Source organism: Methanomassiliicoccus luminyensis B10, from assembly GCF_000308215.1.
Lineage (GTDB): Archaea > Thermoplasmatota > Thermoplasmata > Methanomassiliicoccales > Methanomassiliicoccaceae > Methanomassiliicoccus > Methanomassiliicoccus luminyensis.
The window spans coordinates 220,401-274,262 of record NZ_CAJE01000013.1; the positions used below are offsets into that span (position 1 = coordinate 220,401).

The 53,862-nt window shown below is 59.2% G+C and carries 67 protein-coding genes, 2 tRNA genes and 1 pseudogene (2 of these 70 running past the window's edge); 30 read left to right on the forward strand and 40 right to left on the reverse strand.

The window, feature by feature from the left end:
- Positions 1–1,277, forward strand: the 3' portion of a protein-coding gene (locus WYS_RS14770; RefSeq protein ID WP_019177657.1) for a chloride channel protein. Its footprint begins 67 nt before the window's first position; only the last 1,277 of its 1,344 coding nucleotides appear in the window; its start codon lies beyond the left edge, outside the window; its stop codon occupies positions 1,275–1,277.
- Positions 1,278–1,480: 203 nt separating this feature from the next.
- Complete coding sequence (locus tag WYS_RS08060; protein ID WP_019177659.1) at positions 1,481–1,930, forward strand: SRPBCC family protein; 450 nt, start codon at positions 1,481–1,483, stop codon at positions 1,928–1,930.
- Here the strand turns inward: WYS_RS08060 and WYS_RS08065 are convergent.
- From WYS_RS08065 to nifH, 9 genes and pseudogenes are all read right to left on the reverse strand, one after another.
- Complete coding sequence (locus WYS_RS08065; protein ID WP_026068945.1) at positions 1,821–2,651, reverse strand: hypothetical protein; 831 nt, start codon at positions 2,649–2,651, stop codon at positions 1,821–1,823. The genes WYS_RS08060 and WYS_RS08065 overlap by 110 nt on opposite strands.
- Positions 2,652–2,725: 74 nt before the next feature.
- The gene (locus tag WYS_RS08070; RefSeq protein ID WP_019177661.1) at positions 2,726–3,232 is read right to left on the reverse strand and encodes a pyridoxamine 5'-phosphate oxidase family protein; all 507 of its coding nucleotides are present in this window, start codon (positions 3,230–3,232) and stop codon (positions 2,726–2,728) included.
- Positions 3,233–3,255: 23 nt separating this feature from the next.
- Positions 3,256–3,720 carry a HEPN domain-containing protein gene (locus WYS_RS08075; protein ID WP_019177662.1) on the reverse strand — a complete coding sequence of 155 codons (465 nt, stop codon included), beginning with the start codon at positions 3,718–3,720 and terminating at the stop codon, positions 3,256–3,258.
- Between the two features lie 102 nt (positions 3,721–3,822).
- Positions 3,823–5,211 (reverse strand): Fe-only nitrogenase subunit beta, encoded by a 1,389-nt coding sequence (gene anfK, locus WYS_RS08080; protein WP_026068946.1) that lies wholly within the window; start codon positions 5,209–5,211, stop codon positions 3,823–3,825.
- A 12-nt stretch (positions 5,212–5,223) separates the two neighbouring features.
- Positions 5,224–5,574, reverse strand: a complete 351-nt coding sequence (gene anfG / locus WYS_RS08085; protein WP_019177664.1) for a Fe-only nitrogenase subunit delta — start codon at positions 5,572–5,574, stop codon at positions 5,224–5,226.
- Positions 5,575–5,586: 12 nt separating this feature from the next.
- Positions 5,587–7,148 (reverse strand): annotated as a pseudogene (gene anfD, locus WYS_RS08090) (nitrogenase iron-iron protein, alpha chain).
- Between the two features lie 18 nt (positions 7,149–7,166).
- Positions 7,167–7,538, reverse strand: coding sequence for a P-II family nitrogen regulator (locus tag WYS_RS08095; protein ID WP_026068947.1), 372 nt, complete (start codon positions 7,536–7,538; stop codon positions 7,167–7,169).
- 9 nt (positions 7,539–7,547) lie between these two features.
- Positions 7,548–7,865, reverse strand: a complete 318-nt coding sequence (locus tag WYS_RS08100) for a P-II family nitrogen regulator (protein ID WP_026068948.1) — start codon at positions 7,863–7,865, stop codon at positions 7,548–7,550.
- 24 nt (positions 7,866–7,889) lie between these two features.
- Complete coding sequence (gene nifH / locus WYS_RS08105; protein ID WP_026068949.1) at positions 7,890–8,717, reverse strand: nitrogenase iron protein; 828 nt, start codon at positions 8,715–8,717, stop codon at positions 7,890–7,892.
- 514 nt (positions 8,718–9,231) lie between these two features.
- Here nifH and WYS_RS08110 point away from each other — a divergent pair.
- Entirely contained in the window at positions 9,232–10,146 is a 915-nt protein-coding gene (locus tag WYS_RS08110) for a PLP-dependent cysteine synthase family protein (protein ID WP_019177668.1), read from the forward strand.
- A 41-nt stretch (positions 10,147–10,187) separates the two neighbouring features.
- On the opposite strand, the gene WYS_RS08115 is transcribed toward WYS_RS08110, so the two are convergent.
- On the reverse strand, positions 10,188–10,841 hold the full coding sequence (locus WYS_RS08115) for a class I SAM-dependent methyltransferase (protein WP_019177669.1): 654 nt from the start codon (positions 10,839–10,841) through the stop codon (positions 10,188–10,190).
- A 474-nt stretch (positions 10,842–11,315) separates the two neighbouring features.
- Between WYS_RS08115 and WYS_RS08125 the strand changes: the two genes are divergently transcribed.
- Positions 11,316–11,945 (forward strand): recombinase family protein, encoded by a 630-nt coding sequence (locus WYS_RS08125; RefSeq protein ID WP_019177671.1) that lies wholly within the window; start codon positions 11,316–11,318, stop codon positions 11,943–11,945.
- 66 nt (positions 11,946–12,011) lie between these two features.
- Here WYS_RS08125 and WYS_RS08130 read toward each other — a convergent pair whose 3' ends face one another.
- The 5 genes from WYS_RS08130 to WYS_RS08155 form a co-directional block, all read right to left on the reverse strand.
- On the reverse strand, positions 12,012–12,335 hold the full coding sequence (locus WYS_RS08130; protein WP_147654364.1) for a hypothetical protein: 324 nt from the start codon (positions 12,333–12,335) through the stop codon (positions 12,012–12,014).
- Positions 12,336–12,818: 483 nt separating this feature from the next.
- The gene (locus tag WYS_RS08135; protein WP_019177673.1) at positions 12,819–13,232 is read right to left on the reverse strand and encodes a hypothetical protein; all 414 of its coding nucleotides are present in this window, start codon (positions 13,230–13,232) and stop codon (positions 12,819–12,821) included.
- Positions 13,233–13,247: 15 nt separating this feature from the next.
- Positions 13,248–13,454 (reverse strand): hypothetical protein, encoded by a 207-nt coding sequence (locus tag WYS_RS08140; protein WP_147654365.1) that lies wholly within the window; start codon positions 13,452–13,454, stop codon positions 13,248–13,250.
- Positions 13,455–13,459: 5 nt separating this feature from the next.
- Positions 13,460–13,699 carry a hypothetical protein gene (locus tag WYS_RS08145; RefSeq protein ID WP_147654366.1) on the reverse strand — a complete coding sequence of 80 codons (240 nt, stop codon included), beginning with the start codon at positions 13,697–13,699 and terminating at the stop codon, positions 13,460–13,462.
- Positions 13,700–13,931: 232 nt separating this feature from the next.
- A complete protein-coding gene (locus WYS_RS08155; RefSeq protein WP_147654367.1) occupies positions 13,932–14,672 on the reverse strand; it encodes a hypothetical protein in 741 nt (246 codons plus the stop codon).
- Positions 14,673–14,881: 209 nt separating this feature from the next.
- On the opposite strand from WYS_RS08155, the gene WYS_RS08160 reads away from it, so the two are divergent.
- The 6 genes from WYS_RS08160 to WYS_RS08180 all read left to right on the forward strand — a co-directional run bounded on the left by WYS_RS08160 (position 14,882) and on the right by WYS_RS08180 (position 19,922).
- Complete coding sequence (locus WYS_RS08160; RefSeq protein ID WP_019177678.1) at positions 14,882–15,172, forward strand: hypothetical protein; 291 nt, start codon at positions 14,882–14,884, stop codon at positions 15,170–15,172.
- Positions 15,169–15,381: a hypothetical protein gene (locus WYS_RS16050; RefSeq protein ID WP_147654368.1), complete on the forward strand. Its 213-nt coding sequence runs from the start codon at positions 15,169–15,171 to the stop codon at positions 15,379–15,381. Before WYS_RS08160 ends, WYS_RS16050 begins: the two co-directional genes overlap by 4 nt.
- 5 nt (positions 15,382–15,386) lie before the next feature.
- The gene (locus WYS_RS16055; RefSeq protein WP_147654369.1) at positions 15,387–15,617 is read left to right on the forward strand and encodes a hypothetical protein; all 231 of its coding nucleotides are present in this window, start codon (positions 15,387–15,389) and stop codon (positions 15,615–15,617) included.
- A 165-nt stretch (positions 15,618–15,782) separates the two neighbouring features.
- Complete coding sequence (locus WYS_RS16060; protein ID WP_019177681.1) at positions 15,783–15,956, forward strand: hypothetical protein; 174 nt, start codon at positions 15,783–15,785, stop codon at positions 15,954–15,956.
- 1 nt (position 15,957) lies between these two features.
- Complete coding sequence (locus WYS_RS08175) at positions 15,958–18,705, forward strand: bifunctional DNA primase/polymerase (protein WP_019177682.1); 2,748 nt, start codon at positions 15,958–15,960, stop codon at positions 18,703–18,705.
- A gap of 122 nt (positions 18,706–18,827) precedes the next feature.
- Positions 18,828–19,922, forward strand: a complete 1,095-nt coding sequence (locus WYS_RS08180) for a tyrosine-type recombinase/integrase (protein ID WP_147654370.1) — start codon at positions 18,828–18,830, stop codon at positions 19,920–19,922.
- Between the two features lie 449 nt (positions 19,923–20,371).
- Here the strand turns inward: WYS_RS08180 and WYS_RS08185 are convergent, their stop codons facing one another.
- Both WYS_RS08185 and WYS_RS08190 read right to left on the reverse strand, forming a co-directional pair.
- The gene (locus WYS_RS08185; protein ID WP_019177684.1) at positions 20,372–20,641 is read right to left on the reverse strand and encodes a hypothetical protein; all 270 of its coding nucleotides are present in this window, start codon (positions 20,639–20,641) and stop codon (positions 20,372–20,374) included.
- Positions 20,642–20,643: 2 nt separating this feature from the next.
- The gene (locus WYS_RS08190) at positions 20,644–20,898 is read right to left on the reverse strand and encodes a hypothetical protein (RefSeq protein WP_019177685.1); all 255 of its coding nucleotides are present in this window, start codon (positions 20,896–20,898) and stop codon (positions 20,644–20,646) included.
- 93 nt (positions 20,899–20,991) lie between these two features.
- Here WYS_RS08190 and WYS_RS16065 point away from each other — a divergent pair, with 93 nt between their 5' ends.
- The 3 genes from WYS_RS16065 (at position 20,992) to WYS_RS08205 (ending at position 22,120) form a co-directional block, all read left to right on the forward strand.
- Positions 20,992–21,141: an AbrB/MazE/SpoVT family DNA-binding domain-containing protein gene (locus WYS_RS16065; RefSeq protein ID WP_147654371.1), complete on the forward strand. Its 150-nt coding sequence runs from the start codon at positions 20,992–20,994 to the stop codon at positions 21,139–21,141.
- On the forward strand, positions 21,138–21,743 hold the full coding sequence (locus WYS_RS14775) for a recombinase family protein (RefSeq protein WP_019177687.1): 606 nt from the start codon (positions 21,138–21,140) through the stop codon (positions 21,741–21,743). The genes WYS_RS16065 and WYS_RS14775 overlap by 4 nt, the downstream gene beginning before the upstream one ends.
- Positions 21,744–21,838: 95 nt before the next feature.
- A complete protein-coding gene (locus tag WYS_RS08205) occupies positions 21,839–22,120 on the forward strand; it encodes a hypothetical protein (RefSeq protein ID WP_147654372.1) in 282 nt (93 codons plus the stop codon).
- 77 nt (positions 22,121–22,197) lie between these two features.
- On the opposite strand, the gene WYS_RS08210 is transcribed toward WYS_RS08205, so the two are convergent.
- A complete protein-coding gene (locus WYS_RS08210; RefSeq protein ID WP_019177689.1) occupies positions 22,198–22,416 on the reverse strand; it encodes a hypothetical protein in 219 nt (72 codons plus the stop codon).
- Between the two features lie 387 nt (positions 22,417–22,803).
- Here WYS_RS08210 and WYS_RS08215 point away from each other — a divergent pair, with 387 nt between their 5' ends.
- Positions 22,804–23,142, forward strand: a complete 339-nt coding sequence (locus tag WYS_RS08215) for a hypothetical protein (protein ID WP_147654373.1) — start codon at positions 22,804–22,806, stop codon at positions 23,140–23,142.
- A gap of 317 nt (positions 23,143–23,459) precedes the next feature.
- Here WYS_RS08215 and WYS_RS08220 read toward each other — a convergent pair whose 3' ends face one another.
- Entirely contained in the window at positions 23,460–25,154 is a 1,695-nt protein-coding gene (locus tag WYS_RS08220) for a hypothetical protein (protein WP_147654374.1), read from the reverse strand.
- 129 nt (positions 25,155–25,283) lie between these two features.
- Here WYS_RS08220 and WYS_RS08225 point away from each other — a divergent pair, with 129 nt between their 5' ends.
- The 9 genes from WYS_RS08225 to WYS_RS15665 all read left to right on the forward strand — a co-directional run bounded on the left by WYS_RS08225 (position 25,284) and on the right by WYS_RS15665 (position 31,793).
- Positions 25,284–25,460, forward strand: a complete 177-nt coding sequence (locus WYS_RS08225; RefSeq protein WP_155897740.1) for a hypothetical protein — start codon at positions 25,284–25,286, stop codon at positions 25,458–25,460.
- The gene (locus tag WYS_RS08230) at positions 25,457–26,845 is read left to right on the forward strand and encodes a hypothetical protein (protein WP_026068952.1); all 1,389 of its coding nucleotides are present in this window, start codon (positions 25,457–25,459) and stop codon (positions 26,843–26,845) included. The genes WYS_RS08225 and WYS_RS08230 overlap by 4 nt, the downstream gene beginning before the upstream one ends.
- A 500-nt stretch (positions 26,846–27,345) precedes the next feature.
- Complete coding sequence (locus tag WYS_RS08235; RefSeq protein WP_019177694.1) at positions 27,346–27,546, forward strand: hypothetical protein; 201 nt, start codon at positions 27,346–27,348, stop codon at positions 27,544–27,546.
- On the forward strand, positions 27,546–27,902 hold the full coding sequence (locus WYS_RS08240; RefSeq protein ID WP_019177695.1) for a hypothetical protein: 357 nt from the start codon (positions 27,546–27,548) through the stop codon (positions 27,900–27,902). Before WYS_RS08235 ends, WYS_RS08240 begins: the two co-directional genes overlap by 1 nt.
- A gap of 178 nt (positions 27,903–28,080) precedes the next feature.
- The gene (locus tag WYS_RS08250) at positions 28,081–28,320 is read left to right on the forward strand and encodes a hypothetical protein (protein WP_019177697.1); all 240 of its coding nucleotides are present in this window, start codon (positions 28,081–28,083) and stop codon (positions 28,318–28,320) included.
- Between the two features lie 2 nt (positions 28,321–28,322).
- Positions 28,323–28,496, forward strand: coding sequence for a hypothetical protein (locus WYS_RS16070; RefSeq protein WP_155897741.1), 174 nt, complete (start codon positions 28,323–28,325; stop codon positions 28,494–28,496).
- Positions 28,493–28,756, forward strand: a complete 264-nt coding sequence (locus tag WYS_RS08255) for a hypothetical protein (RefSeq protein WP_026068953.1) — start codon at positions 28,493–28,495, stop codon at positions 28,754–28,756. The genes WYS_RS16070 and WYS_RS08255 overlap by 4 nt, the downstream gene beginning before the upstream one ends.
- Positions 28,753–30,714 carry a hypothetical protein gene (locus WYS_RS08260; RefSeq protein WP_019177699.1) on the forward strand — a complete coding sequence of 654 codons (1,962 nt, stop codon included), beginning with the start codon at positions 28,753–28,755 and terminating at the stop codon, positions 30,712–30,714. The genes WYS_RS08255 and WYS_RS08260 overlap by 4 nt, the downstream gene beginning before the upstream one ends.
- Positions 30,715–30,785: 71 nt before the next feature.
- Complete coding sequence (locus tag WYS_RS15665) at positions 30,786–31,793, forward strand: tyrosine-type recombinase/integrase (RefSeq protein ID WP_081579903.1); 1,008 nt, start codon at positions 30,786–30,788, stop codon at positions 31,791–31,793.
- Here WYS_RS15665 and WYS_RS08270 read toward each other — a convergent pair.
- Positions 31,772–31,847, reverse strand: a tRNA-Ala gene (locus WYS_RS08270). The two genes, WYS_RS15665 and WYS_RS08270, sit on opposite strands and share 22 nt — an antisense overlap.
- A gap of 116 nt (positions 31,848–31,963) precedes the next feature.
- On the opposite strand from WYS_RS08270, the gene WYS_RS08275 reads away from it, so the two are divergent.
- On the forward strand, positions 31,964–32,671 hold the full coding sequence (locus tag WYS_RS08275) for a 4Fe-4S double cluster binding domain-containing protein (RefSeq protein ID WP_019177700.1): 708 nt from the start codon (positions 31,964–31,966) through the stop codon (positions 32,669–32,671).
- A 3-nt stretch (positions 32,672–32,674) separates the two neighbouring features.
- On the opposite strand, the gene purF is transcribed toward WYS_RS08275, so the two are convergent.
- From purF to WYS_RS08300, 6 genes are all read right to left on the reverse strand, one after another.
- The gene (purF, locus tag WYS_RS08280) at positions 32,675–34,090 is read right to left on the reverse strand and encodes an amidophosphoribosyltransferase (protein ID WP_019177701.1); all 1,416 of its coding nucleotides are present in this window, start codon (positions 34,088–34,090) and stop codon (positions 32,675–32,677) included.
- Position 34,091: 1 nt separating this feature from the next.
- The gene (locus WYS_RS15670; protein WP_081579904.1) at positions 34,092–34,259 is read right to left on the reverse strand and encodes a 50S ribosomal protein L37e; all 168 of its coding nucleotides are present in this window, start codon (positions 34,257–34,259) and stop codon (positions 34,092–34,094) included.
- A 12-nt stretch (positions 34,260–34,271) separates the two neighbouring features.
- Positions 34,272–34,487: an LSM domain-containing protein gene (locus WYS_RS08285; RefSeq protein ID WP_019177702.1), complete on the reverse strand. Its 216-nt coding sequence runs from the start codon at positions 34,485–34,487 to the stop codon at positions 34,272–34,274.
- 69 nt (positions 34,488–34,556) lie between these two features.
- Positions 34,557–35,678 (reverse strand): YkgJ family cysteine cluster protein, encoded by a 1,122-nt coding sequence (locus WYS_RS08290; RefSeq protein WP_019177703.1) that lies wholly within the window; start codon positions 35,676–35,678, stop codon positions 34,557–34,559.
- Positions 35,665–36,918: a dihydroorotase gene (locus tag WYS_RS08295; RefSeq protein ID WP_019177704.1), complete on the reverse strand. Its 1,254-nt coding sequence runs from the start codon at positions 36,916–36,918 to the stop codon at positions 35,665–35,667. Before WYS_RS08295 ends, WYS_RS08290 begins: the two co-directional genes overlap by 14 nt.
- Before the next feature lie 3 nt (positions 36,919–36,921).
- Complete coding sequence (locus tag WYS_RS08300; protein ID WP_019177705.1) at positions 36,922–37,515, reverse strand: TIGR00296 family protein; 594 nt, start codon at positions 37,513–37,515, stop codon at positions 36,922–36,924.
- A 151-nt stretch (positions 37,516–37,666) separates the two neighbouring features.
- Between WYS_RS08300 and WYS_RS14785 the strand changes: the two genes are divergently transcribed.
- Entirely contained in the window at positions 37,667–38,257 is a 591-nt protein-coding gene (locus WYS_RS14785; RefSeq protein ID WP_019177706.1) for a CBS domain-containing protein, read from the forward strand.
- Here the strand turns inward: WYS_RS14785 and WYS_RS08310 are convergent, their stop codons facing one another.
- The 8 genes from WYS_RS08310 to WYS_RS14790 all read right to left on the reverse strand — a co-directional run bounded on the left by WYS_RS08310 (position 38,258) and on the right by WYS_RS14790 (position 43,756).
- Entirely contained in the window at positions 38,258–38,614 is a 357-nt protein-coding gene (locus WYS_RS08310) for a hypothetical protein (protein WP_147654375.1), read from the reverse strand.
- A complete protein-coding gene (locus WYS_RS08315) occupies positions 38,559–39,782 on the reverse strand; it encodes an ArsA family ATPase (protein WP_019177708.1) in 1,224 nt (407 codons plus the stop codon). The genes WYS_RS08310 and WYS_RS08315 overlap by 56 nt, the downstream gene beginning before the upstream one ends.
- A gap of 134 nt (positions 39,783–39,916) precedes the next feature.
- Positions 39,917–39,993, reverse strand: a tRNA-Met gene (locus tag WYS_RS08320).
- Positions 39,994–40,004: 11 nt separating this feature from the next.
- The gene (locus WYS_RS08325; protein ID WP_019177709.1) at positions 40,005–40,778 is read right to left on the reverse strand and encodes a 30S ribosomal protein S3ae; all 774 of its coding nucleotides are present in this window, start codon (positions 40,776–40,778) and stop codon (positions 40,005–40,007) included.
- Positions 40,779–41,024: 246 nt separating this feature from the next.
- A complete protein-coding gene (locus WYS_RS08330) occupies positions 41,025–41,336 on the reverse strand; it encodes a hypothetical protein (RefSeq protein WP_187120187.1) in 312 nt (103 codons plus the stop codon).
- A gap of 151 nt (positions 41,337–41,487) precedes the next feature.
- Positions 41,488–42,342: a CoB--CoM heterodisulfide reductase subunit B gene (hdrB, locus tag WYS_RS08335; protein WP_019177711.1), complete on the reverse strand. Its 855-nt coding sequence runs from the start codon at positions 42,340–42,342 to the stop codon at positions 41,488–41,490.
- A gap of 1 nt (position 42,343) precedes the next feature.
- Complete coding sequence (hdrC, locus tag WYS_RS08340) at positions 42,344–42,787, reverse strand: CoB--CoM heterodisulfide reductase subunit C (RefSeq protein ID WP_019177712.1); 444 nt, start codon at positions 42,785–42,787, stop codon at positions 42,344–42,346.
- A gap of 144 nt (positions 42,788–42,931) precedes the next feature.
- Positions 42,932–43,756, reverse strand: a complete 825-nt coding sequence (locus tag WYS_RS14790; protein ID WP_019177713.1) for a LysR family transcriptional regulator — start codon at positions 43,754–43,756, stop codon at positions 42,932–42,934.
- A gap of 68 nt (positions 43,757–43,824) precedes the next feature.
- Here WYS_RS14790 and WYS_RS08350 point away from each other — a divergent pair, with 68 nt between their 5' ends.
- On the forward strand, positions 43,825–44,283 hold the full coding sequence (locus WYS_RS08350; protein WP_019177714.1) for a hydrogenase maturation protease: 459 nt from the start codon (positions 43,825–43,827) through the stop codon (positions 44,281–44,283).
- Here WYS_RS08350 and WYS_RS08355 read toward each other — a convergent pair.
- Positions 44,260–44,808 carry a hypothetical protein gene (locus WYS_RS08355; protein ID WP_019177715.1) on the reverse strand — a complete coding sequence of 183 codons (549 nt, stop codon included), beginning with the start codon at positions 44,806–44,808 and terminating at the stop codon, positions 44,260–44,262. The genes WYS_RS08350 and WYS_RS08355 overlap by 24 nt on opposite strands.
- 40 nt (positions 44,809–44,848) lie before the next feature.
- Positions 44,849–46,123 (reverse strand): M16 family metallopeptidase, encoded by a 1,275-nt coding sequence (locus tag WYS_RS08360; protein ID WP_019177716.1) that lies wholly within the window; start codon positions 46,121–46,123, stop codon positions 44,849–44,851.
- Between the two features lie 127 nt (positions 46,124–46,250).
- On the opposite strand from WYS_RS08360, the gene WYS_RS14795 reads away from it, so the two are divergent.
- The 3 genes from WYS_RS14795 (at position 46,251) to WYS_RS08375 (ending at position 48,034) form a co-directional block, all read left to right on the forward strand.
- Positions 46,251–47,009, forward strand: a complete 759-nt coding sequence (locus WYS_RS14795; RefSeq protein WP_019177717.1) for a proteasome assembly chaperone family protein — start codon at positions 46,251–46,253, stop codon at positions 47,007–47,009.
- Positions 47,010–47,119: 110 nt separating this feature from the next.
- Positions 47,120–47,590 (forward strand): pyruvoyl-dependent arginine decarboxylase, encoded by a 471-nt coding sequence (locus WYS_RS08370; RefSeq protein ID WP_019177718.1) that lies wholly within the window; start codon positions 47,120–47,122, stop codon positions 47,588–47,590.
- 6 nt (positions 47,591–47,596) lie between these two features.
- Positions 47,597–48,034, forward strand: a complete 438-nt coding sequence (locus WYS_RS08375; RefSeq protein WP_026068957.1) for a hypothetical protein — start codon at positions 47,597–47,599, stop codon at positions 48,032–48,034.
- On the opposite strand, the gene WYS_RS08380 is transcribed toward WYS_RS08375, so the two are convergent.
- The 3 genes from WYS_RS08380 to WYS_RS08390 form a co-directional block, all read right to left on the reverse strand.
- Positions 47,994–49,112, reverse strand: a complete 1,119-nt coding sequence (locus WYS_RS08380) for a transglutaminase-like domain-containing protein (protein WP_019177720.1) — start codon at positions 49,110–49,112, stop codon at positions 47,994–47,996. The genes WYS_RS08375 and WYS_RS08380 overlap by 41 nt on opposite strands.
- Before the next feature lie 78 nt (positions 49,113–49,190).
- Entirely contained in the window at positions 49,191–49,892 is a 702-nt protein-coding gene (locus WYS_RS08385) for a hypothetical protein (RefSeq protein WP_019177721.1), read from the reverse strand.
- 1 nt (position 49,893) lies between these two features.
- Positions 49,894–51,816, reverse strand: a complete 1,923-nt coding sequence (locus WYS_RS08390; RefSeq protein ID WP_019177722.1) for a phosphoadenosine phosphosulfate reductase domain-containing protein — start codon at positions 51,814–51,816, stop codon at positions 49,894–49,896.
- A 123-nt stretch (positions 51,817–51,939) separates the two neighbouring features.
- On the opposite strand from WYS_RS08390, the gene WYS_RS14800 reads away from it, so the two are divergent.
- The gene (locus WYS_RS14800; RefSeq protein ID WP_019177723.1) at positions 51,940–52,599 is read left to right on the forward strand and encodes a site-2 protease family protein; all 660 of its coding nucleotides are present in this window, start codon (positions 51,940–51,942) and stop codon (positions 52,597–52,599) included.
- A gap of 3 nt (positions 52,600–52,602) precedes the next feature.
- Here WYS_RS14800 and WYS_RS08400 read toward each other — a convergent pair whose 3' ends face one another.
- Positions 52,603–53,862: the 3' portion of an FAD-binding oxidoreductase gene (locus WYS_RS08400; protein WP_019177724.1), read on the reverse strand. It continues 198 nt past the right edge of the window; 1,260 of the gene's 1,458 nt are visible here — the last part of the coding sequence; its start codon lies off the right edge, out of view — the gene reads right to left on this strand; its stop codon occupies positions 52,603–52,605.

Here is a 53,862-nt window from a genome sequence, read left to right on the forward strand (position 1 = left end):
CCATCGAGAGGATGGCCATGGGGGAGCTGCCCAGAATCTGGATGGTCATCCTAATAGGCTTCGTGGCCATCTTGTTCACGATAGTATGGCTCAACGCCTACTTGTTCCTGAACGATGCCATCTGGAAAAACAGCTTCGTGATGAACAATCATTGGACCCTGCCGGCCGGCGCCCTGCTGTTCTCGCTTTTGGTGGGACTGTCCGAGAAGTACTTGGATGCGCCGAATGCCATCAAGGGCAGCTTGGTTGACTCCATCAAGGGCGGGGAGGAACTGAGCTATCGGCGTTTCCCGGGAACCCTGGTCTCCTCCTTCTGTTCCCTGCTATCAGGTGTCAGCGTCGGGCCAGAGGGGCCCCTCGGCTTCCTGGTCCAAGAGATTGCAGGGTGGATCGAGGACAAGCTCAGAATCGTAAAGGAATCCAGGCTCGGGTTCAAGGTGGCGGCGCTGGCATCCGCATACAACGGCATCGTGGGCACCCCCCTGTTCACCGCGGTGCTGGCCACGGAGATAGGCGTAGGCAAGAGAGATCGTCTTCTGTACCTTGGTTGGAATCTGCTGGCCGGGGTTATCGGCTACTTCGTTTTCGTCCTCCTGGGGTTCCATTCCTTCCTTGGGGAGATCCCTTTCCCGCCCATCCGGTCGAACGAGGTCGTGTACATCGTGTATGCGATTATCCTCGGCGGGGTGGGGACCATGCTGACGTTGTTCGTAGTATCGTCGTTCCGGCTTTCCGGGAAGCTGATGGCCCGGTTCAGCGACAGGGTGGTCCTGCGCACCCTGATCGCGGGAGCGATAACCGCATCCATCATATACTTCTTCCCAGAGGTGAGCTTCTCGGGCGAGAACCAGATACATCAAATCGTGGACAATGCCACCCAGTACGGCGTGGCAATGCTCCTGCTGTTCACGGTCCTGAAGGTGCTGTTGCTCGGGCTGGCGCTGAAAGGGGGGTTCCTGGGCGGTCCGATATTCCCGACGCTGTTCGCCTGCACGACCCTTAGCCTGGCGATAGGGCTGGTATTCCCCGACGTGCCCATCATCATAATCGTCCTGTGCATAGAGGGGGCCGCCTTCACCCTGCTTCTGGGAGGGCCGCTTACCGCGATCCTGCTGGTGGGGGCGGTGGCATCGGAGGGATTGGTCGAAACATACCTGACCGGGCTGATCGTGGTCGCCATCGTCACATCCATGCTTATTGGCATGGTGGCCAGGAGAATCATGACAAGGCGTGGGGCGAGGACGAGCGGACGTCCTGAGGGAGGAGGACCCGCATAAGGTGGACGGCCGAGGACAGTTACTCCGCAGGCCTGGCGTTCGTCCTCCATAGTCAGGGGGCGGCTCAATCACCGTAGCGATCCAAATCGTCCGCCGGACCGGGGAGATATATTGATATCTCATGGGCGAGAGTGGCTAAGTCAGGAGTGATCTGGTTGGCATCGAGGAAAGCAATCATCAAGGCAGAGCCAGGAAAGCAAGAGATGATCATCATCAGGGAATTCGACGCACCGAGGGACCTGGTGTTCAAGGCATTCACCGACGCCGACCTCTACGCCCAGTGGATAGGCCCGCGGGGACTGTCCACCAAGATAGAGGCGTTCGAAGCGCGGGACGGGGGAAGGTGGAGGTATTTCCAAAAGGACAAAGATGGCCACGAGTTCGGGTTCCACGGGATGTTTCACGAGGTCTCCCCACCCGAAAGGGTAATCCAGACCTTTGAGTATGAGCAGCTGCCGGAAAGGGGGCACGTCTCCCTCGACTCGGCCATTTTCGAAGAGCTGCCGGGCGGGAGGACCAGAGTGACGGACCGGTCGGTCTTCCTCACCGCGGAGGACCGCGACGGCATGCTCGGTTCCGGCATGGAAGAGGGGATGAACGAATCGTACCAGCGTCTGGATGAACTGCTGGAGAGGCTAAAGGTAAAGGCCTGAGGGGATAGCTCTCGACGATCTCCAGGAACCGGGCGTTGCCGCCCTCGTCGTCCTGGCAGATCCGTTCCAGGTGCACCAGGTACGCTTTGGTCTCCGCGAAGAACCCCAGCTCGCAGGCCAGCCTGACAGCCCGCTCCTCGATCTCGCTGTTGGCGCATCGGGCAGTATACTTGTCGCGGGACGACCGGGCCCGCCAGTACGGCTTGAACGCTTCGGACCTCCCCATGGCGATGTGCATCAGCTCGTGGATCAGGATGCCGCGCGCGGCATCGTCCGGAGCGTTTGCGGCCTCGTGCCCGACAAGGAGCAGCCAGGGGCCCTGGCCCACGCCGATTTTCCTGGTCCCGGTGCGGTCCTGCGCGGTCATGGGCGCGGCATAGGTCGCTAGGCAGAGGTCCGGGCCTTTCCCGAGGAGGTCCAGGATGCCGGGGGGAAGAAGTGCGAACGCTTCCCTTATCTTCTGATATAGGAAGGGATGGTCCCGCGGGGTCAAGGCCACGCTGTTGGGGGAGCGGCTCTTCTCCCGCATCCCGGCCCTTCCGGGCATCGACCCGCAGGATGGCCTGGAGTAGTCGATGTTGTCCTTGAGGACCTCGTCCGCGGCATCGAACCCCGAGGAGCGGGAAAGCCGGTCCCTGGCCAGCGCTGCCGATGGCCAGAACTCGGCCAGGACAGGCAGCTGGGGGGAGAGCTCGAGCGGGCGGCCTTTAGGATCGTCCATTGCTGCATTGATTTCCATGCAGATTTATCAAACTCTCCAGGGGAGGGACGATGTCCGGCGATGTAATCCCGTCCTCACGAGGACGCGGGGTACGGTAGGGTGGCGCCCACAGCCTGTTTCCCGACGAGGCTCGTGACCTTGACCTTGACTATCTGGGTCCCCTTGGCCATCTCCGGGCTTATGGTCCCCTTGTGGTGGGGGGCATACTTTGCGAAGATCTTGTTCAGCGCCTCGGCCTTGCTCTCCGCGTCGCCCACCAGCTCGGCCCTGCCAGCGGCGATGACGCTCTTGTACAACAGGTCGAACTCGCAGGGCGCGTCGGCGTTGACCACGCCTTTCATCTCATCTACCTCGAAGCAGACTGAGGCGTTTGCATGTATCGCGTCGATCTTCCTACCTTTCTTGGCGCAATGCAGCAAAATTTCGCCGCCGCTCCGATCGTAGTGGAACAGTATCGGCACGACGTACGGCTCGCTGCCATGGCACATCGCCAGCCGGCCTACCGCAGTGCTCTCCAGAAACTGCTCCGCGTCTTCCCTGCTCATCTCCCGCTCCTTGCGCATCATGGGGTGCCCGCTCATGTCTCCTCTCCTCCGTTGTCCTCTCAATTCCCGCTCTCGTCCATCCTCAGCTTGGCCCTTCTCGCGGCTATCTCCTCCGGAACGAACATGTCCCGGACCTGCCGGCACAGCGACATGATCATATCAGCGTCCCTCTTCTCCGGAGCGCCATGATAATAGTTGTCCAGGGAGCAGATGCCGAATATCGATTCGTCCAGCCACCTTATCTGCCCGTCCAGCTTCGGAGGGATGTTCACCATCGTCTCCACAGCGTCCATGAGGCAGATGAAATTGTGGTTGTCCGGATCTATCCCGTGCAGGTGGCACAGCCCGACGAGGTACCGCTCCAGGGCGATGGCGGCCACATTGAATATCAGGCTGTGCCCGTACCCATCCCTGGTGAACTCCTCGGCCCGGCGGAAGAAAGCGTTGCCGTCCCGGAGGTCTTCCTCGAACGCTCTGAACCTGTTCTTCATGGGGTCGTCGTCTGGGTCGATGTTTATGAGCATGGACTGCCTCCTGCCTGTCCCGCCTGGCCTGGATGGCTGAGGGTCGGGTAAAAGTCCCGTTGAAGAGGTTTGGGCCCGGCAGGGGAATTCGATGGCATGATATCACCAAACGTTCAGCAGCCATTCCTTGTTCTTCTTGTACTCCATGTCCGTGAACAGGGTGTTGGCCATCCCTTCGGCCAGCCAAATGGCGCCCTCGTACCCCACCACGGGATGCCGATAGTATCCGGCGCGGTCGTACACGGGGAAGCCCACGCGGAACATGGGCACCTTGCAGTCGATGGAGGTGAACCTCCCCTTGGAATGCCCGAGGATGAGGTCCAGCTCCAGCCCTTTGTTCCTGATGCGGTCCTCCAGCTCCCACAGATCGGCGTTGGTGACGATCTCCATGTCATGCGTCACCTTCTCCTTGAGCGCCTTGATGCGGGGGTCGTCCACGTAGTTGGGGTTGTCGTCCCCCAGGAGCAGCAACATGGGCTTCATCTCCAGATCCAGGCAGAACTCTGCCAGGCCGATGACCAGGTCGGCGTTGCCGTAGATGGCCACCTTCTTGTCGGCGAAGAACATGTGAGTAAGGTCGGCCAGGGCGTCGAGGGCGATCCCGCGCTCGTGCACCAGCGATTTGGGTATGGGCTTGCCGGTCAGCCTCTTCACTTTCTGCAGGAAGGCGTCGGTGTTGCGGATGCCAATGGGCGTGGGGCCGATGACCGCAGGCACGCCGAACTTGCCCTCCAGATACTTGGCGGCCTTGCCCCCCTCATAGCGGTTCAACGCGATGGTGCCGACCGCATTGGCGGTGCCCACCAGGTCCTCCACAGTGGTGTCGCCGTGCGACACGACGCTCCTGTCGGGCAATAACGGAGAATCGAAGGCTTCAATCTCGAACAGCACGGTGGCGTCCACCTCCATCTCCGCCAGGAGGTGCTTGAGCGCCTTGACGTCGCCGGGATTGGCCCACCCAGTAATTAGGTTGAGCTTGCCGTTAGGTTCTCCCTTCTTGGCGAAGTAAGTTACCAGTTCGTTCACCGCGACGTCGTACCCGCTGACCATGCTCCCCACGAAGCTGGGGGAATGGATGGGGATGAGGTGCACCTCCCGACCGGCATACTTCTCCTTCAGGAGGTCTTGGTTAAGCTTCCTCACCACTCCATCGATGTCATCGCCGATGACCTCGGTAGAGCAGGTACTGATAATCGGTACCACCTTCACATGCGGGTAGCGCATCAGTAGGACATCCACCGCCTCCTCCACGCGGTGACAGGCGCCGAACACCGCGCCGTCTTCGTGCAGGGAGGATGACGCGATCTCGAAGCTCTCCTTGAAATGCTGGGCGAACAGCATGCGCACGAACATGACGCAGCCCTGGCCGCCGTGGACGATTCCGATGCAGTCCTTGATCCCTATGCTGGCATATTGAGCGCCGCAAGGCTGGCAGGTGAATATCGGATTGATTATCCCGTTGCGCTCCTTCATCTTGACTTCACAAACCATTACGATCCCTCCTCAGTAGTGCGGGTCCTTCAGCTCCTCGTTCAGCGAGCCGGATATGGTCAGGAAGTCCATGCGGTCCTTGACCCCCTGCATGAGCATTTTGATCTCGTCCTTCTCCATGGTGGATAGCCATGGGTACCGGCGTTTGAAACCGTCGGCCAGGCATACCGCGTCGACCCAGTAGCATCGGTCCGACAGCGATGTCTTCTCCACTGGCTCATCGCACAATATCTGCATGGTCCTCATCAGGATCTCCTTGTTCTGGCGCTCCCGGTCCCACGCCCGGGAGTGGAACTGCCACAGGCACTTCTTCATGATGTAGTCGACCAGCAGCTCGGCCTTCTCCTTGTTGATGTCTTCCATCGGCATTCCCCCTTACTCCGCCCCCATAGGCTGTGCGTTGAGGTCCGGATAGATCTTCGTCCGCAGGTGGGTGACGTTGTCGTACCTGCCGGTGTACTCGCGCATGACGGTCGAGGAGCGCACCTCCTCGCTCAGGTTCGTGTCCGAGAGCATCCTCCGGGTCACGAACTCCTGGTCCGTGGGTATCTCGTCCTTGCTGATGTCCAGCGTGTAAAGCTTGTAGGCCGGATTGTAGACAGCGTTGTAGATGTCGCGGGCGAACCGGACCCACCCCTCGAAGCCCTTGTAAGGGCCATTGTGGTAGGCGTGGGCGTTCAAGTAGGGCACCCCGTTCTTCTTGGCGACCTCGCCCGGGCGGACCCCTGTGAAGATTACATCGGGCTTCAGCATCTCCATGGCCTCCAGCCCCTCCAGTTCGTTGGGGTCGTCAATGGCCAGCGCGCCTTCCTCGCACCGGGCGATGCCCTTCTCGAAGTCGCCCTGGTGGCCGAATTTCGAGTACACCGAGACGACCTCCACGCCCATCTCCTCGTGGATGACGTGGGCCCAGTGCCACAGCTTGGAGCCCCCCGGCCACAGGCACACCTTTTTCCCCTTCAGGCGCTCGTGGTACCAGTCGAGCTCGGGCTTCCACCGGGCCACCTCCTCAGCGATGACCTTCTCAGCCCGGTCCTCAATGCCGAAGAACAGGCCGATCTTGCGGAGCGAGGTGGACAGGGGCTCGAAGCCGAAGCCGTCGATGTCCAGGCGCGGTATGCCGTACCTCTTCCTGAGCTCGTTGCAGATGTACTCGGCCGAGCGGGCGCACTCCAGCACGTTCAGGTGCGCTTTGTGCATGGCCCTGAGGTCGTCGTAGGTCCCGTTGCCGGTGAAGGTGGAGAGCACCTGGATGCCCATCCGCTTGAAGTAGTCCAGCATGATCTCCTGATCACCCTGGATGTTGTACTCCCCGACGTAGTTGATGACGTAGGGGCTGGTGATCTTCGGCTCCACCTGCCCTACCTTCTGGTTGATCCAGGCTATGTTGATCTTGTGGTGCCCGCCTGACTGGCTCGGACCGCCGAAGCCTGGGGAATTGCACACGAAGATGTCTACCTCCGGCATCTCGTCCATCACCTCCTGGGCGATGGCGTCGATGTCATCACCGATGAGCGCGGAGGCGCAGGTCTGGTAGATGGTCATCCGCTTGATGTCGGGGAAGGCCCTGAACGCCTCGATGATGTTCTGCTTGAGAGCTTCTCGGCCCCGAACACCACATGCTTCTCCTTCATGTCCGAGGCGAAGGTGTATTTTATCTGGAAGTTGTCGTTGTCGCTGATGTACCTCTTGGTCTGCCAGGTGTCATAGGTGCACCCCACTGGCCCATGGCTGAGGTGTATGACGTCCTTCATGGGCGTGCCGATGACATGCTTGGCCCCGCAGTACGCACACCCCCGCTCGGAAATCGTGCCGGGGATGGTGTTGAGGTACCCCAAGGGGAGGGCCATGGACAGGTCCTCGCCGGGGCCCTTGATGACCGCGTGCTTCTTCCTCTCGGGAATGCATTCGCTACATTTGAACAGGTGATATGGCATTGTTCATTCCTCCTTTGCTTACAGGATCGCTTTCTCCCCTTCCTCGTCGGTGCGTATCCTGGTGACGCTCTCTATCGGGCAGATGAAGATCCTGCCGTCGCCTATCTCTCCGGTCTGGTTCACGTCGATGATGGTCTGTGCCACCGCGTCGACGTCGGAGTCCCTCACTACCATGGCGAGGAGGCGCTTGGGGACGTACTTCATTCCGTTCAGCCCTCCCATGGCAAGGACGCCGGGACGGAGGTCTACGTTGACCTCCCCGGCGATCCCGTGCTGCTTCCCCCGCCCGAGCACCAGGACCGCGGTGAGGCCGGGGAAGCCCAGCTTGTCGAGCGCGTCCCTGGTCGCCCCCATCTTCTTGGGGCGTATGATCGCTATGATCTCCTTCACCGGCATCACCTACAGTTCCGTTGAGCCGGTGCGTATGGTGAAAGTCTTCTCCACCGAGGTCACGAAGATCTTGCCATCGCCGAAGTTTCCAGTATGGGCTTTTCCCTTGATCTGGCCGACCACCTCGTCGACGTCCTGGTCCTGGACGACCATCAGGAGCATGGTCTTGGGCAGCTCGTCGTAATGGACCGATCCGACGGTGATGCCTTTCTGCTTGCCGCGGCCGAACACCGGGATCTTGGTCAGCGAGCTGAACCCCGCCTCGGCGAGGCCGTCGGATATCATGTCCGCGGCCTCGGGGCGTACTACCGCTCGTATCATTTTCATGTGAAGCTCCCCTTTCCAGCACCTTCAGTCGGCGATGCCGTACTTCACGACCATCTTCTCCAGCTCGTCCATGGTCAGGGGCTTGGGTATGACGAACATCTGGTTCTCGATGATTTTCCGGGCGAGCTCCCCGTACTCCTTGGCCTGGTTCTCCTCGGGGTTGTATTCCACGACGGTCTTCTTGTTGAACTCGGCCTTCTGCACGATGTTGTCCCTGGGAACGAAGTGTATCATCTGCGTGCCGATGGCGGCGGTGAACTCCTCCAGGAACTCCTTCTCCCGGTCCACCTTGCGGCTGTTGCAGATGATGCCACCTAAGCGGACGCCGCTCTGCTTGGCGTACTTCAGCAGGCCCTTGCAGATGTTGTTGGCCGCATATATGGCCATCATTTCGCCCGACGCGACAATGTAGACCTCCTGGGCCTTTCCGTCCCTGATGGGCATGGCGAACCCGCCGCACACGACATCGCCGAGGACGTCGTAGAACAGGAAGTCCAGATCGTCGGTGTAGGCGCCGTTGTGCTCCATGAGGTCGATGGCGGTGATGACGCCACGGCCGGCGCAACCCACGCCGGGCTCGGGACCGCCGGACTCCACGCAGCGGATGCCCATGAACCCGGTCTTTATGACGTCCTCGTTGCTGACCTTCTCGCTGCCTTCCTCCCGCAACGCGTCCATAAGGGTCTGCTGAGGCTTGCCGCCGAGGATCAGACGGGTGGAATCGGCCTTCGGATCGCAGCCATGGATGAACACTTTCTTGTTGTGGAAGTGGGCCATCGCGGCCGCAGTGTTCTGCTGTGTCGTGGATTTCCCTATTCCGCCCTTGCCGTAAAATGCGATCTTCCTTGTCATTTCTTTTGCCTCTCCTCTTCGTGCGGGACGTCGTCGCCTCCCCGTCGCACCCGTTGCTCTCGGTATTGTACAAATCACTAATAAATCTTTTGTTAACTGCTGATTTGTACAATCTTATTCTCTACTATAGTACAATTGTCTATTTTTTCTAAATTTTAATTCCTTTACGAATCATGAGAACGAGGTTGGGACGGAGCTAGCCAGGCATGGGAACAAGGTGAGCCTGGATTCGACCGAGCGCTCGTAGATGAATAATTCAAAAATAATCAAATGACTAGATCGGCGCGTTCTCACACGGTCCGGGGCCTGGCAGGGCTCGCGCGAACTCCGTTCCCACCGAACGCCCAAACCGGACCGGGCCGGCAACCAGATTATTCCGTTTCGCCTTTTGAGGTCCGAGCTTCCAGTGAGAAGGTGGTCAGCACTCTCAAAAAAATGAAGGTCTGGCTCGTTTCCCGTTAACCAGGATACTGTTATTATATGTGCTTCTTCCTTATTCCCTTGCGAATAATTCATGACAGAGCTATCGGTCGATCTCAAGGAGAACATTCTCCAGACCATCGGCAACACCCCCCTGGTCCGGATTAACAAGCTCAACCCGAACAAGAACGCCTCGATCTACGCCAAGGTCGAGGGGACCAATCCCACCGGGAGCATCAAGGACCGCATCGCCCTGAGCATGATAGAGCAGGCCGAGGCCGAGGGCACTCTGGTAGAGGGAAAGACCATTATCGAGCCGACCTCAGGGAACACCGGGGTCGCTCTGGCGATGATCGGCGCCATCAAGGGGTACGAAGTGGAGATCGTCATGAGCGACGCGGTCTCGGTCGAGCGCCGCCAAATGATCAGGGCGTTCGGGGGCAAGGTCACCCTGAGCGAGGGGAAGTACGGCACCGATGGCGCCATCAGGATGGCCAGGGAGCTGGTGAAGAAGAGCCCGGGCAAGTACTTCATGCCCGACCAGTTCTCCAACCAGTACAACAAGCTCGCCCACTACCGGACCACCGGCGATGAGATATGGAGGCAGACCGGCGGCACCGTGACACATTTCGTGTCCGCACTGGGTACCTCCGGCACCATGATGGGCGTGGGCAGGGCGCTCAAGGAGCACGACCCCGGCATCAAGGTGGTCTCCGCTCACCCGGTCAAGGGGCACTACATCCAGGGACTGAAGAACATGGAAGAAGCGATCGTCCCGTCGATATACGATCCCAGCATGATCGACACTACCATCATGGTGGAGACCGAGGACGCGTACGAGATGGCCCGCGAAATCGTGAAGAAGGAGGGGATCTTCGTGGGCATGAGCAGCGGCGCCGCCATGTACGCCGCGGTTGAGATAGCGAAGCGGATCGATTCAGGGGTCATCGTCACCATCCTCCCCGACCGGGGGGAGAAATACCTGAGCACCAGCCTGTTCTCGATCTGAGCTCGGGGCTCAGGTGATGTGTGGTTGGAAGCGGGCCGAGCTCACAGGGGCTTTCGGAGCGCTACCTCGTACAGCTTCTTGACGCACGACGGCGAGGGTTCATCGAACTCTTTGATCCACAGAAGGTCATAGCCTGCCGCCATTCTTGTCAGCGTCGGCTCATCGAAGAAGTGCACCACGAAGCCCAGGGGGTTCCTCCACGTACCCTTGCCCCTTGGCTCGAACTTGCCGTAGTGCGGATCGTGGTCGTTGCGGACCGAGAAGATGTTGATGCCTCCTGGCCGCAACACCCTGCGGCACTCCGCCAGCATCCTGGTGACCTCCTCCTCGGTGAACTCCATGGTGAAGAACATGTGCGAATACACGGCATCGAAGGAGGCATCGGGGAACGGCAGAGGCTCCCTGGCATCGTGTACCTTTAGCGTTGCTCTAAACCCTGCGTCCTTGGCACATTTCCTGAGCTGGCATATGCCAGATTCAGAGTAGTCAAGAGCGGTGACCTCGAACCGGTTCCCGGCGAAGAAACTGGTGTCCCTGCCCTGGCCGCAGCCGAGCTCCAGGACCGTCCTGACCCCATTCTCCCTGAGGACCGGAAGCACCCGCGCCGCCAGCACGCTCGGCTCTTTCCCAAAATAGTCCTGGGCGTTGGAGTAGGTTCGGTCCCACTGCTTTTGCTGATCGGCATCTTCAGGCATGAGCATAAAGGAGATTCACGCCGGGAACCTTAAAGGGGCCGCTCACGAAGACGTAGAGAAGCGTGCACGTTACGTGGCCACTGCATCTATTGGTCGCACAAAATGAAGAAAGACAGAAGTTAAGTGGACAGGGGGGAGTTCCCTCGCCGCTCTATCCAGATGGATGTTTGAAGAATTCAATAACCGCAATTTGGGAAATCCAGGCTTCCAAACCTATTCCCCTTTTTCTCTCAATATTTCCCGGGGAATACAGCAAGGGGGCTTTTCATGATCCGGAGCTCGGGGGGACCGCCATGCCCCGTTATTCTTCATTCCCCGTCTAAGAGCAGTCGGAATATCGTGAATATCGTGATAAAGGCCAATTCTTGACCCATCCAGATGGTTATCACGATATTGCTCACGATATTGTGTCGATACTGATTTAGCATGATGTTTAAGGCGCGATATCATAAGGCCCCCCAGAGGATTTGAAACATGAAGGTAGCTCTGTATGCCAGAGTTTCAACCGAGGACCAGGATACCGACGTTCAGAAGTTCAGGCTTGAAGAATACGCAAAGCTCCAGGGATGGGAAATCTTCGACTACTTCAAGGATGAAGCATCGGGAGCCGATGATTCCCGGCCGGGGCTCGACACCATGCTAGAAGCAGCCGGCATAACCAAAGACGGCAGATCATCCAAGCCCAAGTATAACGCGATCGTCGTTACAAAGCTAGACCGGATTATGAGATCTCTCGTTTCCTTGGAGCTCCTAATCTCGAAGCTCGATAAGCAAAAGGTTTCCCTGATTGTCATGGACCAAGGGATTGACACCGGGGCGGACGGCAACGACGATACAAAGAGGCTCATCCGACGCATTCTAGGGGCCGTTGCGGAGTGGGAGAGGGGAATGATTAGGATTAGGGTCAAAGAGGGCATGCAGAAGGCCAAGAAACACGGCACAAGGAGCGGGGAGCCCATCGGCCGGCCGAGAGCTCACATTCCCCCCGAGGCCCTTGCTGCTGTGAGATCCGGGAGGTCCTTGAGGGATGTAGCAGCCGAGTATCACATTTCACTTGCTACTCTGCAAAGGCGTTCCAAAAGGGAGGCCCCCGTTCCTTTATGAGCAAAGGGGCCTGAATCGCCTTGTCTCAGAACCTCTAGTTTCTGAAACATCATTCCGTCTGCATGTCTAACGATGAAAACCCCGGGGCATTTGATTAGACGGGGGCCCAATTTTCGCATCTGGATGAATAAATGTCTTGCCAGCTATCTCCAGTACATCCTTATTCACAATACCATAAACCTCGAGATTACCGCCCTCGTTAATCACCATGCCATTCACTATCCCTCTTACTTTGGCATCACCGGCCGAATGAACGGTAAAATCCCCATTAACGATGCCATTTAGTTCGAGCCTGCTATTGACCGTCACGGAGCCAGTGACCATACCATAGATGGCCGTTGGCTCATCTGCTGTATAGTCCCCTTCAAACGTCTCCCTTATTATCTTCATGCTTTTCCTCATCGGCATTTAACCTTAACTTCGTTTCGAAAGGTGGCATATTGTGAAACGAATATTCCCCGGGAAATAATGCAGGGCGGATGTTGGGGGGCGGTGGCTTTACTTATGTATCAGACTTCTTTAATACGGTCCTTCGGACACTATTGTAGAATGTAAAATCCTCGACCGTTCTCCCGTCCATCGGCGGGGGCCCTGCCCTCTGGCCTGCTTGAACATTGGCCGATGGACAAAGGAGACCGTGCGGCGATGCTGCATGGCAATTGGGGGATACGCTAACCTCCCCCTTAGTAATCAACAATATGTTGCATTAGCTACGCTAGCTGGTAGTTTCTTTTATTCCTCCCCCCTCCCCCCTCTCGGCCGGCAAGGGAGGGAGAAATTGGGGGGATAGCCATTACCTCATTCCTTAGTATACAGCTACATACCTAACTACTTGAAGTGAAACTGAAAAAGAAAAGGCGGGGAAGGGGAAGCTTAGTGCGAGGGATTGAACCTTGAGCCAGCTTCTTTCGCTATCGGTTCGACCGCTTGTGCAATCGCGGCTCCAATCCGTTCCCGATATTCCCTGCGTTCTTCAACGGGAATCTTATCTGGCAACGTTACTTCGACCTTGATGCTATCCCTGCCCTCGATGGAGACGAAGGCCCTAGGGTCGACCGCCTTATCCAGCATGCCCTCCGAGGGGAAATAATTGTCAGCAAAACGGAACCCACCGTTTACTCTGAGACTGTCAAGAACGTACTCCAGGCATGTCTCGATCTGTAGCAGGGTCCTGCCCCGTTCTATCTGGATTATCAGGGCATTAGCAAGGTCCTGCATCCCATGGTCATAGTTCATCTTCCGTTCATATTCCAGTTCTTCTAGTTCCATTTCTACGTTTCCGGACATTCTTTCAACCTCTGTTCAATTCATCCTGGTGCGGTGGTCGAAATAGCTCTGAGGGTCCCATTCATAATGACCCTCGAAGTGTTCATTCGTATTGCCATCGCCATCGAAGCACGTCACGATCTGAACCCCGCTGTAGTTCTCCACGACCTCTACAGCGAACAATTCATTATTGCTGGCCGCTCGGACCGTCGTTATCCATGCCTTTCGAATAAGATCGCCCATAACCATCACTCTTTCCCGCATGCCTTGGCAATTGTGTTTTCAAGGCCATGGCGTTCGACTACCCATTCACGACGTTCCATTGAAGCCCGATCGTCCAGCCGAATTAGGACCTCCATCAATGCTTTTATCTTTCCTTCGGCCGGCAGTCTGGAAGCTTCCTCCATGACCGATGTCACTATCTCCAGAGTGTCCTGGACTCCGTTCCAATAGTCCCCAGAGAACTTCACTTCTTGTTCATCACACATTGTTCCATCTCCATCATGTAAGGCCATGCCTTACTTTCCCCTGCATGAATTTATAAGTTAATATAATGTATCGTCATATATGCCACGACAAAAAGAGCAGGTTACTATCACTCTGCCACCGGAAGTCTTGAAATGGCTGGATGGAATGGTTGAGGATAGGACCTTCGCGAACAGATCTCACGGCATCGAGCTAGCCATTCGGCGCATGATGCAGGCGGTGAAATCGAAGTAATCAATTCTGTTCCATATTCTCCTGCCTCTTCCTGGCTTCCAAGACTGCTTCCTTGAATCCAGGCAGGACCTTAAGAAAACTGTTGGGGTCTATCACAATCAACGGTAGCCTGTCATACTGTCCTGGCTTGCGTTGCGTTACTTCCCTCTCAGTGTCTGGTAAGATGTTGCCGTCCCGATCACGCTGCCACTCGTAGTCTGGATAGTACAGGAAGTTACGCCAAACTTCTACGGTGGGCTTCTCGAATTGTTTTACTACAAAATCGATGAGTTCTTGATTTGTTTTCTTGAATGCGAGGGTTTCTGGATAAATTATCCTTTTTCCTAGTTTCTTGGCAGGGCCCTCGGTCAATCCAACCAATGTTATTCCGTGCCCCGTCCAGGTGTTCTCCGGCACCGCCTTGGAGATCCTATCCTTGATGTTGTTGAATTTGAAAGGTTGTGTAAATGCGCCCGGTCCGATTTTATACCGACCATTCACCTTTGACAAGACTTGCAGCTTAACGAGCTTTCGTAGGTACTGGTCTAGGTTCTTCCGGTCTAACTTGTTTTTCAATCCTTCCCTAGAATCGATGAATCTGTGCCCGTCGCGCACGATTCTTAGCCAATCATAATCCTCATCCCGTTTCGCGATTGGTGCGTAAGCATCAAAGCAGAACAATATCTCCCTGGGCAGGAGCCCCTTCGCGCACCTCTTCCTGAATTCCTTGAGGTCCAGATCGTATTCGTCCAGGCCAAGCATGGACCTAACCTCTTGAACGGTCCCTACTGTGGGCTTGGATAGCCAGTATAGATGAATAAAAAGTTCTCGTAGCGAGTGGTCAAACTGACTCCTGAATCCGCCGAATGACCTTTTCTCAGTAGCATCCAGATTCATTTTTGTCTAACGCTCACTCATGTATAGATTAGACAATTTATAAACCATTCTGTAGTGTTTTCGAAGCGAGGCATATGAACGGCAGACAATTGCACGTATTCCTGACAGATGATTTGTTTGAAAGACTGGAGCGGCATTGCGAGGAAACTGGGCTCACCAAGTCCAGCTATGTCAAGATGCTACTTCTAGCGAACCTGAAGGATGAACAGATCTCCCGGACGGAGCTCCCTTCCCCGGCCGTGAACGCTTCCCCGTTCCCACCAAAGCCGGCAGCAGCTCCCCCGGTTCCCCCGCCGAAGAAGGCGGAAGAGCAGCCTAAGAAGTGGTACGAGGGAATGCCCTTCCGGAAGGGGGGAGCGAAGTGAGAGCTCGCCGCGCGATCGGGCTGATGGAGTCTAGGGCGATGAACCCTCACGTCTGCATCTGGTGCGGGAAGCACTATCTGCCGAAGCCTAGACATCCCAATCCCCGAAGGGTCTACTGCTGCCATGCTTGTCAGGAACGGGCATGGAGGCGAAGGGTCCAGGCGAAGGAGTACCAGGAAACCAGGCTCAAAGCGATGGGGAGGGCCTGACTTGAATGGAACTTCTAGGAGCGGACTTGTCGATATGGGCTCTGGGCCTGGTGCACCTGCTGCTGTTCTCCTTTCGTCCCCCCGGTCGGAGGAAGATCTCCAAGGAAGCGAGGAAGGGCAGGACCTTGAAGGGAGCTCCGGACCCATCCGAAAGGGACGTAAAAAGAGGAAAAACATCAGGATTTTTGTGTAAAAAAATCGAGAAAAAGGAGGTGAAAAATAAACGACTGGAATAACTCAATAAAGGACAGCGGAAGCGAGAGCATCAAGAGCCGCGCTATCATCCTTCGGTGCTCCAATCGGACCTACTTCGACCTGATGCAGCTCATCAAGACCCTGCCCGATTGTTACATAGTCTACTCCAAGACCTCGAATCTTAAGCTAGTGGTCGAGGAACAGGGGTGGTAGTCGTGCAGCACGTCTACTATCCGGGCGCGATCTTGCTCGAGGGAACCCCTGAAGCCTTTGAGATCTTGAGGGGGGAGCTCAATCTTTTGAGCAATTTCCGGGTCAGGGAGTTCACCATATACAGACTCACGGAAGCGAGCTATGAGAGACTCCGGAGGCTGCTGTAAGATGGCCGTTTCCATCCCTGACCGGCTCCGGGAGCCGTCCTTCCGTTTCGTCCTGGTGAAAGCGAAGGACAAAGGGCCCATTGAAAAGGACTGGCAGAAAGGGGCGAACTACCCATGCGGGGACCCCAAGCTGTCCAAACACCTGGGCAAGGACGGCAACTATGGCATCCTTTGCGGCATCAAAGGGCTGGCGGTCATTGATGCCGACTCCCCCGAAGTAGCAACGGCCGTTGAGGAATCCCTGCCCCTTACCTTTACAGTCCAGACGGGGCGGGGAGGCCGACATTTCTACTATCGCTGTGCAGATCTGCCGGGGCCTCTTCGCCTAGCACGTCCTGGGGATGCCAAAGGCACGATAGGGGACGTTCAGTCGACCGGGAAGCAGGTCATTGGCCCTGGCAGCGTCCATCCGAATGGGAACGCCTACACGGTCCTGAAGGACCTGCCCATTGCATCGGTAAAGGCCGAACAGATCCGGACGGCTCTTAGCGACTTCCTGCCCCCACCAGAGACAGACACCCCCGAGGATGTTAGAAGGGAGCTGCCGAACAGGTCCAGGGATGTTGACCTGGACTCCCTCAAGGTCCAGGACGTAATCCCCATGGATGGCCTCAAGGGGCAGGGCGGGAAGTTCCGAGGCTCCTGCCCCTGGCATGGCAGCAATACAGGTCACAACTTCGAGGTTGACGTTTCCAAGAACGCCTGGTACTGCTTCCGGCATGGGACGGGCGGGGGACCCCTTCATGCTATCGCCGTCCAGGAGAAGGTCCTGGATTGCGCGGATTGCATTCCTGGGGCCTTGAAGGCCGAGAAGTTCAAGAGGGTCCTGGAGATCGCCCAGGATAAGCATGGATTGAAGCCTTCCCCGCGTCAGGTGGTGGGGGCCTCGGCAGGGATGGGGGCTGGAAAACCGTCACCCCCTAGCAGGAGCAATGACAAGACCCAGGCCGAGGTTGTCATTGAAGCGGCCATAAGGAACGGGATAGAGCCGTTCATGGACCAGCATGAGGAAGCTTACGCGGCCATCGAGGTCAAAGGGCATCGGGAGATCGTGCGAATCAGATCTTCGAGGTTTTCCCTTTGGCTCCAGCATCTGCACTACCTGGAAACCGAGAAATCACTTAACAAGGACGCTCTAGGGCAGGCTGTCGCCACGTTCGAGGCCAAGGCCCTCTTTGAGGGTGCGAAGAGGCCCCTTTCCCTTAGGCGGGCATGGCGTGAAGGCGATTTGTATTATGACCTATGCGACGAGGCTTGGAGAGCCGTCAGGATAAGCCCGTCCATCAAGCCGTATGGGTGGGAGATCGTAGGCCGGCCGCCCATCCTCTTCAAGCGCGAAAGGCACATGAAGGCCCAGGTTGAGCCCGTCCCCGGTGGGTCATGGGATGAGCTATGGACCAAGGTTCTGAACTTCCTGCCAGAGCAATGGGTATTGTGCAAGCCCCATGTGTTACAGCTCTTCATTCCCGGCCATCCGATCGCGTTCCTGAACCCGAACAACCGGAAGGGTGCTGCCAAGACCAGTACGGCCAAGGTAATCAGGGAGCTGGTAGACCCGAGCTCCAGCCCTCTCCAGGAGCTGAACAATCCCCGCACCAACCTGAATGATCTGTTCGAACAGAATTTCCTTCCAATCTTCGATAACGTGGACGGAGATATCAAGGACTTCATTTTCAACAAGCTGTGCAGGGTGAACACCGGGGAAGCTTCCCAGGAAAGGGAGCTCTACAAGAACAAAGAGCAGGTCCTTTACGAGTATCAAAGGACCGCCATAATCACCAGTATCGCGCCGGTCGGTCCAGACCATCCGGATTTTGTTCAAAGGACCGTCTACGTTGGGCTTCGCTTCATCCCCGAGGAAGAAAGGAAGGATGAAGAACAGTTGAAGGCCGATTTTACCGCCATGCGGGGACAGGTCCTAGGGTTCATCTTTTCAACGCTGTCTAAGGCCCTTGGACTAAAGAACGAGGTCCATCTGGACAGACGGCCGCGCATGGCCGACTATGCGATCTGGGGAGAGGCCCTATCCCGGGCCTTGGGGGAGGATGCTGGAAAGTTCATCGCCGCATATCAGGGAAGCATCAAGTCGGGGGTGGAAGAGGCCCTTAACGCTGACCCTCTGGCCCTGGCAATAATGCAGATGTTTGCCGAGCCTGAGAGGTTGCATTATATCGGTCCAGCCGACGATCTTTACAGGAAGCTGTCCGATGTTGCGAAGGAAAAAAGCATCGACATTTCCGGCAAGAGGTGGCCCGGTGCTGCCAATGCTCTTTCAAGGCGTATGCGGGAGATCGTGGACGATCTTAAGGACCAGGGCATCTACTACGCGAGGAAGGATAACAGCGAATTGAGCGGTGCAGCCCAGAGGGATGGGAAAACAACAGACCTCGCCTCGAACCGGAAGATTATGCTCCTTATAAAGAAGGGGTCCCCTCACTTCTCGGAGATACCGAGATCGGAGGGTTATTCTAACGATATTTCAAGCGGCGATGAAAAATATCGTGATAAAAGCCAGCAAACGAAAATCGGCGAAAATCACGATATTACGATATTTTCGACCCCCCTAGACTGCCTGCCCTCACAAGATGAGAAGGTAGCCGGACTTAGGAAGCTCGTTGAGTCCGGAAGGCTCCGCATGAACGACCTTGAACGCATTGCTCCGGAACAGAAAGCTACGATCGACAGGTTGCGGAAGGACGGGCAGATCGGAACAGACCCTAACGGCACTCTCTATTGGATCCATAAGTGAGGTCTTTCTTGCCCCCCTCTTCCCCCGAGATTAATACGTCCGAGCTCCCTATCCCTAACGGGCGCGACAATGCTCGAAAGGCAAGGAAGCGCCTCATTAAGGCAAGAATGGGGGTGGAGGGGTTGAAGCTCGGACGCTTCCCCTTCCAAGCAGCAACGGAGGTCTACCTCGAAAGGAGGAGGGGGACCATCGTAAAGGCTACCTACAACGAGGAGGAAAGGAAGTTGAGGTATCTGGGAGGGGTGTTCAATAAGCTCAAGGGCAAGGGGCTTATCAGCACTACCGACCCCAGGAGCATGGGGAGAAAGGAAATTCAGGAGTTCTTGGACTGGATGCAAGACCCGGCAGAGCATAAGGGAAAGCCTCTGGACCCTGACACCCAGGAAAAGTACCTGGTTCACCTGAACAACCTTCTAAAACACTTCAAGAACCGGATTATCGAGGAAATGAAGGATGATGGAGTCAAGTTCCCCAAGGCATGTAAGAAGCCCATCAGGACAATTAAGCTGGACGATCTCCGGACCATCTTTGACACTACTGACAAGATGAAGGGATGGCATGGAGTGGTCGCCAGGGGCCTGGTAGCCCTTTACATGGCTACGGGAGTAAGACCCAAGGAGCTCCGCCTTGCCCTGCTAGAAGATCTTGACCTCAAGGGGATGACGTTCTATGTTCGCCACCCCAAGGGGGAAGGGTCCTGGGGGAGCTCTGCCACCGTTAGCATAATCCGGCCGGACCTGGTTCCGAACATTCAACGCTTTTTGAAGGAAAGGGAAGAGTACCTTAGAAAGACCCCAAAGGCCAACGCCAGGGCCCTCTTCCCGCCGATCGGTTACGGGGCAAGGGAGTTCTACGCTCACAACACCTTCCTACGAATCAAGGGAGAGGTGGAAGAGATCTCTGGAGTAGACTTCCGTTTGAAGGACTTCCGTCCTACTCTGACCTCGCTGACCGTCAACGGAGATCTCAGCCTGCTCCCCGCCATGTCTGCCCAATTGAGGCATTCGGACCTTAAGACAACTCAGGACCACTACGCCCGGATAGAAGAGGGCGTAGCGGGCCGGAAGCTTGCCGAAGCCTGGAAGAACGTACCAATATTCCAAAAGGATGTTGAAGAGATCGCTCAGAAATCGGCAACATCCTCCAAGGATGCTGGCCCAATAAGTTCCAAAAAGGGGTTTATTGAATTCGACAAATATATGTCTGGCTATGCTTAGAGAGTGGACAGGGGGGGATTTTTACCTCTGAAACTGACTGGCTAGACCCCGATTTGTACCATTCTCAGGACAAACGCCAAAAAACCCGACCTGCTCAAGGGTATTCTGATTTCGTGCGTTGAAAGGACGCGCTCAAACCCTTTCCCGTCCTTTTTCTTACTCTCTCTTTCTTTTAATTTTAAAAGATACCGTTCCTCCTGTTCCACTGTTCCAAAGTAACATCTGGCTCTTGGAACAGGAGAAGGAACAGGAGAATTTTTCCTGTTCCACAGAGAATAAGAAAAAATGGTTGCCTCCGGGTTCCTAAGTCGTTTGAAAAAAGGTTCCTGGTCACGCAGTAAGTGGTTTCCCATGTCACGCGGTAAAGGGTTCCTGGGTTGATGTTCGGTTAAAGCGTTTGGGTTTGCCTCCTGGGTTTAGCTCCGTCCCTTGCGAGACCTGACTTTAGGTTATGCCTTGGTCGCTTCCGCGATATCCACCTGGGCCTTCCGCTTGGGCGTTTCCCTCCTCTCGGCCGGGGCTCTATCGACGTTCATCACCATGGGGTTTCGAAGCCCCTTAATGAAATTATCGAAGAGCTGCTCGGCTCCGTCCTGGAGAGAGTCCCAGACGTAGTTCTCCACTGTCTCATCGCATTCTATGGTCAGCCTGACCAGGGGCCCGATGCTCTTGCCGTTCTCTTTGCATATCCCCTCGATGGTCCATGTTCGACCGTCCATGTTCAGGCCCCCGCTTCTTCATTCGGAAGGACGGCCGTCTGAGTAGAGAACAGAATTACCGTACCATTAGAGATCGCTTCTTCCAGCTTCTTATCCAGGGAGCACTGCATCCCCCACACTTCTTTCCTGATGATCTCCCTGGTGTTCTCGTCCAGGCCGCGCCGGGTGAATAGGTCGATGGAATACAGGTCCTTCGGCCCAAGTTTGCCCTCGTTCACATTGCCAGCTCCTTCGTTTCCTTGTTCCTTGTCGTTCATGCTTTCGCATCCTAGTTCCGTATCAGGAACTAAAGGATAATGTGGATACATATATAAAAATGAATTGCGTATGGGATAGCACGGAGGCAAACCGTGAAAACTATAGGAACCAGCAAGATCAGCTCGAAGCTTAGAGTCTGCATGCCCAAGGACGTGGCCGACGCCCTACAGGTAGAGGATGGTGACTTTATCCTCTACCAGCTCAACGAGAAGACCAACGAGGTAGTCATCAAGAAGGCATGATGGACATGACCCAGGACCGCCAGCTCCGCGCCGCGCTGTATGCGCGCGTGTCCACCGACGATCAGGGACAGGACCCCGAAACGCAGCTATTCAGGCTTCGCCAGGTGTGCAAGCATCGTGAGTATGAGATCGTGGGCGAGTACGTGGAGTACGCCAGCGGCAAGGACCCGGACCGGAAGGTGTTAAAGGTCCTTCTCAAGGACGCAAAGCAAGGGAAGCTGGACCTCATTCTCGTCACCAGGCTGGACCGCATGATGAGATCCCAGAAGCACTTCTTCGAGGTCCTGGAGCAGCTTCACGGCTGGAACGTCAGGTTCGAGTGCTCGGAGCAGGACTTCAACACCAAGGGAGCGTTCGGCAAATTCACCATGTCCCTCCTATCCGACCTGGCAGAGCTGGAGAGGAACCTTACTCTCGAACGCTCGGCCGAGGGCACCGTGAGGGCCAAGGCGCAGGGGAAGCTATGCCACCGTCCCAAGGGAGCGAAGGACAGGAAGCCGAGAAAACCGCGCTCCGATAGAGGAATTAAAAGGGGGTCCCGGAGCGGAGACACTTTAATAAACGAGCCAGCAGGAAAAACGGAGGGCGTCACCTACTACTAATTAAAACGAGGTGGTTTTGTCATACGCCCCCTCCCTAAACTCGATTCTTGAGGGAGAGGTAATAATGAACATGACGATACCTGGCTATGTCATCCTTGGGCAACATCATCGGAACCATCATCATCAGGCTCTCCCCGAACCCAGACAAGCACATTCTGAATAGAATTAGAGAGCTAGATTGCGATATGGATCAGTTAATGCCCTCGATCCTCTATTATGAAACATTGGCTAATGATTTTCAAATAACATCTGCGCAACGAAAAGCAGATTCATTAAGGGAAATCGTGAAACGCAAAGAGGATGAGAAAAACCGGCTTATAGATGCATTAAAAGTGAGAGAGCTGGCCAAAGAGGGTCATCCAGCAGAGCAGGAGTGAGGCACCATGCCATTTTCGCCAAGGACGTGACCATCGCCTGTACTCCCACTACCTGAGCTAATCCGTCTGGTGAATTACTACGATGAGGTCACCACCACGTTCTCCTCGCTCACCGCCACGCTCCCGATCTGTGAAGGCGAGGTCCTTCTCAGGTACTCGACAAGGGCATCATGGAGAATGTCGCGCTGCGGCCTGCCCTCCCGCACCGCCGCCAGCCGGAGCGCGGCCTTCTCCTTCGAGCTCAAGACCGTCTTGACGGTCCAATCCTCCTTCCCGTCCCACTTGTGAGCTGCCATCGAGGTGAGAACACGCTGCCGACGTTAAAGCGTTGGCGCGACAGTGTGCCGCGACGATGAAGACCGCCCCTCGCGACGGCATGACGCGAGGAGATCGAGCGAAAAACATGCTTGAAACCCCCCCCATTTTCATTGAGATTTCACCCCGTCCCCGTTCGGAATATCGAGTTCGAGCCAGATGAAAAGACGATTACGAGAAAACCGGGTCGAAGCAACGCGAGAAAGAAAGAGTCGAAAGAGAGATCGGAAGATTACGGGTGCAGGGTGCGGCGAGGTCCCCGTTCGTTCGTTTTCTTGTCGTTCTTCACCGGGACCCCCTCGGCCTTGATGTTGATCTAGGCCCGAACTCACCCAAGGAACAATAGCGTCCTGTGATGCGTCGATAGGTTGAACATAGTACAGAACCATCCTCCCCCGATGAACGGCGATAACTGCGTGATCTGCAACGCCCAGCTCTCCTATTGGCGTCGGGACGATACCACCCATGACCGAAACACATGCTCCCCCAAGTGCCAGAAGGAGCTGGAGACCCGCGCCGCCACTCCCGGCATCTGTGTTCTGTGCGGCGGTCCGGTCACGGAGACCAGGGGCAAAGTGTTCTGTAGCGAGCGGTGCAAGAAGCAAGCTCAGCGCCGGGGGCTGTCTGGCAAAGCCTTCTTTCAAATCAGGAAGAGGACCATACGCGCGGCCAGGAAGGCCGAGGCCGCGAAGCCGGAAACGGCATGAAAAAGGGGCATTTTCCCCCGTCGGGCATGGTGTCCCCAAACGAAACCTCGACCCATAGCCAGCACCCATTTTTTTACTGCGAAAACCGGCCTGGGGGGGCTCAATCGTTTTTTCAAAGATCCCGTAGATCGTGCGGTCTAGCTAGGCCGGAGATCCCCGGCCGCGCGGCAAGAACGTAACGGATTTGTTGTCCGGGTCCCGAGTTCACCGTGAGAGCCAGATGTAGTCATCACATGATTCCTACATACTCGCACGCACGCGCGAAGTCATAGGATCGGACCGTTCCCTGGACGTTCGAGAGTTCGGGTATGACCCTACTACTTCTTTGAAACGGACTTGATGTATTTCCCCGAGCCCCTGGACATCTTCTTGGTTCGACCGTCCTTCCAACCATCATCTCGGCAGCCGTTCTTCCTTCTCTCCTTCCAGCCCATCGTCAGGTCGAACTTCAAGATCGTATCGTCCACACCCCCAACGCTCTCCGATGAAAGTAATTGGGCCATTAATCTTCCTGCTTTGGTAAGCTCCATCGACTCGCCCGACCTTTTCAGCAACCCCTTCTTGAACATCTTCTCCACCTCCGTATTAATAGCGGAGGTGGAGCCCATGCCCCTCAGAACATCGATCCCTTCCAGTAGCCCCGGCCGCGTGTGATCCATGCGCAACCTCGACAGTGGGCCCAGCTCTGTACCTTCCTGCGCATTCACCTTCGGCTTATTCAGCACGTCCTGGCATAGCACGAAGTCCACCAGATCGTTCCTGATCTCCACCGATTCCGCGCGGCCACTCCCATCCCTGAAATCCTCTTTGTAGTTCACTTTATCCTCAATTATCTTGATGATCTTTGCCTCCTGCTCCCTGACATATTCCGGGTCCGTGCAGGAGTTCTCCTCAGGCTTGTCCAGGTACCGTAACATCCTGGACCCATCCTTTCCCAGGTAAACGATGCCCCTTTCGAAACGCGTCTTGGACTCGATCTCCATACCATCCACAAAGCGCCTGATGGTCTGCCTGCTCAGGACGACGACCTTCTCCCCCCGCTTGTCAGCCACGAACCTCATGGCGATCTCCTTGGCCACGTCCTCCCAGGTCTTAACCGGCTTTGGGGAGCGGTCCCACCGGTCCGGTACTCCGTCCGGTCCCATCTTTATCCATTTAATAAGCCCGTCCTTGAGGGCGATGAGGAACAGCGCGGGGACATTGAACTCCCATTCATATCGGACGTTCGTGCTCCCGTCGTAGGACTTTCTCCTTTCAAGAGTGTAAGACCAGCATCCGCGGTAGGGCTCGTCGTCGGTCTGTCCCTTGAGCCAGGCATACGTTTTCTTAAACCTCTTGCCCGTAGTCGGGTCCATTCGCCCAAACATCCTGCTGGAGTAGTCCACGCGACGTTCATCGCGATTCAGGGGGAAGGTAGGCTCTTTTTCATTGAAGCCGCTCACCTTCGGCAATCTTGGATCGTCCAGGAGCTTTTGCAGGTCCCCCGCTATTCTCTGCCGTTCCTTCTCCAGTTTGGGACCGTCGTCCCCGAAGTTCTCGAAGGTGCACCCTTCGATAACCTCCAGCGCCGCCGCCCTCCACATCGCCGCCGGGTCAACGAGCATCCTGGTCCGCTTATCCCTTGGCCTCATTACATGGGCCAGGAGTTCGGGCAGGTGTTTCGTCGGCACGCTCTTGATGATAAATTTGGACAGAAGATCATAACGATGCTCCAGCACGCCTCCCCGGCGGCGGCTCTTTCCGTCAGTAGTGCACCAGTTCTCTTCAAGCATGGCATCCAGTATGGTGGGGTTCAGCTTCTTGTCGTCCCCCGTCGCCATCATGTCGAAGATAAGGTTCCAGTCGCCGATAGTATCCATCAGGCGTTGGGTCGCCCAGTTCCATCTTTGATTCCGGGGCTCCAGCTTCAGCTTCTTCCGGTACTTGCTCCTTGCCTCGTCGTCGGTGGCCTTTCCGATCCGCTCCTTCATCGTGAGGTCAGCTATTATGATCTTCCGTTCCCTGTCGGTCAACAGTCCACGTGATTTCGATAGATCCCCCATCTCTCATCACCCAGATATCCATCTTTGAAAATTCTAAGCCGTCCCGCTTAGCGATATGGCTAAGCACCTATTAAATATCATCTCTCGTTCATTTATATGATGAACCTGAAACCTTATGCTGTCAATCTTGAGCCGAAGGACATCGATGCGCTGAAGCATCTAGCTGAGTTGCAGGACCTCCCGCACACCGTCCTGGCCAGAGTTATTATAAAGCGCGGCATCAGGTCAGAAACGGCAAGGCTTGAGCGAGAAGAGGTCGGGAGGTCCAGGAAGTGAACCGCTCCCTCGCCGCCATGCTCGTCCTGTGCATGCTCCTTGCGTCGTCAACATTGGCGGCGGTTCCATCGGCCTCGGCCTGGGTTCTCGAGGAACCTCCGCCCTCCATTGATTATCCTGGCAAGTACAAGATGCTGTGCCCGTTCGACTTCACCGACGCCACCGAATACGGCGTCGGCCAGGAATACGATCCGCACCAGCTCATGAGCCGGGAGTACGTCACCGGCATCCAGATGCAGGGCGAGGCCGCCCTGCGCGTGTCCGTTGACTTTGGCGGTACTAACAAGAGCGCGGTTTATCGGTGGAGTGTCGATCCCTCTCTCAGCCCATACGCCATCGACCGCGTGATGCTGGCGTATGCCGGGGAGCCCTCCCTCCCCTTCTTAGGTGAATCCACTAGCCACTTCTTCCTGAGCATGGTGGTCCGGGACAAAGACCACCAGATCATCAGGAACATCACGCAGATGCTGGCCATCGATCACCATTGGCATTATCTCGAATTTCTTAACCTGGCCCGTCTGGGCGGGAGCCATTACTCCCTGGAGCTGTGGTACATCGGCGGCGAGGAACTGGGGGGAGGCAGGATTTACCTCGACGACCTAAGGGCTGTCGCACCCCCGTGCGATGTTAAGTTCAGCTTCTTCAACCAGTACACCGGCATCGGCCTGACCGGGGAGACCCTGATACCAGAGGTCTTCCACAACGGGAAGTGGGAGCGGGTCTGGAACAATGAGATCACCATCGCCGCCGGGGAGGTCATCGACTACCGCGTCAAGGACTACTTCGGCCAGATCATATCCTGGGTTCAGGGCGTCAAGCTCGACTCGACGGTCAAATACATTGACATCCAGGTCCCGCTGGTCAAGGTGCAGATAGCGAAACCGGCGAACTACACCATGGACTACCCGCCGGAGTGGCAGGTCATGGCGTTGGCGACGGGGAAGGCCATTCAGGTCCAGGGGTGGGAGCTGGAACTTCTGGCCGGACAGTACAGGTTCGGATGGGGCGATATGGCCACGACGGCCGACCAGGACGAGATCATTCGTAACGGTACCGTTGAGATCAACGTCTACGGCAGCGACTCGCTCGCCAGCTCCAACGCCGTTATCGACCTCAGCCATTCCATGACAACGATCTCTCGCACCGCAGACAACGACACTTCGTTCCAGTTGCGTACCGAGGTTTCCCCGCTCGACGAATTCATCGGTACCATGGCGGGCGCGGCCGAGAAGATCCAGGGCTCGCAGGCATTCAGGGTCCTGTTGGCCCTGGCCATGGTGGGCTCTGTTCTGGGATATTTGCGCATGGTCAGCCGGGGCGTGGCGAAGAAAGCCGACGACTTCCTGAACAAGGAAGAAGAGGCACAAAAGGGTCGGAGGCGCTGATGTCGTCCGACCCCTTTCGCGATGACACCGCTAGGGACGTACCCGGCGGATTTGTTCGGGAGCTGCTGGCTGGGGTTTCCAGCTTGTCCTCACCTGTGGCCAGCAGCCCCCATCTTCAAGCTGACGCCCTCGGTCTCGCCATGCCTGGGGTCCCTGATGAGCCCGCCCGTTCCTCTCCGTTCCTTCGGGCGCGGCTCAGACTTTTTCCAGCATACCGAGGGTCGCGGCGTGAACGCACCCGAAAAATCCTCGGCGCACGTGCCCCCGCGAACGCAGGGCACCGTTGCGGGAGTGGAGCAGGAGATGGACCAATGGCCGCGGCAAAGTGGCAGGAAAGGCCGCTTCCGCGCGTCGGGAGGTGAGCGATTGGAAAATAGGCAACAGATCATAGAATGAACAGAGCTTGAATCGAGAACACCTGAAGAAAAAATTGCCAGGCGGGACACGTGCTTGGTAGGCGTCGGCGTCCCGCCCAGGGCTCAAACTAAGAGGTTGAGCGTATGGAAGATAACCAATCGCAGATTAAGTATTGCGCCGAGAACCCCGAGCTGGGACCGATCGGCACGTTCGCTATCGTAATAAGGATGCCCTTGGGCTCCATGTCCGAGCTGGCCCGCATGGCCGCTCAGTTCCCTGGAGCTAGGATTATTTATCAGCGCACATCGGCCGGTCGGCTGACCATTGTCGATGGGGAGCGGTGATGGCCATGGGCAGATACTACATTGCCGTCAGCCACGCCCGCAAGGAGTACGTGGACCCGACCGAGATCGAGTCGGGAGCGAAGAAAGGGGAGATCCTAGATCCAAGCGGGGGGGTGACGCTGGCCCATGTAGCGGCCTTCTTGATATTCGACCGGTGGAAGAAAGGAGAGGTCGAGTTCGTGCCAGACGACGATCCCCTCTATCAACGAATCATCCAGGAGTACACGGACATCGGTGCGGAAATGGCCAAGGCATGGAATGCTTACTGGTCAAGGTGTCCAGATTACCATGGATTCCCCATCAGGTTCGATGACGGCCGGGAAAACTTCTATACCGTCATCGAGGGGGGCTGGTGAGCGACATGTCCGGTTTTAAGTACACCGAGTGCCGTGAGTGCGGGACCGACATCCACGACCGATGCAGCGACATCGTGGACGAAGGATTCTGTAGCCTGGCCTGCCAAACGCTATTCAAGAGACATGAGGCTGAGCGCAGAGAGCGGCTATCAACCGCCCAGGTCTGGGAGGTGCGTCCATGATTCACGACCGCGACCGCGTGGTTTGCGAGTGCGGCCAGGAGTTCAACGGCTGGTGGTCTTTCGCCCACCATGCCAGGGAATGTGTTCCTCGGAAGAAGGTCAAGGCCCTGAAAGAGCGCGTAGCCGAGAGGCACCCTGAACAATATGCTAGGTTCCAAGAGAAGCACAGTGAAATGCTCAGGAACCGCAAGAGCCAGAAGGAGCATCCGGCAGCATCGGACAAAGGGAGGCGGTGAGCATGTACGAGGAATCGTCGGTGGCCCTCTGCCTGTGGTGCGGCTGCCGCATCAGCGAGGACGACTATAGCGACTGGGCGCTGGACGGATACTGTAGTCGTCGCTGCCGGGACCGATGCCAGGACCGTCAACGGCTGCGGAAGAGGGACACCGACCGCAGGAGGAGAGAACCATGACCGCGCGGTTCAGGCGTTCGCTCTGCCTCCTGGTGGAGCGGATGGCCTTCTTTGCCGTGGTCCACCGCATGGGGCCGCTCAGGGAGCCTATCCAGCGCCCCTATCGGCAAATGCTCGATGATGGGAGATTCCTGGAGGGAGGTGGGGAGATCGCCGGGGAGGGATACGGCAGACTGTTCCAGAACGCGGTCGTGAATGGCCGCTGGACCAGCCAAGGAGAGCTGGACCCACGCGCCGATGAACAGAGGGGTGAGGCTTGAGCGCATCATCCGAACCCATTTTCCTCATCTATGTCCGAGATAAGGAAGCCAACGAGGAGGGGAAGAGATACGGCTGCCGGAGACTCCAGAGCGGAGTGGAGCCGTTCGATAGAAGTATCGGGGAATGGGAGCACCTGTTCTCAGTCGGGGAATGTCTCACGGTCGCCCCAAGGATACGCGAGGCATTGGCCGCGTACAAGGCCAAAGAGAACGCACCGGGAGGGCAGGAACCCGCCTCTGCGCCCGATAAGGACCCGGAGGACGTTGAGGAAGAGGACGACGAAGGAAAGCCCAAGAAAAAGAAGTCTCCGAAGGAATCTGCCATCCTTCTAGGACTCGCCTCGGAGATCGGTGATATCTACGCTTTCAGGGACCAGAGGGGCGATCCATACGTTCGTGTCACAATGAACGGGACGCCATTCATCGTCCGGTTGTCCAAGAAAGACCCTGGCGAGTTCGGGGACATTCTAACGAAAATGTCCCTGGATTATGGCGATTACATCCCCAAAGAGAGTGCCATAAAAGAAGTTGTCAGGGCCCTTCGAGCGGAGGCTTTGCATGGCGAGAACGTACACCCGCTGTTCAACAGGGTCGCTGAGTACGATGGCTCGTTCATGTACTACTTGAGCGACCAGGGAAGGCGAGTGATTGCTATCAACCCCAATATCCCGAACGGCTGGCATATCTTGGGGGACGCGCCCATCCTATTCAAGCACTATCCTCATATGCTGCCCCAGGACGAGCCCAAGGTTTCAGACGGCACATATCTGGACAAGTTCGTTGACAGCCTCAACTTGTCGAAGGACGGCAAGCTGATGTATAAGATAAATCTCGCGACCGACCTGATACCTGAGATCGCCCACGCTGGAATGTCATTCGATGGACCGAATGGTTCCACAAAGTCCACTCTGATCTGGGCAGAGAAGATGTTGATCGACCCGAGTTCAATCGACCTTATGCCGCCATTCAAAGACAGAAAGGAACTGCACCGCGCGATGGACCGGCATTACATCATGCCTATCGACAACGTGAGCCACATAACGCTAGACATGTCCGATGATCTGGCAAGAGGCATCACCGGCATAACGATACCAACCAGGGGGCTCTACACCGACGATGATGATTTTATCAGGAAATTCAAGTGCATCGTTAGGTTGAATGGTATCAGCCAGGAGGTAAAGCAGTCTGACCTTCTGAGCCGTCTGCTGCTCGAAAGCGTCCCCGAATTGGACAAGAGTAAGATGAGAAACGAGTCAGATGTAAAGGCCGAGATTTTGGCATGGAGGCCCTACATCCTGGGGGAGCTGCTGACCGTTGTCTCCAAGGCCATGACGATAAAGCCGACGCTTAAGGTCACGGCCAAGCCAAGGATGTCTGACTGGTACACCTGGGCGATGGCGGCATCAGTCGCGATGGGGATAAAGCAAGAGGATTTTGTCAAGCTCTATGGCGGGTACGAAGAGAAACAGCACAGCGAAGCCGTAAACCAGAGCATGATCGCGCCGCTCATCAAGGAAGCGTCCAGGGAGACTTTGAGCATGGATTGTTGCACGGGCTTCTATGGGACGAACGAAGAACTCCTTAAATGGTTGGTCAACAGGGCCAAGGACCTCAGTCTCAAAACAAAGACCGTCGAATGGCCCGAAGATCCTTCCACGCTTGGTAAGATGCTCAAACGTCTGAGGAAGGACCTTAGAACGCAAGATGTTGAGGTCGTGCTTGAATACCGGCACGAGCAGTTGACGAGGATCTCTTGCTTCGAGAATGACCCCAGGATAAAATCACGGCATTACGGCAGGAAGGACCGCATAAAGGTCATTCTGTCCACGGCCGACTATAAGGAGTTCTTCGGTGGAACAGGAGCGGGGACGGTGGAACACGTTAACCGCCTTGACTCGTTCCAAGAGCCAGATACCTCATTGGAACAGCAGGAACAGGAGAACAGCAATTCCGCGTAAAATAATAATTTTCGGGGGATGGGCTTGTTTAATACGTTCCTGCTCGATATCTATCGTCAAGAGGGCATACAATGGTAAGGCCGATGTATGCTCTTGAGCAGGAGCTAAACGCCTTTCTCACGGAGAAGAGGGAAGATGAGGAGCGAAGCGAATTGACGGTCCACCAATATGATTGGTCACTTCATCGCCTCTTCCAAGCCCTCAACGATTTTAAGCGTCCGGTGAACCCCCGCAAGGTCAGGAAAGAAGATGTCGAATGGCTGCGGGATGAATTTATCGTCGGAACGCCTCGATACAAGGAGAACGAGATCGGGAGGTTGCTCATATTTCTCCGGTGGGCGAACCATCCCGAGGCCAAGAAGTGGAAGATCCCATGCGGCGACACATCGCCGACTAGGGTGCGCTGGCTGGAGGATTGGGAAGCTAAGAAGGTGAGGGAAGAGGCGCGGGGGATGGAACGCTTTATCGTTCACTTCGAGCTAGACCTGGGGATGAGGCGTATCGAGCTGATACGCCTTACTACCGCGTCCTTCCAGTCAGGCAGGAACCAGCAGAGAAAAGTCCTCATCCACGGCAAGGGACGCAACGGCGGGAAGTACCGCCAAATAAGCTGGCATCCGGAAACGCCAAACATACTGGCAGAGCTGAGAGACTACAGGAACCGCGAGATGGCCAAGGCCAGGGCCAAGAACCCTAAGGTGAAAGTTCCCGACAATCTGCTTATCTACGAGCGCGGGGGGAAGTTGTACCCCTACACTAAGTCAGGGATTGACAAGCTGCTCTACGGGCTCGGGGAGCGCATCGTCGTCGGAGATAAGGGCGAAACGCTCTACTTCACGAACCACGACCTGAGAAGGACCTGCGGCCGCATGATGTACCGCTCCGGGGTGAGGATAGAGAAGATCGCCAAGATCTTCGGACACGCCGACACCAGGACCACGATACGCTATCTCGGCCTGGACTTCGAGGACATGGACGAAGCGATGCAGCAATATAGCCAGTACCAAAACGCCTTAGTTGTACCAAAAATGGTACAAACTGAGGAAAGCCAGATAATTGGTGGACAGGGGGGGATTTGAACCCCCGGCCTCTACCATGCCAAGGTAGCGATCTTCCAACTGATCTACCTGCCCGGTGTGAAACTGGCAAAGAAATCAACCTAATTAAATGTTCCTATGCCCGGCCAGAGTCCCCATGTCCATTCCAAACACCGGGAACATTATTAGCCCCGCCGAGGCATCTCCGGGGCATGGAGCTATGGGAGAATCTTCCCCGGCTGGCGCGCCGGCTGGGAGGGGATATCTACGGCGTGGCGGACCTCAGCTCAGCCACAGAGGAGATACGCAGGCAGGGCGGCGACGAGGTGGCCGGCTATCCGAAGGCCATCTCGGTCGGGGTGGTCCTGCTGGACCCTCTGGTGGACCTGCTGCCGCGGCGGGACGAAAGGGCGGTGGCGGTGCGGTACCACACCCATGCCTACAGGACGGTGAACCTGCGTCTCGACGCCATCGCTTCCCGCCTTGGCTCGGAGCTTCAAAAGCAGGGGTACAGAGCGTTCCCCATCCCCGCGTCGGAGCGGGCGGACGATGAGCGCGCGTGCGCCATCTTCTCCCATAAGTTGGCCGCTCACCTCGCCGGGCTGGGGTGGATCGGCAAGAGCTGCCTGCTCATAACTCCGGGGCATGGCCCCCGGGTGCGGTGGGCTACGGTGCTCACGGACGCCCCCCTTCCTGCGGGAGAGCCGATGGAGCAGCGCTGCGGCTCCTGCCATGAGTGCGTGGACGCCTGCCCGCCGGGCGTGATCGCCGGACGAAGCTTCGTCGAGAGCGAGCCGCGGGAGGCGAGGTACGACGCGCCGGGCTGCCAGCGATACATAGGAAGCATGGAGCAGGGCGGCAGGCCCGGGGTGTGCGGGATGTGCCTGTACGTATGCCCTCACGGGCGGAAGAAGGAGTGAGGCTCAGACCTCAAGGCGCTGCTGAAAGCGCATCTTCTCGCCGGGGATGTTGGTCGGGTATTCCCCGGTCAAGCAGGCCAGGCACAGGTCCTGCTCCGGCACATCCAAGGCATCCTGCAGCCCCTTCACCGAAGTATATCCCACGCTGTCGGCGGTGAGGTACTCGGCGATCTGCTCGATGGTGCGCCCGGTGGCGGCGAACTGCTCGCGGGTGCGCATGTCGATGCCGTAGTAGCACGGAGCGCGTATGGGGGGGCAGCCGATGCGGACATGGACCTCCTTCGCTCCGGCGTGGCGGAGCATCTGCACGATCTTCCTGAGAGTGGTGCCGCGCACCAGGGAATCGTCCACCACCACGACCTTCTTGCCGAGGACAGTGGACCTGATGGGGTTGAGCTTCAGCCCCACCCCTTCCTCCCTCTGGTTCTGCTCGGGCATGATAAAAGTGCGCTCGACGTAGCGGTTCTTCATGAACCCCTCGTCGTACGGTATCCCCGAGGCGATGGCATAGCCAAGAGCGTGAGAGCGTCCTGAATCGGGGACCGGTATCACCACGTCCGCGTCGGCGGGCTGCTCCCTCGCCAGGATAGTGCCCAGCTTCTTGCGGACGTCGTACACCTCCCTCCCGTCGATGATGGAGTCAGGCCTGGCGAAGTACACCCACTCGAACATGCAGTGGGCGCTGCGGGGGGGATTGGACATCTTGGTGGTGGTGAACCCATCCTTGGTGATCTCGACCACCTCCCCGGGCTGGATGTCCCGGATGAACTCGCCCTGCAGGATGTCGAAGACCGCGGACTCGGAAGCGAGGCAGTAGCCGTTCCTCAGCTTGCCCACGCACAGGGGGCGGAAGCCCAAGGGGTCCCTGCACCCGTACACCTTCCCGCCGATCATGATGACCAGGGAGAACGCCCCGTCCAGGTGGCGCATGGTGTTGCGGATCGCCTTGACCGGGTCCTGCCCGGACTTCAGCTCGTTGGCGAGGATGCGGACGATTATCTCCGAATCGGTGGTGGTAAGGAAAGCCCAGCCGTCGGCCTGCAGCTTGGCGCGCATCTTGTCGGAGTTGACGATGTCGCCGTTGTGGCCCAGCGCTACCTCCCCGGCGGCCGAGGTGACCACGATGGGCTGGCAGTTCTGCGCGCAGGACGAGCCGGTGGTGGAGTACCGCACGTGCCCGATGCCGTTGTTGCCCTGCAGGTTCTCATATTCCTTGCCGGCCAGGACCTCATGGACGAGACCCATGCCGCGAAGGTAGCTGGTCCTGTTGTTGTCGAAAACAGCGATGCCCGCGGCCTCCTGGCCACGGTGTTGGATAACACGTAAAGCGCGTTTAAGGTCTGGGACGGCGTTGTTGGTCAACGCCATGGCGACAACCCCGCAATAATGCCCGGGATGGTCGTCCATCATCTCGACCATATTAGTGCTGCTTTGCCCAGGAATAGGACCTCATCCTCGCGGTCTTACCGTACCCGCAAGAGGCGCAGGCGCCCTTGGCGACGTTGTAAGCGCTCCTCCCGCAGCGGCGGCAGGGGACGTGTGCTTTGCCGTTAGATCTCTTACCCATTGATGGAGTGCCTTTTCCCATGTCCACATCTCCTTACGGTGAAATGTAAATGACGTTGTCCCCGCGCACGATGGTTACATCGAGCTTTCTCACCACTTCGTTGTTGATCAGCTCCTCGGCGTTCTTGAGCACCAAGTTCATGTGGGGATCGTACCCGTCAAGGGTGCCCCGGTACTCGCGGTTCGCCTTCAGCTCGACGATCACGGGACGGTTGATCGCCTGGTTCAGGACGGTGAGAGGTTTCTGCATTACAGCCACCAATCTGCCCCATAATCCCAGGAGTATAAGAAGATTGCTAGATGGATGGCTTGCTGACCGTCACAGGAAGGCGCCGATGGTGGGGGCGTCCAGACGGTCCATGTCGTAGGCGATTATGCCCTCGATCATGCCCTGCCGGTCCAGCTTCCCGCCGCGTACGTGCGCGATGAGCGAGGCGCGCCACAGCAGGTCCAGGGCGGCAGTGGCCATCGTCCCGTTGTAGGTGTTGGCCACGAAGTCCTCGTAGCCGTAGTCGTCCACGAGGTAGTACGCGTAGCCTAGCGCGCTGTCCCGGGCGTTCAGCGTCCGCATGTAGGAAGTGAACACGTCGAGCCCCTGGCCTTCCGGAGCGAGAAGCTTCACCTGGGCCGGGTCGATGGTGCGCACCGGCGTCAGCCCCCCGTCATCGTTCATGACCGACCACTCCACGCCGCCGTCCTGGGCCAGGAAGATGTTCCACCGGCCCACCGGGTCGCAGTACACCGGGGCGGAGTACACGTCCTCGGCTGAAAGCGATTCGAGCCCGGTCTCCATGGCCGACCCCTCCAGCTCGCGGCGGGGGTACTCCGGACCCGCGTCCCCTGGGATCTCCATCTCTTCCTCCTCGGCGGAGAGGTCCAGCACCCTGGCGAGGTACTGCACGTCGGCGAACCTGGGGATCTGGGGGGCGAGGTCCCTCCTCAGCGCCTCCGCCGGGCGGTAGATGCCCGCCTCCTTGCAGTTGGCCTCGAACTCGCGATACACCGCCCTCGATTCCTGAAGAGTGCGCCGGAGCGCCTCAGCGTTCTCGGCGACCAGCTGCCCGCCCGCCACCAGGGCGTCCTCGCCCTGGTCCGTCCACACCCCGCGGCAGGAAAGGTCCAGTTCGACCTGGACGCGGGTCCCCAGGTACATGTGGAACGGGAACTGGCGGCAGTAGTGCGGCCGGTCCTTGTAGATGGAGCAGCGGCGGTTCTGGAGCAGAAAGTCGCAGGGCCCCTCTCCCTTCTTGAGAGCGAGGGCCACGTGCCGGTGCGGCCGGTCCTTCATCACGATGCGGTTGGGGTAGCTGCGCTTGAAGAGGTCGACCTCGTGGGGCAGGAGTTCGGCCTGGCACAGGCAGCATAGTCCGCACTTCTCGTCACAGGTGAACCTGCGCTTCTCCAGCTCGGACATGTCCACGTCAAGGTCATTTGCCGGCAACGACGTCCCTTCCCTCCCTCTCCCCGGCTATGTCGCCGTCCTCCACCACCGCTCTGCCCCTTACATAGGTGGCGCGGGGGAAAATGGCATCATAGCCCTCGAAGAGGGTCCAGCCGCACTTGCTGTGGAGGTTATTAACCTTTATGCCCGCCACGGCCCGGGGGTCCACCACGATGAGGTCGGCGTCCTTCCCTTCCTCGATGGCCCCCTTGTTCAGACCGAATATCTCGGCCGGCCGCTCGGCCATCGCCCTGACCAGCACCTCCAGGGGCAGGCTCCCCTTCTTCACCATGGCCAGGAGCATCGGCACGGTGGTCTCGACGCCGGGCATCCCGGACGGCGCGGTATCGAACTCCCGCTCCTTGTCCTCGATGGTGTGCGGCGCGTGATCGGAGCCTATCATGTCGAACTTCCCGCCGATGAAGGCCTGCAGCAGCGCGAGCCGGTCGTCCCTGGTCCTCAGGGGAGGGTTGACCTTGGCGTACGCCCCTCTGCCGCTGGAGCGGTCCAGGAGCAGGTGGTGCGCGGTGATCTCTTTCGTGAACGGCTTGCCTTCCAGCGCGGCCAGGCCCTCGGCCGAGGACACGTGGCACACGTTGACGCGGCAGTCCAGCCTGGCCAGGCGCTCGATCGCGGCGACCTCGGCCCTGGCCGGACGGTTGCGCAGATGGTCCTCGAGGCTCCCCTCCTCACTTTTCTGGATAAGGCCCTCGTCCTCGGCGTGCACGCTCAGCACCTTGCCGGTCGCTTTGACCTGCCGGGCGATCCTGGCGATCTCGCCGTCGTCGGTGACGAGCAGCTTCCCGGTGGAAGAGCCCATGAACAGCTTGAACCCGACCGCATGGGGGGCCATGTCCTCGATGCGGGAGCCGGGGACGCAGCCGGCGAAGAGGCCATAGTCGACCCAGGCTTTGCGGGCGATGATTTCCTTCTTCTCCAGCAGGTCGCTCCTCTTCACCGCGGGAGGCAGGGTGTTGGGCATGTCCAGGACGCAGCCGACCCCGCCGAACGCCGCGGCCAGGGTCCCGGTGGAGAAGTCCTCCTTCTGGGTCATCCCTGGGTCCCTGAAGTGCACGTGGGGATCGATGGACGCCGGGAGGATGAGCATGTCGCTATAGTCCCTGCGCTCGTCGCCGCGCAGGTGCTTGGCCACCTGGACCATCTTCCCGTCCTCGATGCCGATGCACCAGTTGGACAGCTTTCCCTTGACGAACGCGCGGCCCTCCAGCACCAGGTCCATGTTTCAGCTCAGCTCCTTCCTGACCACTTTGCCCCGGGGCGAGCTCTCGGCGAATATCTCCGCCTGGAACTTGTAGAGCCTGGTCCTCTTGTCCAGCCACATGTTGGGGGCCATCCCCGCCTTGATGCACACCTGGTCCAAGAACATTTGCGCTTCCCAGCCCCATTCCACCGGCACCTGCGGAAGCAGCAGCCCGCGGTACGGCCCCATCTCCGCGATGAGGCCGTCCTTGCCCACATCGATCATCTCGGGAAGCTTCTTCCGATCGACCGCCTTGATCTCCTGCGGGGGAGTGAGGACGGACACCTCGACCACTATGGAATCGAGTTCGTCCTCCTGGAGGTCGTCGAAGCGGGGGTCGTGGCAGGCATGCGCGGCGGCCTGCAGGATGGCGCTCGCCAGCGAGAACGTCGGTTCGGGGAAGCCGATGCAGCCCCTCAACAAGTGGTCGGGGTAGCTGTTCAGCGTTACGAACGCTCCGCGCTTCTCCCGGAAGCTCTCGGGGGCGTCCACATTGCCCTTGGTGGCGCCCCGGGCCTCCGCATCCACCGCCTGGCGCGCGATATGCACTGCGACCTCGCCCTCGCTGTCCTTCATGATGAGACCTCGAACTTGACTATCGCCCTAAGAGCATTTATGGGTTTGTGGTACCCCGCCCCATTGCCGATGGGGCCCGATATCGCCCCCGGCCACGTCCAGGAAGCACCACGAATAACCTTTTCTACCGCTAGCGGCCAATACAACAATCATGGCCATGGAACGCGCGCGGGACATCTATGTCGATGAGATCATGACCAAGGTGCCGGTGATAGGGGGACCGGACCTCAACGCCCGGGACCTCGCCATACTCATGCGGTCCTGGAAGGTCGGCAGCGTGATCATCATCGAGGACGGGACCCCCCTGGGCATCGTCACCGAGCGTGATTTCGTGGAGAAGATCATGGCCCGGGACCTCCGGCCCAGCGAGGTCCTCGCCCGGGACGTCATGACCCATCCTCTCATAACCATAGATCCGCAGGCCAGCGTGGCCGAGGCCGGCCGCAAGATGTCCAGGTACCGGGTGCGCCGGCTGCCCGTGGTGGTAGGGGATCAGCTGGTCGGCATGCTCACCGAGAACGACATCACCAAGCTGTCGCCGTCGCTCATCGAGATCACCAGGGAGTGGAGGGGCATCAACACCCCGGTGGACCTGGAGAGGGAGCCGACCTCCCTCAGCGGGTATTGCGAGAACTGCGAGAACTTCTCGTACGACCTCAGGCAGACTGGGGGCGCTTCCGGCAGGGGCCCCCTGCTGTGCCCGGAGTGCCGGGAGATATTCGTGAGGGACCCGGCGGACTGATCAGTCCAGGTCTATCTTGTGGAACGATGATCGGGGCTCCTCGTCCTCTTTCCCGGGACCTTTCATCACATCCAGCTGCGCGTCGAGGAGGGCTTTCATCAGCAGGATCGTTTCCCTCTTAGCTGCCTGATAGTGCTCCCTGACGTCCGGGGGCACCAATCCCTTGGGGACCATGGCGTCCACCGCCAGGATCATCTCCGTGCCCGCCCTCACCAGGTGATCGCGCGCTTCCGCGGACAGCACCATCTCGCCGAGCCTCTCCGCCTCCGCCCTCACGTGCCGCATGTGCGACCATTCCGGATCATGCTCGCACTCGCTGCTTTCCTCTGTCGTCGTCTCCTCTTTCGCTTCCACCATCTTGAGCTCCTCCCTTGAACTTTATGAGCAGATGACCGTCCTTGAACTCTGCCTTGTCCGGCTCCTTCCTGGTGAAGGTGAACGGCAGCGATATCGACCTGCGGTACGGCCCTACCTCGACCATAAGGTTGTCCCCGGACTTATAAAGCTGCACCTTTTCCTTGGGAGTGAAGGGCAGCCGCAGCGAGATTATGTCCATCCCGTCCTCGGAATAGATGTCCATGGGCTTCTCCACCGAGAAGTGGGCGGCGGGATCGGTGTCGCCGAACACCATGTCCCCGAGAAGCTCCAGGGACTTGATCCCCACCAGCTCGACCGGCAGCTGGTTCGCCTTGAGGATGGTCAGCGGGCTGAACGATTCGTCAATGACCCTCATGTAATGGGCCTGCTCCTCCAGCTTCTGCCGGAAGTACTCGTCGGCCGCTTCGGGGATTATGCGGTTCACCACCAGGCACTCCACCGTCATGCCGTACAGGCACATGTAGGTGAAGGCCCTCTTGGTCTCGTTGATCACCATCTTCTCCGGGTTCACGACCAGGCGGATGGAGGTGGTCTCGGGGTCCTCCAGGACCTTCTGCACCGTGCGCATCCGGGACGCCATGATCTCCAGGTCCTTGATGAGCTCTTCCGACGGCAGGGGGGCGTTCATGACCTTGCCCACGGTGAGGCGGGCGACCCTCAGCATGTTCTTCAGCATGCCGTACAGCTTCTCAGTGTACCAATCGGAGACCTCCGGGAAGCTCAGCAGGCGCATCGTCTCGCCCGTCGGGGCGGTGTCCATCACCACCACGTCGTACGCCTGCCGGTTGTAGAAGTCCTCAACATAGAACAGGGCGGACATGAGCTCCATGCCCGGGAGCACGGCCATCTCCTTCGAGGTGATGCCGTCCATCCCCTGGGACATCAGGAAGTTGGAGATGAACTTCTGGACCTCCAGCCAGCGGGTCTCCAGCTCGTAGAGCATGTCCACCTCGATGGCGTCGAGGTTCTCCTCCACCCTGGTGATCTTGCCGGAGAGCTCGACCTCCATCGAATCGGACACGGAGTGGGCGGCGTCGGTCGACATCAGGAGCGTCTTGTGCCCGGCCCGGGCAGACTTTAAGGCCGTCGCCGCGGCCACCGATGTTTTCCCCACCCCGCCCTTCCCAGTATAAATGATGATCCTCAATCCCTTCTCACCAGGCCGATTTTACGGTTTTCAAGCTACTTAAGTTTGAGGGGAACAAGAAACGTATGGACGGATAAAAATATTGACGGAATGAAAATGCCCGAGGGGCGGACCTTGGGCGGAAAAGGTGGAATTGGTGCCGGGGATGGGCTTTGAACCCATGACCTACGGATTATGAGTCCGTCGCTCCACCAGGCTGAGCCACCCCGGCACTGGTCAGATTTATTGTTCCTCGCTCTCGGCGGGGGCCTCTTCCTCGACCGTCTCCTCTTCGGCGGCGGCTTCGGGAGCGGGCTCCTCCTCGGGGGCGCTCTCGGCCTCGGCGGCCTTGGCGGCGGCCTCGGCAGCAGCGGCCTCCTGTCCGAACCTCTCCTGGATGGAGGGCTCCTCAGCGGAAGCGTTGCCGGCCTCGAGGACCTCGGACCTCCTGATCTCAATCCTCTTTATAGGGATGATGACCTTGGCGGCCTGGCCGAGATCCCTGGAGAGATCGCCGGAGATTATAGCCTTCACGAGCTCGGACACGGTGACGTTGGCGGCATAGCCCTGGAGGGTCTTGGTGAGGATGCCTCTGATGGCGGTCTCCTGAGCGGCCTGGATACGCTGCTCGGTGATGCTCATGGGCTTCACCCTGACCAGGAAGCCGTCCTTGGTGCGAACGTCCACCACGTGGTCGGTCTTGGTCCTCTTCCTGCGGGTGAGCCTGCGGACGTAGTCGCTGGTGAGGTCGTGGCCGACGAAGGTGGTGTGCGCCTCAAGCCCTTTGATGTCGGTGACCTTGAAGCGGATCTTGATGTGCATCTTGGAGAAGTCGCCGGTGAGCTCGTGGACGGTGACCTCGGTCGCCCTGCCCATGAGTGCGGAGGGCTCGGAGCTGGGCGTTTCTCCCAGCTCGACCTGGTTGAACATACGGGGAGCGTAGAGCTTGTACCACTCCTTTGCCTTCCACTTGTCCTTGACCTTTCTCGCAGCGGTTTTCGCCTTCTTTACAGCCATTGGTTTCCTCTCCGTGATGATGGCAGAATCCTAAACCGGACCTCGCCGGCTCCGTGAGCGGCGGGGACCTACGGCCCTTCTGCTGGGGTGAATGAGATGGAAGGTCGAATGTACCACTTATATAAAAACATTTCCTACGGGCCCCGGAGCGGGCGTCCGACAGAGGAACGATGAGAAAATAACATTGTAGTCCTTCATCGCCTGGGCCGAGAGGCCGAGGTTCCGGACCTTTCGCGGTCTCGTTGCTCAGACCTTTGCCTTCTTCGCTGTAGGCTTCTTTGCGGCAGGCTTCTTGGCCGCCGGCTTCTTAGCGGCGGGCTTCGCCGCTACCTTCTTGGCGACGGTCTTGGCGGCGGTCGTCTTCTTCACAGCGGGCTTGGTCGCGGCAGCCTTCTTGACGGCTGGCTTTGCGGCGGCCGTCTTCTTTGCGGCAGGCTTCTTGGCCGCGGTCTTCACAGCGGGCTTGGCCGCTACCTTCTTCGCGCTGGCAGTGCTCACCTTGCCCGCGGCTGCGGGCTTGGTCGCCTTAGATACTGATGTCTTAGGCATTTTATTCAAGCCAAGGTATTCACATCCTGGTTTAAGATTCTTTGCGTGGAAAATCGATATCTGGGACCATCTCCGTGTATTCTTCGGGAGCGCCCGACGCGAAAAATGGGGCATGGAACAGATAAATAAAAATGGAGAAAAGGTAAGGGGTTTTCCGCGCTCAGATGATCGCGGGAACGTCCTGGAGCTCCAGGCCCAGCTTCTCCTTGGGGACGCCCAGGGCCAGACCGTACAGCTGGGACAGGTGGATGACCGGGATGTTGTAGGTTCCCTGCTCCTTCTGGGTCCTGTCGAACTGCAGGTGGCAGAACGGGCACACGTCGATGATGAACTTGGCGCCCGAGGCCTGGATGTTCTTCAGCTTTTCCTGGGTGAACTGGGTGGCCAGGGAGGGGTTGCCGGACCTGACGCCGCCGCCGGCGCCGCAGCACATCTGCTTGTCCTTGTAGTTGAGGCTCTTGGCGCCGGTGGCCTCCACCAGCTCGTCGAGGATCTTGGGCCTCTCCGGGTCGTCCAGGTTCTTGATGTTGCTGGGCTTCAGGAAGTGGCAACCGTAGTGGACCGCGACCTGCAGGTCCAGGGGGTTCTTGATATGGGACTTGATGTGGTCGATGCCCATCTCCTTATAGAAGACCTCGGCGAAGTGCTTCACCTTGACGCCGCCGTTGTACTCCAGGCCGACCTCCCTGAGGATCTTGTTGACGGCGCGGAGCTTCTCGGGGTTCTCCTTCAGGATGTGCGCGGCGTCGAACAGAGAGCCGTAGCAGCCGTTGCAGATGGTGATGATGTCCACGCCCTTCTTCTCGGCCAGAGCGAGGTTGCGGGCGGCGATGGCCAGCCAGGCGTCCTGCTCGAAGGACTTGATCACACCGGGGGCGGGGCAGCAGCCGGCGCCCTCCAGCTCTACGATCTCCATGTCAAGGGCCTTCAGGACCTCGCGGGTAGAGGACTCAATGCCGGGGTACCTGGCGGGGGCCACGCAACCCAGGAACAGCGCGTACTTGTTGCTTGCCATCTTACTTACCTCCTTCCAGCAGCTTGTCGAATCCAGTCGCCTTCAGGACCTTCTGGAAGTCCTCCAGGGCCTTCTTGTCGCCCAGGGTGTTGGCGGGGCGGCGGGGCAGGCCGAGCTTGGCGCGGACATCCTCGTACTTCTCGTTCAGGGGCACGGTGGCGCCGTTGGCCAGCAGGAACTGGCCGACCTTGCGGTGCTCGCCGGACATTATGCCGGCCTGAACAGCGTTGTTCCTCAGGATGGTGATGATGTCAACGATCTCAACGCCGCGGGGGCACCTCTCCATGCAAGCGTAGCAGGTGGTGCACATCCACAGGTCGGGGGAGTTGATGATATCGTCCTTCAAGCCGAGCTGGGCCTTGCGGATCAGCTTTCTGGTCTTGTAGGCGGTCATGCGCCCGGAGGGGCAGCTGGCGGTGCAGGTGCCGCACTGGAAGCAGAGCATAAGGGTCTCTCCTCCAGGCGTGCTCTTAACCTGATCGGCAAAATCTGGGCTAGGCTCCGTTACCATAATTATTACCTGGGGTTTGTGATGGCCCCGCGTTATATAAACCTTGAGAAAAAATGCCCCCAGTTTTACCTATTTAGGTTAAACTACCCTGGCCTGCCTCTTCAGCTCCCCCGCCACCTTCCGCACCGTGGGCGTCTCCTTCCGGTACACCGCCGTGATCTGGTGCGACAGGATGGACGGCTCGGTGGCGCTTCGGATGTGCATGCCCCTCCGCAAGGCCAGCGACTCGTTGACGAAGAAGCTCAGGCCAGAGTCGGCCATGGCGTTGAGGGAGCGGTAGGTCCTCTCCACAGAGTAGGGGACGTTCCGGCTCTCCAGGTGCCTGAAGCCGATGCGCTGGGCGCCGTACTTGAAGCGCGCGTACCGCGGGCCTTTGTCCACGTGCAGCAGGCGGTCCTCCACGATCTCCTGCCACTTCACCTCCTCCAGCTCGAACAGGTACAGGGGATCGTCCAGCACCACCAGGTCCATCAGCCCGGCCCGGAAGTCCTGGAGGTTGCGCTGGTCGTCCGATATTATGAGGTCCACAGAGCCCTCGGGGTCCACGCCGGTCAGGGCGTTCAGCAGCAGCTCCTCCGACACCACGGTACCGCCCACCACCGTCCCCTTGCCCCGATCCATCCTCCTGCTGAGGGCAATGTGCTCCAGGGCGATCCGCTCCCCTTCGGGGTTGAGCCTGGTGCCAGTGGGGCCAGCCGAGGTGAGGGGCGCTCCCACCTTCCCTTCGATCTGCGCGATATGGCGGTGGAGGACCGGAGTTGATATCCCCAGCCTCTGGGCGGCTTTATTCTGGCTGCCCTCCTCGTACACTGCCCGGAGGACCTCCAGCTGACGGGGCGTAAGCCTTTTCCCCGCCACCACCAGCGCCACCGACGGCTCCAGCCTCAGCTCCCGGTCGCTCATCTTCCTTCAAATGTAACCGATGGTCCTGACAAAAGCTTTTGTATCCTGGACCCTTCCCCAGGGGTTGCATGAAGACCCTTGTTCTCGGGATAGGCAGCCCTGTGATGTGCGACGACGCCGTGGGCCTCAGGACGCTCCAGGAGCTGGCAAAGCTGGAACTCAAGGACGTGGACCTCCAGGAAGCCTGTACCAGCGGCCTCGACCTCATCGAGGTCATGCTCGACTATGATCGCGTCATCATCGTCGACGCCATCCTGCATGCAGGCCACAGGCCGGGCACCGTGATGGTCCTGAAGCCGGAAGCGTTCTCCGACACCGTGCACGGGGTCAACCCGCACGAGGCCAACATCGCCACCACCATCGAGCTGGGAAAGACGCTGGAGCCGAACCGGTTCCCCAAGGAGATCATGTTCGTGGCGGTGGAAGTGAACGACGTGTTCACCGTCACCGACGTGATGACGCCCGAGATCGAGGCGGCCCTGCCGGACGCGGTGGAAACTATCCTAGGCATCATCAAAACAGCTTGATGCGGTCCCGCGGCGCTCCCTGCCCAGGCGGGACAGGATATCCTCGAGCCATTCACTCATGAACTTATCCTCCGGCTCGGGCAACACGTCAAAGAAGCGCGCGCCGGGGGCCTCGCCCCCCGGTATGGCTACGGCGTCCACCAAGATGAACCACCTGATCACGTTGAGGTCCCTGTAGACCTCCTCCACCACGTACGCCGCGGGCATGCCCGCGATGTTGAGAGGGGCACCGTTCTCCACCGCGCTGTCCTGGGCCCCTTCCTCCACGGTCTGGGCCTTGTCCACGCTGCCCAAAGGGAGGAACCAGTCCCCTTCGTCCCGGGTGAACAGTATTCGCGACGCGGGGTCGGAGATGAACATCACGATGCCGCAGGCGCGGGACGGCCGCGGGGGCGGCGCGTCCATGTACGAGAGGTCCCGGCGCAGGGAGACCACCTCGGGCTTGCCATACTGATCGATGACCTCGTCCCACTGAAAGGGAGTGGGCCTCTCGATCAGCACGTCCCGGCCGATGCTTTCGCCCATGGGTGAGGGTGGGACCGCATGTTAGAAAAGGTTGACGACGTCAGAAGTCGAGGTCCTGCAGGCTGGCCGCGGCCTTCTGGCTCTCCCTCCCGGGAGCGTGCATGGTGATGCACAGGCGGTCCCGCACCATCAGGCTCCCGGCGGCGGCCAGGACGTCCTCCTCCGTGACCGCGTCCATCTTGCGGAGCGTCTCCTCCCCGGTGTGCGCCTCCCCGGTGGCCATGAACATCTCGCCCAGCCGGACCATGCGCGACTCCGTCGACTCCAGCTTCCGCACGTAGATGCCCTTGACCAGGTGCTTGGCCCGGTCCAGCTCGCCCTTGTGGAGGCCTTCCTCCTTCAGGCGGCGGACCTCCTCTGCCACCATGCGGGCCACCTTCTCCTGGTCATGCACCGAGGTGTTGTAGAAGATGCCGATGGCGCCGCAGTCGGTGTAGGATGACGACGAGGCGAATATCTCGTACACCAGCCCGGTCTTCTCCCTGACCTCCTGGAAGAGGCGGGAGGACGTGCCCATGCCCAGTACCGATGTCATCATCCTCTGGGCAAAGCGCTGCGGGTCCGTGGCGCTCAGGCCCGGGAAGCCCATGCCCACATAGGCCTGCTTGTCATCCCGGGGGAACACCTGGAACCTCGCGTGCGGCGTGGGCGGCGCGCGGGGGCGGAGGTGCCCGGAAGGCTCCAGGGCGTCGAAGCTGCGGGAGGCCCAGTCGACCGCCTGCCCCGCTTCCACGTTCCCGGTGACCACCACGGCCATGCGGGGCGGCCGGTAGTGGTCCTCGAAGAAGGCGCGCACGTCCTGATGGGTCAGGGTACTTACCGTCCCCACCGACCCGGCCTCGGACCGCCCCATGGGGTGCTTGCCCCACATGGTCTCAGCGAACAGAACGTGAAGGTACTCCTCAGGATCGTTCTCCAGCATCCTGATCTCCTGGATGACCACGTTCTTCTCCGTGGAGAGGCAGTCCTTGTCCAGCATGGGCTCGCGGACCATGTCCGCCAGGAGCTCCTGGGCCACCGGGGCCGTCTCGTCCAGAGAGAAGGCCTGATAGCTGGTGACCTCTTTGGTGGTGTAGCCGTTCTGCTCCCCTCCCGCCGCCTCGATCTGCTCGGACATCTGCTTGGCGGTGCGGTTCTTGGTGCCCTTGAACAGCATGTGCTCCAGCATGTGGGCGATGCCTGCCTGGGCATCCGTTTCGTCGCGGGAGCCGGCGCCGAAGTAGACCGACAGGGACGCGGAGTGAGCGTACGGCAGCGGCTCGACCACCACGGGGATGCCCCTGGGGGTCCGCTCGACTACGACCTCTTCATTCACGAATGCTCGAACAAACGAGGCATGGCATATTACTTTCCATGATGGGAGCGGAACTCTGGCCCTCCCCCGGGGCGGAAAGGCATAAGTACGCATGGCCGCGCATTGAGAACGAACAGGGGTATCCCTGATGAGCTCTGACCTGAAGATCCATGAGTACAAGAATGACAAGTTCACGAACGGGATGATGATCGTCGGCTTTCCCTCGGTGGGGCTGGTCAGCTCCATCGCGGCGAACTTCATCATCCGCACGTCCAAGCTGGAGAGGGTCGCCGGCATGGTGTCCGATGACTTCCCCCCGTACACGCTGGTGCACGACGGCTCGCCGTCCCCTCCGGTGAGGATATACGCAGGCGAGAGGGAATGCAGCGACGGGGAGGACTGCAAGCAGCTGGTGACCGTGGCGGCGGAATTCATGCCCCGCCCCGAGCAGGTCCAGAAGCTCGCCACGGCGGTCATGGACTATTGCCAGGAAAAGGGCATCAAGACCATCGTGGCCCTGGAGGGCATCAACTGGATGAGTTCCGAGGAGCCTAAGATACAGGGCGTGGCCAGCACCCCGGCCTCCCGGGAGCTCATGTCCAAGTACGGGGTGGAGGAGATGAAGGACGGCATGGTCAGCGGACTGTCCGGGGTCCTGCTCTACCAGGGCGAGATGCGCGGCCTGGACGTCATCTGCCTGCTCGGCCCCGCTCGGGTGGACCTGCCCGACGCCAGGGGCTCGGCGAAGCTCCTGGAGGTGGTGGCCAAGATGCTGCCCGAGCTGAAGATCGATCCCGAGCCGCTGTACAAGGAGGCCGAGGAGATCGAGAGGCAGATCAAGCAGGCCATGTCGAGCGTGAACCAGCCGAAGAAGCCGTCCCTCGAGGAGTCGGTGGTGTACGGCTGAAACGGTTGCCCCTCGTCCGAGCGCGGCGGCGGGAGCGGCCCCGCCGCCCGAACCGCCGGCTGGCCCACCGGGAGAAACGCTTAAATGAGTGGTCTTAATTACATCGCTTTATGCATCTCGTACCGAAGAAGTTCTTCGTCACCTCTGGCTGTGCCGTTAGCAAGGTCTCCGACCTCAACGCCTTCGACAAGGCATTGTTGGAGGCGGGCATAGGTGAGCTTAACATCGTCTCTGTCTCATCCATCCTCCCGGTCGGCGCCGAGCAGGTCGGCATCAGGGAGCTGCCCATGGGCGCCATTACCCACTGCGTCCTCGCCCAGATGAGGGGCGGCGAGGGCGAGATGATCTCCGCCGGCATCGCCTACGGGTACCGCAAGGACGGAAGGGGCGGGTACGTGGCGGAAGGGCACATCCACGGCAGCAAGAAGGCTCTGCGCGAGATCATGGAATGGAAGATGGACGAGATGGCCAAGCTGCGCGGCATCGAGATGGAGGCCATCGAGTACCGGATCGAGGAGCTCTCGGTCCCCATGGACAACTACGGTGCCTGCGTTGCCGCGCTGGTATTCGTAGAGTATTAAGTGCGCATGTACGGGGTGATCGTCTGCCCTCACTGCACCATGGTGCAGGGGGCGGACCTCAACATGGCCCGGATCACCTGCCCCCGCTGCGGGGGCAAGATCGAGGTGAGGAAGGCCAAGGTCTATTTTTCCACCGATTCTCCCAAGGACCTCGCCGACGCGGTCCGCCAGGTCGGCGAGCAGCTGATCTATGACATCGAATCGCCCGAGGCCAAGCGCAAGAAGGTCAGGGTGAAGGTGCCGAGGACGAGCCCCGGCAGCGACGAGGCGTCACTGCGCCAGGCAGTGGAATCGCTCGGCGAGAAGAAGGGCGAGTTCGACCGGGACGACCTCGCCAAAGCCTTGCAGATGGGGAAGGGACGGGAGCTGGACAGGCTCATCGCCCGCATCCTGGCGGCGGGCGTCATATCCGAAGCGGGCGAGGGGCTGTACCGGGCAGTATAATCTCCGGCGCGAGATCATAGACGGCCCCCCTGCTCACCTTCTTGTATGATTCCTCATAGTTCAGCCGGACATATTCCTCGGTGTACAGGGGGGTCCCGGTGCGCCGGTCGAAGGTCGAGCTGAAAGTGTAGTAATAGTCGGTGAGGTGCCGGGCGTCCCCGTCGTCGGTGAAGTCGGCGAAGCGGTTGGGCTGCCGCACCAGGAAGTCATCGTTCACCAAGTCGATGGTGACGTTCTCTCCGTCCCCCTCCTTCAAGGGAATATATGCCTGGAGCCAGGCATGGCCTCCCCAGCGGTCCTCCGCCTGGACGTACAGCGCGCCCAGCTGCAGCCACGCCGGCACCCCCGCCGCCCGGGCCAGGGAGGCGAACAGTATGGACTGGTCGTCGCAGTCCCCCGCCATGGTGCGCAGCATCTGCTCCGAGGACCGCGGCTCGCTCCCGTGGTAGGTGGAATAGCTTATGTTCTCCCTCATCCACTCGTAGATCTCCTTGAGAATGATGTATACGTTGGTCTCGTCGCCGACGATCTCCTCGGCCTGGGCCGCGACGGCGGGCGAGGTCATGTTCATCAGCCATTCGTCGCGTAGGTATGCATCCTTCAGGCTCTCGGGGACGTCCTGCACGTGGAGAGAGTCGTCCTCGTCGATGTCCCAGATGTGCGTCCTCACCGTGATATCATACACCACCGTGCAGGTGACCGAGCTCCCGCCGGGAATGGCCTCGCCGCTCCACGTCACCCAATCCTGCCCGTACCGGATCGAACGGTCCATCACCTCAGGCGAGTAGGTCACCGAGTTCACCTTCTGCACCACCTGGCCGCTCTCCACGATGTCCTTCGGCTCGGAGATGTCGAAGGTATAGCTGCTTACCTCGCCGCCCACGGCGGTGACGGTCAGCCTCCTTTCCATGGAATAGGTCACCTCTTCCGGGTACCGGGGCTCGAAGGGCGACCGCACCACGTCCTTGATGAAGGTCTGCGCCGACGGGGTGGCCAGCAGAAGGGCGGCTACCATGACCGCCGCCGCTACCGTCACGGCCTTGAAGGCTAGAGGCTTCCTCCCGCTCCCCGCTTCCACGGTCCTTTTTCAATTGAGCCGGCCATTATTAAGACTTCGGGGGATGGGGCCCATTGGCGAGACGAGGCCAGGCGCGGATCACTCCGCCGGCCGGCGTCCCTTCTTGACCTTCTTCTTGGCCAGGTGCCGCAGCGCCTCCCTGACGTAGGCGGGGAGGAGCTTTCGGAACAGATACCAGTAGTACGACGCGATGAACACCAGCGCCACCACGAAGAGCGCATAGCCGAGCCAGCCTCCCTGGGATAGGGGGTACAGCAGCAGCACCGTCGCCAGGTGGATCACCAGGGCTTGACCGAAGAACGGCCACGGGCGGCCCCGCGCCACCCCCATGCCTATGGTGGTGGCGGTGGAGATGTTGAGCAGGGCGATGAGCACGGAGGTGGCGATCATCGGCACTATGGCCACGAGGTCCAGGCCGACATTGATCAGGGCGAAGTTCACCGACCCGAAGGCCAGGGAGCTGGCCATGCCCGCTCCCAGGCCGAAGCCGTAGAAGGGGGTGTCGGCCCGGAGCTGGAACCGGGGCATGTTGATGATCAGTAGCTTGACCGCCTCCTCGAGGGCGAAGCCGACGATGAGGTACTCGAAAGAGAATATGCTGGACAAGGCGTACATGACTATGCCCACCACGATGCCCACGGCGAACATGCCGAACAGCTTGGGGTCGCTGAAGTAGGGCCGCTCCACCTTGGGGTAGGTGTATCCCTGGAGCGTCCACAGCATCAGGGCAATGGGCGGGGCGAACCCGATGGCCGCCGCGATGAGGGAGTTGAATTCCATTTCAGCTCCTCCGAACCTTTGTGGCTATTTGGGGATTGCCCCCGGTGACGAGCTTGTCATAGTAGTGCGCCACCACGCAGGCGTCGACGCACCTGCCGCAGCGGGTGCACCTCTCGTCGTTGATGAGCAGCCCGCGGTCGAGGGTGATCGCCCTTGGCTTGCAATTGCGCACGCAGATGCCGCATTCCGTGCACAGCTGCGCCCGCAGCAGGGCCTTGGCCCCGGCCTCGAAGATGCGTTCGGCGCTCTCTGGGGTCGGGCCCGTGGCCACGATCTGGCCGCCGCCGAACACCTTCAGGGTGCCGTCCTTGTTCTTTACCAGGGCGATCTCGAACTCCTTGCTGTGCTTGACCGCCCCCACGGTCTTGAGGGCCTCTGCCACCATGGAGAAATCCCTCCTCTTGGGCACCGACAGCACCCCCTCGGCGGAGTACCCGCCGGTGACGCACGGCGAAACACCCTTCACCCACTTGAGGTCCAGGCGGTCCGAGCGTTCCTCGGGGAGCTTTAGCCCCATCTCCTGGGACAGCTGCACCATCTTGCGGGGGAACACTTTCCATCGCCAGAAGCCGTACTTGACGAACTCATCGGCAGCCCCGTTCTTCTGGGACCAGTCCATGAGGTGGCCGGTCCAGCGGGCGTGGAGGTCCGGGTGGAGCCGCGAGGTGTTGCTCCACTCTGACTCCAGGCAGGAAGGGCACAGGTAGCACCCGATGCGCTCGAAGTCCTCCTCGTACAGGGGATTGTAGTCGAGGTTGCGCCACCAGATGTAGCCCCACACATCCACGGCGCGCCATTCCCGTATGGGGTTCAGGGCGATCTGGTTGGGGACGAAGGGGTTCCGCTCCACGAAGCCGATAGTGGAGCGGGCGAACGACTCGAAGGCGCGGTTCCCTTCCACGGTCACCGTGCCCTCGGGATAGTTCCTCTCGATGATCTCGGCGAGGGGGGCGAGCTTGCACACCTTGCAGCACCACCGGAAGTCCTTGGCCGGGGGACCGAACGAGCCGACCTGTTCCCAGAAGGCATTCCCGGCGTCGGCGACGAGGAGCCGTTCGTGGTTCTTCTTGGCGAACTCCTCCACGAACCTCACCGTTTCGGGGAACTCCAGCCCGGTGTTCACGAAGATCATGGTGAACTTGTTCGTAGCCCTGGAGATCAGCCCGTAGCAGGCCAGGGAGTCCTTTCCGCCGCTGAAGGACAGCGTCACCGGCAGCTTGTTGTTGCCGATGAAGGACTTGATGTCCGATATGCCTTTAGACTCCAGCGCGCGGAGATGCGATTCGTTGGCGTTCACGAAACGGGCCCACGACGATCTCTTCTTGGAGACCTCAAGCGCGCCCTTGCCCACGTCCCTCACGCCGATGGCCTTCTCCGCCTTCCCGATCTCGTTGCTGGGGACCTTGGCCACGGCGGAGCAGATGAGGCTGCCGGCGACCACGATGAGGGGGTCCCCGGCCTTGAAGCCGCCCTTGTGACCTTTGACCGCGCTCCCCGGGAGGTTCTTTCCCTTGAGATGTCCGGTATCGTGGCCGACCTCCACCACGCCCTTGGCGGCGATGGGCTGTAGCAGCCTCGCTCCTTCCAGCCGGAGGTCCAGGGCGAAGTCCCTGGTATGGAGGTCATAGCGCATGGTCCCGATGACCATGCCCTGGAACACGATCTCGTCGGTCCGGTCCTCCCCGGCCACCTTGTTGAGGAAGATCGTCTTCCCCTTGAGGAAGTCGGAGGTCCCGAAGTGCTTCTGGAAAAGCGACGCTATGACATTGACGCTTTTGCCCATGGCGGGGCGGACGTCCCCCGGCTTGGAGACCTCGAACCTGCGGCCGGCAGATGAGCATACGTCGCACCTTTGACCCAGAATGAGGGTGCCGCAGGTATCGCACCAGTTTAGGCCGGCCTTGCCATGTTCGAAGCGGGGCATTACGTCAAAATGCGTTTGGTATTTCAAGGTATTTGCCCGAACCAACATATCGGGCGCGGCTCTTCGGAGCGCTGAGACCAATCAGGATAAGATTTATGAGTACCTACGGTTGTGAACATGCAGATGTACGAACCCAACTCCGTCTACATCCCTCCCGGGTATGGCAAGATCACCTTCGGGAGGACCGAGATAAAGCACATACTGCTGGCCGTGGGCGTGCTGACCGTGGCGTTCACGATATTCTTCTCGTTCGGGTATAATATCGGCGGACTATCCGCGGCGGAGCAGGTGCTGGTATTCCTGGCCATCTCCTTCGGGGCGGTCACCACCGGATTCATGCTTCACGAGCTCGCCCACAAAGCGGTGGCGCAGAGGAACGGGGCGTGGGCCGAGTTCAGGGCTTATCCCATGGGCCTGATGATGTCGATATTCTTCGCGTTGCTGGGCTTTATCCTGGCCGCCCCCGGGGCCGTGTACATACAGGGTATGATTAGCCGCAAGCAGAACGGCATCATCAGCCTCGCCGGGCCGCTGACCAACATAGGCCTGGCCGCGCTGTTCTTCGGCCTGTACTTCGTGGCCGGGGGCGGGCTCCTGGCGTTCGCCATGTTCCAGATAGGGTTCATCAACATACTGCTGGCCATGTTCAACCTGCTCCCCATACCCCCGCTGGACGGATACAAGGTGCTCAAGTGGAACGTGCCGATCTATATCGCGGCCCTGCTGACCGCGGTGGTGCCAGTAGCCCTCATATGGTCCGGAGCCGTCGTGTTCGGCTTCTGAGCCTCAATCCTTCTGGTCGGGGCAGGGGTAGCGGAGGTGCTGTATGATGCAGCCGTCCTCCCACTCCTGGACCTTCCCGGGGTTCATGATGTTGTTGGGGTCCAGGGCCCTCTTTATAGCGGCCATGGCGCCCACCGCGGTGGCGCGCTCCTTCTGGAAGTAGGGGGCCTTGGATATCCCGACCCCGTGCTCCCCGGTGACGGTGCCTCCCAGCTTCACGCAGGTGTCGAAGATCTCCGCCACGGCCTTCTCGCCGTTGCGCCATGACTCCGGAGATTCAGGGTTAAGCAGCATCTTGGTATGGAGGTTCCCGTCGGCGGCATGGCCATAGGTCCCGATGACGACATGGTTCTTCTCGGCGATCTGCCCGAACGCCACCACCGCCTCGGGGATGCGCGATATGGGCACCGCCATGTCGTCGGCCAGGGACACCGACACCATCCCCTCGCCGTAGCGGGACAGCGCGGACATGACGCTCTTCCTGGCGTTGGTCCACTTGCTCATCAGCGCAGGGTCGTCGGTCTGCTGCAGCCCCACCGCTCCGATGGACTCCGCCACCTTGGCCACCTCCACGAGCTCCTCGGCCACCACCTTGGGGTCGCCGTCGACCTCGATCATGCACAGCGCCGCCACGTCCGGCAGGCCAGCGTTGATGGCTTTGTTGACCGCCCTGATGCAGGTGGAGTCCATCAGTTCCATGGCCGACGGGAGCAGGGGCTTGGCGATGAGCGCGGATACGCACCTGCCCGCTTTCTCGAGAGTGTCGAACCCGGCCAGTACCATGGCCATCTTCTTCGGCTTCGGGACGATCCTGAGAGTGACCTCAGTGATAATGCCGAGCGTGCCCTCGCTCCCGGTGAACAGCCTCTCCAGCTGGTAGCCGGAGGCGTTCTTGAGCGTTCTCGTCCCCACCCTGATTATCTCACCGGTGGGGAGGACGACCTCCAGCCCGAGCACGTAGTCCCTGGTGCCGCCGTACTTCACGGCCCTCATGCCAGAAGCGTTGGTCGCCACCATGCCCCCCACGGTGCAGGCCTCCGCGCTGCCGGGGGTGGGCGGGAAGGTGAACTTGTGGGGCGCCAGCTCCTTCTGGAGATTGTCATATATGACCCCGGCCTCGCAGACGCAGTAGAGGTCCTCGATCCGGACCTCCTTGACCTTGTTCATGCGGGTCATGTCGATGACCATGCCGCCCTTGAGCGGTACGGCGCCCCCGCACAGGCCGGTGCCCGCGCCCCTCGGCACTATGGGGATCTTCAGCTT

Excerpts from the sequence above, each read along its gene's own strand:
- WYS_RS08075 (WP_019177662.1), bottom strand. The coding sequence starts at position 3,720 with ATGCTCATAAACATCGACCCAGACGACGACCCCATGAAGAACAGGTTC.
- WYS_RS16055 (WP_147654369.1), top strand. The coding sequence starts at position 15,387 with ATGGAACTTCTAGGAGCGGACTTGTCGATATGGGCTCTGGGCCTGGTG.
- hdrC (WP_019177712.1), bottom strand. The coding sequence starts at position 42,787 with ATGCTCTGCTTCCAGTGCGGCACCTGCACCGCCAGCTGCCCCTCCGGG.
- WYS_RS08310 (WP_147654375.1), bottom strand. The coding sequence starts at position 38,614 with ATGGTGGAAGCGAAAGAGGAGACGACGACAGAGGAAAGCAGCGAGTGC.
- WYS_RS08155 (WP_147654367.1), bottom strand. The coding sequence starts at position 14,672 with ATGCTTGGCCTGGACGAATACGATCTGGACCTCAAGGAATTCAGGAAG.
- WYS_RS08375 (WP_026068957.1), top strand. The coding sequence starts at position 47,597 with ATGTACGGGGTGATCGTCTGCCCTCACTGCACCATGGTGCAGGGGGCG.
- WYS_RS08145 (WP_147654366.1), bottom strand. The coding sequence starts at position 13,699 with ATGTGTGATGAACAAGAAGTGAAGTTCTCTGGGGACTATTGGAACGGA.
- WYS_RS08185 (WP_019177684.1), bottom strand. The coding sequence starts at position 20,641 with ATGGACGGTCGAACATGGACCATCGAGGGGATATGCAAAGAGAACGGC.
- WYS_RS08255 (WP_026068953.1), top strand. The coding sequence starts at position 28,493 with ATGACCGCGCGGTTCAGGCGTTCGCTCTGCCTCCTGGTGGAGCGGATG.
- WYS_RS08285 (WP_019177702.1), bottom strand. The coding sequence starts at position 34,487 with ATGCAGAAACCTCTCACCGTCCTGAACCAGGCGATCAACCGTCCCGTG.
- WYS_RS14790 (WP_019177713.1), bottom strand. The coding sequence starts at position 43,756 with ATGAGCGACCGGGAGCTGAGGCTGGAGCCGTCGGTGGCGCTGGTGGTG.
- WYS_RS08140 (WP_147654365.1), bottom strand. The coding sequence starts at position 13,454 with ATGGGCGATCTTATTCGAAAGGCATGGATAACGACGGTCCGAGCGGCC.
- WYS_RS08275 (WP_019177700.1), top strand. The coding sequence starts at position 31,964 with ATGGAGCTATGGGAGAATCTTCCCCGGCTGGCGCGCCGGCTGGGAGGG.
- hdrB (WP_019177711.1), bottom strand. The coding sequence starts at position 42,342 with ATGGCAAGCAACAAGTACGCGCTGTTCCTGGGTTGCGTGGCCCCCGCC.
- WYS_RS08060 (WP_019177659.1), top strand. The coding sequence starts at position 1,481 with ATGATCATCATCAGGGAATTCGACGCACCGAGGGACCTGGTGTTCAAG.
- WYS_RS08225 (WP_155897740.1), top strand. The coding sequence starts at position 25,284 with ATGAACCTGAAACCTTATGCTGTCAATCTTGAGCCGAAGGACATCGAT.
- WYS_RS15665 (WP_081579903.1), top strand. The coding sequence starts at position 30,786 with ATGGTAAGGCCGATGTATGCTCTTGAGCAGGAGCTAAACGCCTTTCTC.
- WYS_RS08250 (WP_019177697.1), top strand. The coding sequence starts at position 28,081 with ATGATTCACGACCGCGACCGCGTGGTTTGCGAGTGCGGCCAGGAGTTC.
- WYS_RS08350 (WP_019177714.1), top strand. The coding sequence starts at position 43,825 with ATGAAGACCCTTGTTCTCGGGATAGGCAGCCCTGTGATGTGCGACGAC.
- anfK (WP_026068946.1), bottom strand. The coding sequence starts at position 5,211 with ATGGTTTGTGAAGTCAAGATGAAGGAGCGCAACGGGATAATCAATCCG.
- WYS_RS16070 (WP_155897741.1), top strand. The coding sequence starts at position 28,323 with ATGTACGAGGAATCGTCGGTGGCCCTCTGCCTGTGGTGCGGCTGCCGC.
- WYS_RS08235 (WP_019177694.1), top strand. The coding sequence starts at position 27,346 with ATGGAAGATAACCAATCGCAGATTAAGTATTGCGCCGAGAACCCCGAG.
- WYS_RS14800 (WP_019177723.1), top strand. The coding sequence starts at position 51,940 with ATGTACGAACCCAACTCCGTCTACATCCCTCCCGGGTATGGCAAGATC.
- WYS_RS08115 (WP_019177669.1), bottom strand. The coding sequence starts at position 10,841 with ATGCCTGAAGATGCCGATCAGCAAAAGCAGTGGGACCGAACCTACTCC.
- nifH (WP_026068949.1), bottom strand. The coding sequence starts at position 8,717 with ATGACAAGGAAGATCGCATTTTACGGCAAGGGCGGAATAGGGAAATCC.
- WYS_RS15670 (WP_081579904.1), bottom strand. The coding sequence starts at position 34,259 with ATGGGAAAAGGCACTCCATCAATGGGTAAGAGATCTAACGGCAAAGCA.
- WYS_RS08325 (WP_019177709.1), bottom strand. The coding sequence starts at position 40,778 with ATGGCTGTAAAGAAGGCGAAAACCGCTGCGAGAAAGGTCAAGGACAAG.
- WYS_RS08190 (WP_019177685.1), bottom strand. The coding sequence starts at position 20,898 with ATGAACGACAAGGAACAAGGAAACGAAGGAGCTGGCAATGTGAACGAG.
- WYS_RS14785 (WP_019177706.1), top strand. The coding sequence starts at position 37,667 with ATGGCCATGGAACGCGCGCGGGACATCTATGTCGATGAGATCATGACC.
- WYS_RS08370 (WP_019177718.1), top strand. The coding sequence starts at position 47,120 with ATGCATCTCGTACCGAAGAAGTTCTTCGTCACCTCTGGCTGTGCCGTT.
- WYS_RS08385 (WP_019177721.1), bottom strand. The coding sequence starts at position 49,892 with ATGGAATTCAACTCCCTCATCGCGGCGGCCATCGGGTTCGCCCCGCCC.
- WYS_RS08100 (WP_026068948.1), bottom strand. The coding sequence starts at position 7,865 with ATGAAAATGATACGAGCGGTAGTACGCCCCGAGGCCGCGGACATGATA.
- WYS_RS08295 (WP_019177704.1), bottom strand. The coding sequence starts at position 36,918 with ATGGACCTGGTGCTGGAGGGCCGCGCGTTCGTCAAGGGAAAGCTGTCC.
- WYS_RS08125 (WP_019177671.1), top strand. The coding sequence starts at position 11,316 with ATGAAGGTAGCTCTGTATGCCAGAGTTTCAACCGAGGACCAGGATACC.
- WYS_RS08210 (WP_019177689.1), bottom strand. The coding sequence starts at position 22,416 with ATGGCAGCTCACAAGTGGGACGGGAAGGAGGATTGGACCGTCAAGACG.
- WYS_RS14795 (WP_019177717.1), top strand. The coding sequence starts at position 46,251 with ATGAGCTCTGACCTGAAGATCCATGAGTACAAGAATGACAAGTTCACG.
- WYS_RS08160 (WP_019177678.1), top strand. The coding sequence starts at position 14,882 with ATGAACGGCAGACAATTGCACGTATTCCTGACAGATGATTTGTTTGAA.
- WYS_RS08135 (WP_019177673.1), bottom strand. The coding sequence starts at position 13,232 with ATGTCCGGAAACGTAGAAATGGAACTAGAAGAACTGGAATATGAACGG.
- anfG (WP_019177664.1), bottom strand. The coding sequence starts at position 5,574 with ATGGAAGACATCAACAAGGAGAAGGCCGAGCTGCTGGTCGACTACATC.
- WYS_RS08065 (WP_026068945.1), bottom strand. The coding sequence starts at position 2,651 with ATGGACGATCCTAAAGGCCGCCCGCTCGAGCTCTCCCCCCAGCTGCCT.
- WYS_RS14775 (WP_019177687.1), top strand. The coding sequence starts at position 21,138 with ATGATGGACATGACCCAGGACCGCCAGCTCCGCGCCGCGCTGTATGCG.
- WYS_RS08240 (WP_019177695.1), top strand. The coding sequence starts at position 27,546 with ATGGCCATGGGCAGATACTACATTGCCGTCAGCCACGCCCGCAAGGAG.
- WYS_RS08070 (WP_019177661.1), bottom strand. The coding sequence starts at position 3,232 with ATGAGCGGGCACCCCATGATGCGCAAGGAGCGGGAGATGAGCAGGGAA.
- purF (WP_019177701.1), bottom strand. The coding sequence starts at position 34,090 with ATGGTCGAGATGATGGACGACCATCCCGGGCATTATTGCGGGGTTGTC.
- WYS_RS08300 (WP_019177705.1), bottom strand. The coding sequence starts at position 37,515 with ATGAAGGACAGCGAGGGCGAGGTCGCAGTGCATATCGCGCGCCAGGCG.
- WYS_RS08175 (WP_019177682.1), top strand. The coding sequence starts at position 15,958 with ATGGCCGTTTCCATCCCTGACCGGCTCCGGGAGCCGTCCTTCCGTTTC.
- WYS_RS08390 (WP_019177722.1), bottom strand. The coding sequence starts at position 51,816 with ATGCCCCGCTTCGAACATGGCAAGGCCGGCCTAAACTGGTGCGATACC.
- WYS_RS08130 (WP_147654364.1), bottom strand. The coding sequence starts at position 12,335 with ATGAAGATAATAAGGGAGACGTTTGAAGGGGACTATACAGCAGATGAG.
- WYS_RS08110 (WP_019177668.1), top strand. The coding sequence starts at position 9,232 with ATGACAGAGCTATCGGTCGATCTCAAGGAGAACATTCTCCAGACCATC.
- WYS_RS08355 (WP_019177715.1), bottom strand. The coding sequence starts at position 44,808 with ATGGGCGAAAGCATCGGCCGGGACGTGCTGATCGAGAGGCCCACTCCC.